39 protein-coding genes and 1 tRNA gene (1 of these 40 only partly in view) are annotated in these 57,671 nt (G+C 40.9%); 25 read left to right on the top strand and 15 right to left on the bottom strand.

Features of this window, described 5'->3' with window-relative positions:
- Nucleotides 1–315 carry the beginning of an arylesterase gene (locus B1202_RS07450; RefSeq protein WP_078189940.1) on the bottom strand. Its footprint begins 315 nt before the window's first position, so 315 of the gene's 630 nt are visible here — the first part of the coding sequence; it begins with the start codon at nucleotides 313–315; the stop codon falls past the left edge of the window.
- Nucleotides 316–326: 11 nt separating this feature from the next.
- Between B1202_RS07450 and B1202_RS07445 the strand changes: the two genes are divergently transcribed.
- Entirely contained in the window at nucleotides 327–1,058 is a 732-nt protein-coding gene (locus tag B1202_RS07445) for an ABC transporter ATP-binding protein (RefSeq protein ID WP_078189939.1), read from the top strand.
- Entirely contained in the window at nucleotides 1,055–3,556 is a 2,502-nt protein-coding gene (locus tag B1202_RS07440) for an ABC transporter permease (protein ID WP_078189938.1), read from the top strand. Before B1202_RS07445 ends, B1202_RS07440 begins: the two co-directional genes overlap by 4 nt.
- Before the next feature lie 119 nt (nucleotides 3,557–3,675).
- Here the strand turns inward: B1202_RS07440 and B1202_RS07435 are convergent, their stop codons facing one another.
- A complete protein-coding gene (locus tag B1202_RS07435) occupies nucleotides 3,676–4,500 on the bottom strand; it encodes a rhomboid family intramembrane serine protease (protein WP_078189937.1) in 825 nt (274 codons plus the stop codon).
- Nucleotides 4,501–4,578: 78 nt separating this feature from the next.
- Here B1202_RS07435 and mtgA point away from each other — a divergent pair, with 78 nt between their 5' ends.
- Both mtgA and ppk1 read left to right on the top strand, forming a co-directional pair.
- Nucleotides 4,579–5,256 (top strand): monofunctional biosynthetic peptidoglycan transglycosylase, encoded by a 678-nt coding sequence (mtgA, locus tag B1202_RS07430; protein ID WP_078189936.1) that lies wholly within the window; start codon nucleotides 4,579–4,581, stop codon nucleotides 5,254–5,256.
- 146 nt (nucleotides 5,257–5,402) lie between these two features.
- Nucleotides 5,403–7,484 carry a polyphosphate kinase 1 gene (gene ppk1, locus B1202_RS07425; RefSeq protein ID WP_078189935.1) on the top strand — a complete coding sequence of 694 codons (2,082 nt, stop codon included), beginning with the start codon at nucleotides 5,403–5,405 and terminating at the stop codon, nucleotides 7,482–7,484.
- Between the two features lie 89 nt (nucleotides 7,485–7,573).
- Here ppk1 and B1202_RS07420 read toward each other — a convergent pair whose 3' ends face one another.
- The 5 genes from B1202_RS07420 to rubA all read right to left on the bottom strand — a co-directional run bounded on the left by B1202_RS07420 (nucleotide 7,574) and on the right by rubA (nucleotide 12,263).
- Nucleotides 7,574–8,185: a response regulator transcription factor gene (locus B1202_RS07420; RefSeq protein WP_078189934.1), complete on the bottom strand. Its 612-nt coding sequence runs from the start codon at nucleotides 8,183–8,185 to the stop codon at nucleotides 7,574–7,576.
- 743 nt (nucleotides 8,186–8,928) lie between these two features.
- Nucleotides 8,929–9,834 (bottom strand): LysR family transcriptional regulator OxyR, encoded by a 906-nt coding sequence (gene oxyR, locus B1202_RS07415; RefSeq protein ID WP_078189933.1) that lies wholly within the window; start codon nucleotides 9,832–9,834, stop codon nucleotides 8,929–8,931.
- A gap of 11 nt (nucleotides 9,835–9,845) precedes the next feature.
- Complete coding sequence (gene estB / locus B1202_RS07410; RefSeq protein WP_078189932.1) at nucleotides 9,846–10,784, bottom strand: esterase EstB; 939 nt, start codon at nucleotides 10,782–10,784, stop codon at nucleotides 9,846–9,848.
- A 58-nt stretch (nucleotides 10,785–10,842) separates the two neighbouring features.
- Nucleotides 10,843–12,021 (bottom strand): NAD(P)/FAD-dependent oxidoreductase, encoded by a 1,179-nt coding sequence (locus B1202_RS07405; protein ID WP_078189931.1) that lies wholly within the window; start codon nucleotides 12,019–12,021, stop codon nucleotides 10,843–10,845.
- A gap of 77 nt (nucleotides 12,022–12,098) precedes the next feature.
- On the bottom strand, nucleotides 12,099–12,263 hold the full coding sequence (gene rubA / locus B1202_RS07400; protein WP_005179369.1) for a rubredoxin RubA: 165 nt from the start codon (nucleotides 12,261–12,263) through the stop codon (nucleotides 12,099–12,101).
- Nucleotides 12,264–12,790: 527 nt separating this feature from the next.
- Between rubA and B1202_RS07395 the strand changes: the two genes are divergently transcribed.
- Nucleotides 12,791–13,336 carry an adenine phosphoribosyltransferase gene (locus B1202_RS07395; protein WP_078189930.1) on the top strand — a complete coding sequence of 182 codons (546 nt, stop codon included), beginning with the start codon at nucleotides 12,791–12,793 and terminating at the stop codon, nucleotides 13,334–13,336.
- 81 nt (nucleotides 13,337–13,417) lie between these two features.
- On the opposite strand, the gene B1202_RS07390 is transcribed toward B1202_RS07395, so the two are convergent.
- A complete protein-coding gene (locus tag B1202_RS07390; RefSeq protein ID WP_078189929.1) occupies nucleotides 13,418–13,924 on the bottom strand; it encodes a YqiA/YcfP family alpha/beta fold hydrolase in 507 nt (168 codons plus the stop codon).
- 460 nt (nucleotides 13,925–14,384) lie between these two features.
- Between B1202_RS07390 and lysS the strand changes: the two genes are divergently transcribed.
- Both lysS and B1202_RS07380 read left to right on the top strand, forming a co-directional pair.
- Complete coding sequence (gene lysS / locus B1202_RS07385) at nucleotides 14,385–15,911, top strand: lysine--tRNA ligase (RefSeq protein WP_078189928.1); 1,527 nt, start codon at nucleotides 14,385–14,387, stop codon at nucleotides 15,909–15,911.
- A gap of 169 nt (nucleotides 15,912–16,080) precedes the next feature.
- Nucleotides 16,081–17,544: a capsule assembly Wzi family protein gene (locus B1202_RS07380; protein ID WP_078189927.1), complete on the top strand. Its 1,464-nt coding sequence runs from the start codon at nucleotides 16,081–16,083 to the stop codon at nucleotides 17,542–17,544.
- 353 nt (nucleotides 17,545–17,897) lie between these two features.
- Here the strand turns inward: B1202_RS07380 and trpS are convergent, their stop codons facing one another.
- Complete coding sequence (gene trpS / locus B1202_RS07375) at nucleotides 17,898–18,911, bottom strand: tryptophan--tRNA ligase (RefSeq protein ID WP_078189926.1); 1,014 nt, start codon at nucleotides 18,909–18,911, stop codon at nucleotides 17,898–17,900.
- A gap of 202 nt (nucleotides 18,912–19,113) precedes the next feature.
- On the opposite strand from trpS, the gene B1202_RS07370 reads away from it, so the two are divergent.
- Nucleotides 19,114–20,040, top strand: coding sequence for a DUF808 domain-containing protein (locus B1202_RS07370; RefSeq protein ID WP_078189925.1), 927 nt, complete (start codon nucleotides 19,114–19,116; stop codon nucleotides 20,038–20,040).
- Nucleotides 20,041–20,086: 46 nt separating this feature from the next.
- Entirely contained in the window at nucleotides 20,087–20,992 is a 906-nt protein-coding gene (locus tag B1202_RS07365) for a neutral zinc metallopeptidase (protein ID WP_078189924.1), read from the top strand.
- 58 nt (nucleotides 20,993–21,050) lie between these two features.
- Here B1202_RS07365 and B1202_RS07360 read toward each other — a convergent pair whose 3' ends face one another.
- Nucleotides 21,051–21,608 (bottom strand): hypothetical protein, encoded by a 558-nt coding sequence (locus tag B1202_RS07360; RefSeq protein ID WP_078189923.1) that lies wholly within the window; start codon nucleotides 21,606–21,608, stop codon nucleotides 21,051–21,053.
- 219 nt (nucleotides 21,609–21,827) lie between these two features.
- Between B1202_RS07360 and B1202_RS07355 the strand changes: the two genes are divergently transcribed.
- The 3 genes from B1202_RS07355 (at nucleotide 21,828) to B1202_RS07345 (ending at nucleotide 34,052) form a co-directional block, all read left to right on the top strand.
- Entirely contained in the window at nucleotides 21,828–23,327 is a 1,500-nt protein-coding gene (locus tag B1202_RS07355; protein ID WP_078189922.1) for a cation:proton antiporter, read from the top strand.
- A 372-nt stretch (nucleotides 23,328–23,699) separates the two neighbouring features.
- On the top strand, nucleotides 23,700–33,662 hold the full coding sequence (locus B1202_RS07350) for a BapA/Bap/LapF family large adhesin (protein ID WP_078189921.1): 9,963 nt from the start codon (nucleotides 23,700–23,702) through the stop codon (nucleotides 33,660–33,662).
- A gap of 72 nt (nucleotides 33,663–33,734) precedes the next feature.
- Nucleotides 33,735–34,052, top strand: a complete 318-nt coding sequence (locus B1202_RS07345) for an MGMT family protein (RefSeq protein WP_078189920.1) — start codon at nucleotides 33,735–33,737, stop codon at nucleotides 34,050–34,052.
- 110 nt (nucleotides 34,053–34,162) lie between these two features.
- Here the strand turns inward: B1202_RS07345 and B1202_RS07340 are convergent, their stop codons facing one another.
- On the bottom strand, nucleotides 34,163–34,603 hold the full coding sequence (locus B1202_RS07340) for a universal stress protein (RefSeq protein WP_078189919.1): 441 nt from the start codon (nucleotides 34,601–34,603) through the stop codon (nucleotides 34,163–34,165).
- A gap of 293 nt (nucleotides 34,604–34,896) precedes the next feature.
- Nucleotides 34,897–35,313, bottom strand: coding sequence for a hypothetical protein (locus B1202_RS07335; RefSeq protein WP_078189918.1), 417 nt, complete (start codon nucleotides 35,311–35,313; stop codon nucleotides 34,897–34,899).
- A gap of 167 nt (nucleotides 35,314–35,480) precedes the next feature.
- Here B1202_RS07335 and B1202_RS07330 point away from each other — a divergent pair.
- Nucleotides 35,481–35,557, top strand: a tRNA-Met gene (locus B1202_RS07330).
- Between the two features lie 266 nt (nucleotides 35,558–35,823).
- Here B1202_RS07330 and B1202_RS07325 read toward each other — a convergent pair.
- Complete coding sequence (locus tag B1202_RS07325; protein ID WP_078189917.1) at nucleotides 35,824–37,449, bottom strand: NAD+ synthase; 1,626 nt, start codon at nucleotides 37,447–37,449, stop codon at nucleotides 35,824–35,826.
- A 375-nt stretch (nucleotides 37,450–37,824) separates the two neighbouring features.
- On the bottom strand, nucleotides 37,825–38,337 hold the full coding sequence (locus B1202_RS07320; RefSeq protein ID WP_078189916.1) for a hypothetical protein: 513 nt from the start codon (nucleotides 38,335–38,337) through the stop codon (nucleotides 37,825–37,827).
- Nucleotides 38,338–38,502: 165 nt separating this feature from the next.
- Here B1202_RS07320 and B1202_RS07315 point away from each other — a divergent pair, with 165 nt between their 5' ends.
- The 5 genes from B1202_RS07315 to B1202_RS07295 all read left to right on the top strand — a co-directional run bounded on the left by B1202_RS07315 (nucleotide 38,503) and on the right by B1202_RS07295 (nucleotide 45,141).
- Complete coding sequence (locus B1202_RS07315) at nucleotides 38,503–40,005, top strand: AAA family ATPase (protein WP_078189915.1); 1,503 nt, start codon at nucleotides 38,503–38,505, stop codon at nucleotides 40,003–40,005.
- On the top strand, nucleotides 39,993–41,432 hold the full coding sequence (locus B1202_RS07310) for a VWA domain-containing protein (protein WP_078189914.1): 1,440 nt from the start codon (nucleotides 39,993–39,995) through the stop codon (nucleotides 41,430–41,432). Before B1202_RS07315 ends, B1202_RS07310 begins: the two co-directional genes overlap by 13 nt.
- Nucleotides 41,433–41,669: 237 nt before the next feature.
- Nucleotides 41,670–42,626: a metal-dependent hydrolase gene (locus B1202_RS07305; RefSeq protein WP_078189913.1), complete on the top strand. Its 957-nt coding sequence runs from the start codon at nucleotides 41,670–41,672 to the stop codon at nucleotides 42,624–42,626.
- Nucleotides 42,627–42,637: 11 nt separating this feature from the next.
- Nucleotides 42,638–43,504: an SDR family NAD(P)-dependent oxidoreductase gene (locus tag B1202_RS07300; RefSeq protein WP_078189912.1), complete on the top strand. Its 867-nt coding sequence runs from the start codon at nucleotides 42,638–42,640 to the stop codon at nucleotides 43,502–43,504.
- A gap of 2 nt (nucleotides 43,505–43,506) precedes the next feature.
- The gene (locus B1202_RS07295; protein WP_078189911.1) at nucleotides 43,507–45,141 is read left to right on the top strand and encodes a flavin-containing monooxygenase; all 1,635 of its coding nucleotides are present in this window, start codon (nucleotides 43,507–43,509) and stop codon (nucleotides 45,139–45,141) included.
- Nucleotides 45,142–45,462: 321 nt separating this feature from the next.
- Here B1202_RS07295 and gltA read toward each other — a convergent pair whose 3' ends face one another.
- Complete coding sequence (gltA, locus tag B1202_RS07285; protein WP_078189909.1) at nucleotides 45,463–46,740, bottom strand: citrate synthase; 1,278 nt, start codon at nucleotides 46,738–46,740, stop codon at nucleotides 45,463–45,465.
- Between the two features lie 1,027 nt (nucleotides 46,741–47,767).
- On the opposite strand from gltA, the gene sdhC reads away from it, so the two are divergent.
- From sdhC to lpdA, 7 genes are all read left to right on the top strand, one after another.
- Nucleotides 47,768–48,166: a succinate dehydrogenase, cytochrome b556 subunit gene (gene sdhC, locus B1202_RS07280; RefSeq protein ID WP_078189908.1), complete on the top strand. Its 399-nt coding sequence runs from the start codon at nucleotides 47,768–47,770 to the stop codon at nucleotides 48,164–48,166.
- A complete protein-coding gene (sdhD, locus tag B1202_RS07275; protein ID WP_078189907.1) occupies nucleotides 48,166–48,531 on the top strand; it encodes a succinate dehydrogenase, hydrophobic membrane anchor protein in 366 nt (121 codons plus the stop codon). The genes sdhC and sdhD overlap by 1 nt, the downstream gene beginning before the upstream one ends.
- Before the next feature lie 12 nt (nucleotides 48,532–48,543).
- Nucleotides 48,544–50,442: an FAD-binding protein gene (locus B1202_RS07270; RefSeq protein WP_078189906.1), complete on the top strand. Its 1,899-nt coding sequence runs from the start codon at nucleotides 48,544–48,546 to the stop codon at nucleotides 50,440–50,442.
- Between the two features lie 14 nt (nucleotides 50,443–50,456).
- Nucleotides 50,457–51,164, top strand: coding sequence for a succinate dehydrogenase iron-sulfur subunit (locus B1202_RS07265; RefSeq protein WP_078189905.1), 708 nt, complete (start codon nucleotides 50,457–50,459; stop codon nucleotides 51,162–51,164).
- Nucleotides 51,165–51,960: 796 nt separating this feature from the next.
- Nucleotides 51,961–54,783, top strand: coding sequence for a 2-oxoglutarate dehydrogenase E1 component (locus B1202_RS07260; protein WP_078190128.1), 2,823 nt, complete (start codon nucleotides 51,961–51,963; stop codon nucleotides 54,781–54,783).
- Nucleotides 54,784–54,799: 16 nt separating this feature from the next.
- Nucleotides 54,800–56,017, top strand: coding sequence for a 2-oxoglutarate dehydrogenase complex dihydrolipoyllysine-residue succinyltransferase (gene odhB, locus B1202_RS07255; protein WP_078189904.1), 1,218 nt, complete (start codon nucleotides 54,800–54,802; stop codon nucleotides 56,015–56,017).
- A 60-nt stretch (nucleotides 56,018–56,077) separates the two neighbouring features.
- A complete protein-coding gene (gene lpdA / locus B1202_RS07250) occupies nucleotides 56,078–57,508 on the top strand; it encodes a dihydrolipoyl dehydrogenase (protein WP_078189903.1) in 1,431 nt (476 codons plus the stop codon).
- The last annotated feature ends 163 nt before the right edge of the window (nucleotides 57,509–57,671 follow it).

Raw genomic sequence — 57,671 nt, 5'->3', positions numbered from 1 at the left:
ATCATTACCACCTAACTCAATCACCACAAGGTCTGGACGATGGGTTTGCAAGAGTTTAGGCAGTCGTGCCAAAGCACCACTGGTGGTTTCACCGCTGACACTTGCATTGACCACTTTATGTTGTTTCGGATACTGTTGGTCTAGACGTTTTTGTAATAAGTGGACCCAACCTTGCTGCACTGAAACACCATAACCCGCACTTAAGCTATCGCCCAAAATCATAATGGTTTTGGCAGAGAGCAGCATCGGGCAGAACATCAGTGCAATAGCCAGCAAGTAACTCAATAGACGATTATTTTGAATGCGATTTTGCATATAGGGAAGATATGACCCAACTCACGACAGATGTTGACATCATGCCACAGGCGATTATTTCTGCACAGCAATTGACACAAAAGATACAACTTCCACAAAAACAGTTATCGATCTTCGAACAACTCGATCTTGAAATCTTTGCAGGGGAACAAGTTGCGATTACTGGTCGTTCTGGTTCAGGTAAATCCACGTTGTTGGGTATTTTGGCGACACTAGATCAGGCCAGTTCGGGACAATTACGGGTCTGTGGTCAAGACATTCATCTATTAAATGAAGAACAGCGTGCTCAAGTGCGCTTGGCCCATATTGGTTTTGTCTTTCAGTCTTTCCAGTTGTTGCCACATTTAACGGCTCTGGAAAATGTCATGCTGCCGCTACGGCTACAAGCAAATTTTCAGGTCAAAGCCGCAGAAGAAAAAGCATTAAAACTGTTAGCAAAGGTCGGACTAGAACGACAAGCGCATCAAGCCCCTAAAGTTTTATCCGGTGGTGAGCAGCAACGGGTTGCGATTGCCCGTGCTTTGGTGAGTGAACCCGATCTGATCTTTGCAGATGAACCGACAGGCAATTTAGACAGTGCAACTGCACAGGAAATTGAACAACTGTTATTTCAGTTAAATCGTGAAATGGGAACCACTTTGGTATTGGTGACGCATGATGCCGATTTGGCCCGTAAATGTCAGCGCCATTTTGAATTGGTCAATGGTCAATTGATTGAGCATCGAACAGGAGATGCTGCATGAATCTTTTGGCACTGTTTCGACCACTCTTACAGCTGAGTTTTAAAACCACGGGTGTGTATTTATTATTGATCGCACTAACCTTGGCGATCAGTGCCACCACGGCTTTAAAGTTTAGTAATGTACAAATTCAAAATGCTGTAGCGCTACAAGCTGCTGAAATGTTGGCAGCAGATTTGGTGCTGACAGCCAATGAACCAATTCCACAAGAGTGGCAACAACAAGCCAAAACACAGCAATTAAAACAATCCAATGTCACGCTATTTAGCAGTATGGCTCACACCGATCAGCAATTTGTCATGGTCAATGTCAAAGCCGTTGATGCTGCATTTCCATTAAGAGGTGAACTCGAAACAGAACCGAAACTAAACCGTTCCATACAAGCAGGTGAGGTCTGGTTAAGTCCGCGTGCTATGGATTTGTTGGGTGTAAAGGTTGGAGATCAGATCAATATTGCTGATGCTCCTTTTCAAGTCAGTGCCAAAATCATCCATGACACCAATCAGGAACTCGGCTTCAGTGGCTTTTCACCGACGGTTATAATTGCGCAGTCTGAGGTGGCGAGAACCAATGCCATCCAAGTCGGGAGTCGGATTGAATATCGTCTGTTAATGGCTGGAAATGCGCAAAATACCCAGCGCTTTGAAAAACTGTATAAGCAGAAATTTGGCGATCAAAGCGAAGATCGTGCTGCTAACTCAGATCATGCGCAGGTTCAAGATGCGGCTCAAAGCAGTTTAAAATTGAGAAATGCCAGTGAAGGCAATACCCGCTTGATGAAGCCGATTGCCAATCTAGAAACGTTTTTACAACTGGCCAATATTTTAACTATTCTACTTTGTGGCATCGCCATCGCATTAACCAGCCAGCGCTATGTACAACAAAATCAAGATGCTATTGCACTGATGCGCTGTATTGGATCGACCAAACAGCAAATATTAAGTGCTTATTTAGCTTTACTGTTGGTTGTACTCGGGCTTTCAATCTTGTTTGGAAGTTTGATTGGTCTGGGATTGGGCTATGGCTTATTGCAACTCATGCTACAGCTGATTCCAAATTTACAATTAGAGTTTTCAGCCCTGTCTATGCTGCTTGGGCCACTTCCAATTGCAATATTCACCAGTGCGATTGTGCTATTAGGTTTTGTTCTTCCGAGTCTTTGGCAATTATTAGGGACGCCGCCAGCACGGGTGATACGACAACAAGAGCGTTCTGTACGTTCCATGCTTTGGATGCTCAGTTTCGGAACACTCAGTTTGGTGGTGTTTTGTGTGGTTTTAACTGAAAATTTACAGCTCACTCTGTGGCTGATTTGCGCCATCATCTTCCTGTGTGTCGGCCTATATATGATGGTCTGGCTCAGTTTGAAAGCCTTCAAAAGTTGGGGGACGAAAATCTCAGCGTATATACGCACACCGTATCAAACGGCAATTCAAATTACCGCATTAGCATTGGGGCTAAGCCTGATCACGGTTTTAGCGGTATTGCGTACAGATTTGCTGGAACGTTGGCAACAACAATTGCCACAAGGGACACCTAACCAATTTGTTTATGGATTACCGCCATTTGAGTTGCAGGATTTTAATCAACAACTTAAGCTGCATGGTTGGCAAGGGACGCCGATGTACCCAAATATTCGTGGGCGTTTAGTTGCCAAAAATGATCTCCCTTTTTCGGATGCCTTAATTAAAAGCAATAATTCATTACGCCGTGAATTGAATCTGACTCAGGCCGCAACTTTTCCGAAAGATAATCAAATCATCGCGGGCAGTCAGCACTTTCAACAGGTTAATGAAGTGTCAGTAGAAGTGAAAACCGCACAAGAGCTGGGTATTCAAATTGGAGATCGACTGAGTTTTAGCCTTCCTGAAGGGATTTTACAAGCCAAGGTAATTAACCTTCGTAGTGTGGAGTGGGAAAGTTTTAGTCCAAACTTCTTCTTTATTTTTTCTCCCAAAACCATGGATGAAAATGCTGGTAGTTACTTGGGGAGCTTCTATGTTCCACCGCAAGATAAAAATCAGTTGATTGGTCTGATTCAACAGTTTTCAAATACTGTGTTTATTGATGTCAGTCTGATTTTGGATGAGATCAAACGCATCGTCAGCGTATTGGTTCAGATTATTACCATCTTGGCGCTGTTGGTGAGTATTTCAGGCATTTTAGTTTTGGTCGCATGTTTGAACTTATTTATGGATGAACGTAAAAAAGAAGTGGCACTACTACGTTCCTTCGGCAGTTCCAAGCAAAAGTTAAAGTCGATGCTGAGTTTGGAAGTCGGATTGATGGGGCTAATTTCAGGTGTTGTGGCGTGTATTTTTGCCGAAGTGATCAGTGCGATTGTCAGTTATAAAATGGAACTGGTCATCCAGCTACATGCAGAAATTTGGTTGATCCTCCCATTGGTAATGACCTTAGTCTGTACATTGATCGGACGTTATCGCTTAAGTTATCTTGGCGACATCCCACCCTTAGAAAGTTTGCGTGAACTGAATAGTTAAGGGTGGAGATGGTTAACAGCTGAGCAAGTTAAGAGTGGAGCAGGAACCCAGTACCTAGTTCAGGTTTAGACATGATTTCAACATGTCTGTGTTGATAGCCACTGGTTTCCTTCCACTGTTTAACGTGCTGCGAGAGATTGCTTCATCAGTAGGATAAAGTGTTCCCAAAGCGGTAAAATCGGTTGGATTAATTGTTGGCAATGCAGATAAAACAGATAGCATCCGACAACTGCGGCGATTAGACCGATCATTTGAATGAGCAAGGATTGATGTAATTTTTGTCCTACATACCAAATGAAAGCCAATGCAGCGCCCATCAACATGCCGCCAATATGCGCGGCGTTATTAATCCCACTAATCATAAAGCCCATCGCGAGGTTAATCCCCATCACCATTAATAAGGTTTTTTTATCCAGATAAAATTGCTGTTTAGGTAACATAGGGAGCAGTGAAATAATCGTCAACGCTGCACCCAGTCCCATCACTGCACCCGATGCACCTGCACCAATACTCGGGAAAAGCTGCTGATTGGCTGCACCTTCGGCCAATAATGCATAGCTGTCTTGAATGGTTAAATACCCACTCAACAAACTTCCCATCAGTCCGGCTAAAACATACAGGCCGAGGAAGTAGAAACGACCTAACATTTGCTCGGCAACACTGCCAAAAATATACAAAGCCCACATATTCAACATCAGGTGAATCAGGCCAAAATGAAAAAACATACTGCTGAATAAGCGGATGGGTTCCTCTAAAAAGGTTAAAGGTGCATAATCAGCACCCCAACGCAAAGCATCCAGTGTGTCGGGTTGGCTAACGTTCATTCCATGCAACACTTGCCAGCCAAAGAGTCCAACATTGATGGTAATTAAGAGTGCCGTGATCCACCACAGTTGGATTTGCAGCTTACGGGTTGATACAGCAGGAGGGCTGAGTTCAGACATGCTATTCTTGTACTGTGTCAAAATATTTAAAAATAAGCTTAACATGAAAAAACAGAATTTCTGGAGTAACACACTGACATGAAAGCCTTTATTGTTCGTACATTGTTAATTCTTGTCAGTCTTGTGCTTTTGGTGCAGCTTTGGATCTTTGGTAGTCTGGTGTGGTGGCGTACGCATCCTGTGGAATCGACGATGATGATGCGTTTAGATTATTGGTCTGATCCATCCAAACCGATTAAACACGAATGGCGTGATTACGACCAAATCAGTGATTATGTCAAACATGCTGTTGTTGCGGCGGAAGATGGCAAGTTTTTACAACACAAAGGTTTTGATTGGGAAGGCATGCAAAATGCCTTAGAGCGCAATAAAGATAAAGGCAAAGTGGTTGCAGGTGGATCTACCATTTCTCAGCAATTGGCAAAAAACTTATTTTTATATAATAAGCGTTCATTTATTCGAAAAGGGCAGGAAGCCGTTGCAACATGGATGATGGAACGCATGTGGACGAAGCAACGTATTTTAGAGGTATATCTCAACTCGGTTGAGTTTGGGGACAACATCTATGGCGTAGAAGCTGCAACACAGCACTACTTTGGTAAAAGTTCACGGAGTTTGAGCCGAGAGCAAGCGGCATTTATTGCGGCTATTTTACCTAATCCAAAATATTATGATGAAAATCGACAAGATCGTAAGCTGAATTATCGTAAACGCATGATCCAAAAATATATGCGTTATAGCCATATCCCGAATTAAGAATGATCTAAACACGTGTCAAATGGCATGGCAGCGATTTGAATTACAACAAAAAGCTCATCTTTATGGGCTTTTTTTATGAAATTGTCACAAATTTGAAGCATACTAAACTGAGTACAGCACACATTTTTTAATATGGGTTTGAAATGAATACCGCAGCTGAAGTCGCGCAAGTACCTACTGAATATACTTATAATGATCGTTATATCAATCGAGAGTTATCGATTCTCGACTTTCATCTGCGTGTGCTCGAACAAGCGGTTGATCCGATACATCCATTACTTGAACGCATGAATTTCTTGCTGATCTTTTCACGTAACTTAGACGAATTTTTTGAAATTCGTGTTGCGGGAATGATGGAACAGCTAGACTTAGGTAATGAAAGCCGCAGTCCAGATGGTTTGACACCGAAGCAAGTATTAGATGAAATTTCTGCGACAGCGCATGCGGCAATAGAGCGCCAGTATCGTATTTTAAATCAAGAAATTTTACCCAAACTGCGTGAAGAAGACATTTGCTTCTTACGTCGTGGTGAATTAACCCCTGCACAGTCGGCATGGGTAAAAAAATATTTCCAAGAACAGGTTGCTCCAGTCTTAACACCCATTAGCTTAGATCCGGCACATCCATTCCCTCGCTTGGTGAATAAGTCGCTGAACTTTATTGTGACTCTAGAAGGGAAGGATGCGTTTGGTCGTCAGATTGACTTAGCCGTTGTACCTGCACCACGTTCGTTGCCACGTGTCGTTCGACTCCCCGATGAATTAACCGGTGGCAAAGAACATCACGTGATGCTATCGGCAATTATTCACGAACATGTCTCTGACCTATTCCCTGGCATGACGGCGACGGGTTGCTACCAATTCCGCGTGACGCGTAATGCCGATTTAGCTTTAAATGAAGATGTTGAGGATTTAGCTAAAGCTCTGAAAGGTGAGTTGAATTCTCGTCGTTTTGGTCGCGCCGTTCGTTTGGAAGTGACAGAAAATTGTCCGCAGCATATTTATGAATATTTGCTTGATGAGTTCGATTTAGAAGAAGAGCAACTCTATAAGGTGGATGGGCCAGTTAACCTTGCACGTTTACTGTCTAATTTTAAACGTCCACATTTACGCTATGATGCGCATATACCAGTTATTCCGAAAGTACTCAAAAAATCTGAAAACATTTTTAGTGCGATGCAAAAGCAAGATATTTTGCTACACCATCCTTTTGAATCTTTCGCACCGGTAATTAACCTACTACGTGAAGCTGCACGTGATCCACAAGTTTTGGCCATTAAACAAACGCTTTATCGAAGTGGTGCAGACTCTGAAATTGTGCAAGTTTTAGCGGAAGCAGCACGTAATGGCAAAGAGGTTACCGCAGTAATTGAGCTTCGTGCACGATTTGATGAAGAATCAAATATTGCCGTGGCCAATGTACTACAAGAAGCGGGCGCAGTGGTGGTGTATGGCATCGTGGGCTATAAGACCCATGCCAAAATGATTTTGGTGGTACGCCGTGAAAATAATAAATTGGTGCGTTATGTGCATTTAGGTACGGGTAACTATCACGCGGGCAATGCGCGTATTTATACCGATTATGGCCTATTAACCACCGATAAAGAACTCTGTGAGGATGTACATCGCATTTTCCAAGAACTGACTGGTATGGGCAAAATGGCGAAGTTGAAAAAACTGCTGCATGCGCCATTTACCTTACATGCTCAGCTGATCAATTATATTGATAATGAAATTGCCAATGCAAAAGCAGGTAAGCCTGCGCAAATCATTGTCAAAGTCAATGCATTAACTGAAGTTCAGTTGATCAATAAACTGTATGAAGCGTCACAAGCGGGTGTGCAGATTGATTTAATTATTCGTTCTATTTGTTGTTTGCGTCCGGGGTTACCGGGGCTGTCTGAAAATATTCGCGTACGTTCTATTGTTGGACGTTTCTTAGAACATACCCGAGTTTATTATTTCAGTAATAATGGCGATGCACGGATTTACTGTTCAAGTGCAGACTGGATGGATCGTAATTTATTTAACCGTGTTGAAGCCTGTTTCCCAATTGAAGATCCAGCCTTGAAAAAGCGCATTTATCAATTAGGTTTAGTGAATTATCTAAAAGATAATCAGCAAGCTTGGTTGCTCCAAAGTGATGGGCGTTGGATTCGTACCCATGTTCAAGAGGGTGAGGAAGCACACAATTCACAGCATGTGCTTTTAGATGCATTTAAATAAATGTGCTGAACAAAGTAAAAGGGAGCAATGCTCCCTTTATTTTTTTTAAATTTTCTAGATTATTTTTGAATCCTTTATCTCAGCTAAATTTAGCTGTAGCTACAAATTTTGCGGTAGATATTTTTGACAAAACCATCAATTTGATAGGTTGAAAGTTTTAATTCATTGACCATCTGCTCTTGAGTCGCACTATGGCTGACCATATCCAAAATTTGGTATTCAGCTGGATTTAGACTGAGCTGTTTCGGCGCTGCATTTTGCGGACTAAAAGTTTCACTCAATAAAAATTTAGCAAAAGTTGGGTGCAGGGCAGCGCCACCTCTTAAAATGGTTTTCAGCTGGTTATAAGTGTCTTCAATCGGTTGTTGAATCAACATATAGGCGGTTGCACCTAACTGAATTGCATGTAATGTTAAATCTGCAGACTGTTCATTGACTAAAATGATGAGATTACTCGAAGGATAGATCTTTTTAATTTTATGGATGAAAGAGATATCAGACTGTTGAGTGACCACTAAAAAGATTAAATTGGGCAATTGATTGAAAATTTGCTGTTCCGCATCTGCTAAATTTTCTGAAAATGTAATGAGGTCTTCAGGATAACCGAGGTCTCCTAAGATGTTAAACAGCACTGTTTTTGAAGTCATTGATTGATGATCAATGATCAAAACGGGTACTGGCAATAAAAATTCACTCATCATACATTTCGCTCATTTATTATTTTTAATCAAATTGCATTTCCATAATGTGCATGAAAGTGAATTAGAAAAATATACCTAGAAGTAGTGATTTATACATCAAAGTATAATTAAGTTATTGTGATATAATGGAATTTAATTAATGTATGGTTTTCTATGTTTTTCATTATGTTGAATGCAAAGATTTATAGTTTTTTCGTTTTTATTTTTAGAATATTGATTAAATAATCATCAGATTTAGATTCGAATTGAAAATAATAAATGAAATGTGAAAGCAGTATTTTGACAACTAATAAATTGAACTGTTTCTGATGTGAGTTAATATTCACCTATTGCTTAGTTATTTTAAACATGAATATTAGTGACTATTTAAAATAATGTGATTTATTTCTCATCAATGTTTATTTTATAGCACAAAACACAATTATAAAAAAAGCCCTTTGAAAATGAATCAGACGTACTTTATCTAAAATACCTGAAACTAGTGATTTTAACGAAAGTTATATTTTACTAAGATGTATTTATCTTCTTACTTATCTGGCTAGTGTGAAGATATTATCGAGGCGATGAATTGAGATATACATCAAGTCATAATTACCTTATCAGGCTACCTATTTGGGTTAGCCTTTTCTTTTTTCTAGATACTATATTTTTATTATTTTCAATTTTTAAACTCATCTCAATATTATTATTTCTGAAAAATAAAAAAGAGAGCGCAGGGCTCTCTTTAATATTCATGGATTGAATTAGTGCAGATTACTGGTGATTTTCTGCAAGATTTGAAGCAATACATCAAATTCACTTTGAAGCGGCGTACTTTTACGCGTTACCAATGCTAATGTGCGTGTAGGACTAGCTTCAATTTCTTTCACAGCCAAATCTTCATTGGCTTTGATCATATTGGTATGAACTGCAATTTCAGGCAATAAGGTAAAGCCTAAATCTGCGGAAACCATTTCAACCAAAGTTGGCAATGAGCTTGCTTTTAAACGATGGTCATTTTTACGTTCACCAATCGGGCAAGCACTCAAAGCATGATCACGTAAGCAATGGCCTTCTTCAAGCAACATTAAACGTGATAAATCTAAGTCGTCTAAAGATTTCGCTTGAGCTGCATTTTGGTCAGCTTTGTTGTACACCAAGAACAATTTTTCTTTGTTTACTTCTGCAACTTTCAAGCTACGTGTATCAAAAGGAAGAGCAAGTAATACGATATCTAGATTACCGTGCTCAAGTTTCTCAACAATTTTTTCACTTTGTGCTTCATGTAAGTGCAATTGAATTTTTGGTAATTGCTTATGCACTTCTTCTAATAATGGCGCAAGTAAGAACGGCGCAATAGTAGGAATGACCCCTAGATGTAAATCACCCGTTAGAGGTTCGCTCATTTCACGACTTAAACGCATTAGGTCTTGCGCATCTGCCAATAGAACTCGGGCTCGTCCGACAACTTGTTCGCCAAGAGGAGTTAAACGCACGTTTTGACGGTCGCGTTCTACCAATACGCCACCTAGTAAACGCTCAAGTTCCATGATCCCGCCAGACAAAGTTGACTGGGTGACAAAAGAACGACGCGCAGCTTCAGTAAAGTGTAGCGTTTCTGACAGTGTTACTAGATATGACAGCTGTCTTAAGGATGGTAATGCAGCCATAGTGTCCTAATTTATGATTTAAAGTGATCAGCAAACAAACCGCTAAGATATGGAATAAAATGCGGTGGGATATCATGCCCCATTCCATCAATTAATTCAAATTTAGCACCTGAAATAGCCTTTGCAACGGCCTTACCATGGCTTGGCGGCAGCAAACGGTCACGAGCTCCATGAACCACAATGGTTTTATGCTGAATTTGTTTATCCAACTGCAGCAGGGAACCTGTACATAATATTGCTAAAAACTGTTGAAGTACACCCGCTGGGTAATAACTCCGCTTATAGAGTTTACGTGCAGTTTGTATCGCTTCAAGCTGATTAATATAGCCTGGAGAGCCTATAATATTAAAAACTTTCAGACTATGGTTAATAATGCCATCTTCATCGTTAGATTCAGGTTTTTCAATTAGACTAAATAATTGCTTTGGAAATGGCGGTGGAAGTAAGGGTTGGATGTTACTGGTAAAAAGTAAACTTAAATTGTGCACTTTGTCAGGATAGCGTGCTGCCACGATTTGAGCGATCATGCCTCCCATCGAAGCGCCTAAAATATGGACTTTATCAAGTCCCATACGATCAATTAATAGTGCAACATCGTCTGCCATATCGTAGAGATCATAGGGCGCACCTTGATTCTCTAGACCTAAGGCAAAACGTCCCATCAATTTAAAGGTGTTGAGACGTGGACCTGGGTTACGAATTTTACTCGACAGACCAATATCACGATTATCAAAGCGAATAACTCGGTAACCTTGATCTATTAGGGACTTACAAAAGAAATCGGGCCAATACAACATTTGTGCGCCGAGTCCCATAATCAGTAAGATTGCAGGATCTTCAGGATGACCACCCACCTCGACATGAAGTTCAATGCCATTGCCTAACTCTACGCGAGTTTCATGCATAAAAGAGGCATAAGGTGAAATATTAAACTGAAGGGCACTATTCATTGTTATTTTCCTTTAAAAAGGACGTCTATTATTATCAGGACGTCCTTGTATTTAAACCTTAAACTGAAGCGGGAATCAAGTCCGGAACCTGCTTAGTCAAAGTTAAGCGTTGCTTCCCAGCAGTTGCACCGAGCAGTACAAATCCACGTAATACGCCATCTTGATCGATTGCACGTGCAATCATGCCATCTTCAAGCTCTTCTGTTTCCCATTGGGTTTCTACATCAATTGGCGCAGGAAGGACAGTTAAAGGTGCAGCAGGTGTTTTAACAGCTACAGGCATGGCTGGATAATGCACAGCGGTATGTTCACCATTGAGGGTTTTTGCCAAAGCACGTGCTTGTTGCATGATTGGCATGACGTATGGCAGAAGGGTACCATTAACTTCAGCACAGTCACCGACAGCATAGATATCTGCCAAGTTGGTTTCTAAGCCTTTATTGGTTAATACACCACGACTGGTGTGAATGCCAGCTTGTTTTGCCAAGTTAATTTCAGGTTGTAAGCCAATCGCAGACAACACAACATCTGCCACTAAGCTTTGACCATTGGCAAGGCTTACTTGATAGTCACCATTTTCAATGCGTGACACTTTTTCGACTGTCGTGCCTAAAACGAATTGAATACCCGTTTCTTCTAAATTACTTTGGAATTTAGCGGCCACATGAGACGGCAGTAGACGACCTAAAGGTTGCGGAGCTAAATCGACCACCGATACTTTCGCCCCAGTATTTTGGAGGTCATTGGCAAATTCACAGCCAATCAAGCCTGCACCTAAAATCACCACACGCTTATCTTCACGTGCTGCAAGTTGTTTACGGAATGCTTTGTAGTGATCTAAATTGTTGACGACATGAATGTCTTCGCTGCCATCACCCGAAATAGCTAAGCGAATTGGATTTGCACCGACGGCTAAAACAAGTTTTGAATACAGTTGTGTTTGAGTTCCATTTTGGCTTTCGATGGTGAGCTCATGTTTTGCTGCATCGATCGCTTTCACCCAACTCTTATTAATAATTTGCATATTGAGTTGAGCTGACATTTTTGCGGCATCACCTAAAGGGATTTGCTCAGGGGCTTTGTTGCCAACGAGTGCATTGGATAATGTTGGTTTAGCATAGTTAATGGCATCATCTGCACAGATCATAATAAGTTCTAGTTCAGGATTTAACTTACGAAATTCACGCGCAACGGCATATCCCGCCATACCAGAACCAATAATGACAATAGGGTGCATACTCAACTCCAAACACATTTCATATTTTTTAAAGACAAAAAAAAGACCATAACGATGATGGTCTTAGATTCTATTTATTAGATTTCAACCATTTCAAAATCTACTTTTGAGACGCCACAGTCTGGGCAAGTCCAATCATCTGGGATATCTTCCCATTTAGTTCCTGCCACGATACCGTCTTGTGGCCAGCCTTCTGCTTCGTCATAAATCCATCCACAAACGATGCACTGATACTTTTTCATTCCATTCTCCAAAAACTGACACAAAATTAAGTCAGTAAATACTTCATAACTGTATAAGTTTATTCCTTAAGGTTAAATCGCCTTATACAGTAGACTCTTATGCTAAATTTTTACGCAGTTCTGACTATAAAGTAAAGTGGCTAAGAGTTTAATGAGTGAAATTAAAAGCAGAATGGCAGTGAGGGACAATAAATATCATCAAAACCCCAGATCTGGGAAAAATTGTCAGACAATATATATGCCTATTGATAGGTGTATTGGAATTCATTTCCGTGAATTGTATTCTAAATACCGCTTTTTATACCCTCATAGACTAAAGTCTTGCAGAAAAAATCTCTAAAATCTTTTATTTTATGATTAGGAAAATATATATTTGATATTTTTTAAATAAATACAATATTAATAATCAATAACTTATGTAAATTCACTGTATTTTAAATATGCGTTTTGGAGGGTTGTTAGCTGTTCTTTTCTCTCAAATCGCGTTAAAATTCACACATTCCTTCCTTAATTTATTTTCTCCTATTATGAGTAATTCTACTGCTGCGGCATTGTGGTCTAACATTCGTACTGTCCAAGATTTTCCAAAACCAGGAATTTGTTTCTTTGACCTTACGCCGTTATTTATGAATAACATCGAATCGTTAACTGATGCCCTAATTGCAAGTATTCCAGCTGAGCAATTGGCAGAAGTAGATAGCTTTATTGCGGTTGAAGCACGTGGTTTTGTTTTGGCAAGTTTACTTGCTCAACGTACGGGTAAAGGTTTGGTCTTGGTACGTAAAGCAGGCAAATTACCACCACCAGTGGTCGGTGTTGGTTACAGCCTTGAATACGGTTTAGATCGTCTTGAAATGTCAGCTGAAATCGAATCACAAAAAGTGATTATTGTGGATGACGTATTGGCGACGGGCGGTACGCTTCGTGCAGTGAAACAATTGGCTGAAAAATGTAAACACCAAGTTTTAGGCGCAAGCATTTTCTTAGATTTGCCTGACTTGCATAAAGATTTAGGTTTAAATATCTGGTCGGTTTTAGATGATAAAACACGTCCTGAAGCAGATGCTGCCTAAACGTCAGCTTTAAAGCGTAAAAAGCCTTGTCTATGACAGGGCTTTTTTATGTCTGATAAAAACGACGCTGCTGCATATGATTTATTTTTTTAAGTAGTTTAATTCGAGATGCTGGATTAAATCATTAATATTTTCAGGGCATTGTAGACGATGGTGTCCGCCATCCATGACTTGAACTTGCATATAATCTTCGAGTTGTTGTTCTGCTTCATACATATCCAAGATTTCATCACCACGTTCGATATAGGCAATTTGTGGAATATCGTGATCCAAATCCATTTCATTGATTGCAGGGTAGTCGTCGCGAAAGTCAGGATGCAGACTGGGGTTGGCAATTACACACGGAATGCGATGAAACAGCGACATTTTCAAAGCCCAATATGCCCCGAGACTATGACCGACGATGATATCGGGCTTAATGGTTTCAATACTCTCGTGGTAAAAATCCGCAACAGTTTGAAAATTTAAGTTGCGATAGTCCACTTCAATGCAGAATTTTTGTTTTGCATCGATGGCATGGAATTTGGTGGATTCACGGGAAGAATCCAATCCATGTAAAAACAGAATTTTCGATAAGCAGGAAGTCATTGTTTTTCTACACACTGTTTTCAGACATTTTGGATGTGTTGAATATTTTATTTTTCAACAATTTTATGACTTCATTGTAGTGAGAATTGTCAAAAAGAGAATTTAGCTTTTGGTCTAATTTGTAGGCATTTAAAAGACTTTAGTCTTAAAGAAAATAGATTAAAAGGTTGAATTAAACTATTGAAATATATCTCAATATATTGATAGTTATAAATATTTTAAAGTACGCAGTTGTCATTATGATATCGCTAAATATTGGCTTGCTGAGTTTAAATATTTAACTTTTATCTCGTGTATATCTGAAAGGTATGGATTAAGCAAACCTGAAGGTATCGCTGTCAAAACATCTTACTTTGATAAATTTCAACTTATTGAAAAAATGCGCACATTGCTTACTGCTCAATTCAAAGGAAATCTGCTATGCTATGCAACTTCCGTTTTTTAACTATTTGAGACAGAGATGACGCAACATAACGCTCAATCGACTTCTGAACAAGCCATTTCCGAAAACGATTTAATTGCACAGCGTCATGCCAAGTTAGAGCACATCAAAGAGCACGCCAAGGAAACAGGTGTTAGCCCGTGGCCTAACACATTTAAGCGTGAGCACTATGCACAAGATCTACAAGACCAATTCGCTGAAAAATCAAAAGAAGAAATTGAAGCAGGCGAACAGGTTTATGTAAAAGTTGCGGGTCGTGTGATGTTGAACCGTGGTTCATTCATCGTAATCCAAGATATGACTGGTCGTATTCAGCTTTATGTACCACGTAAAGAGTTGGATGCTGACGTTCTTTCGACCATTAAAGCACTCGATTTGGGCGATATTATTGCCATTGAAGGTTATATTGGTCGTTCTGGTAAAGGTGACCTTTATGTTCACATTGAACATTTTGAGCTTTTAACCAAATCACTTCGTCCTCTTCCAGACAAATTCCATGGTTTGACTGATACTGAAGTTAAATACCGTAAGCGTTATTTAGACCTCATTATGAACGAAGAAACACGTAAAACTTTTGAAATTCGTGCAAAAGTAGTGTCAGGTATTCGTTCATATTTGAGCAATGAGCGTTTCATGGAAGTTGAAACACCAATGATGCATGTGATTCCAGGTGGTGCGTCTGCGCGTCCATTCGAAACTCACCACAACGCATTGGATATGCCTTTATTCTTACGTATTGCACCTGAGCTTTACTTAAAACGTTTGGTCGTTGGTGGTTTTGAGCGTGTGTTCGAAATTAACCGTAACTTCCGTAACGAAGGTGTATCAACACGTCATAACCCAGAATTCACCATGATCGAATTCTACCAAGCGTATGCAGACTACAAAGACCTGATGGCTTTGACTGAAAATATGCTTGAAAAATTAGCGATCGATATCTTGGGTTCGACTGATGTGCCTTATGGTGAAGAAGTATATAGCTTCAAAGGCCCATTCAAGAAAATTTCGATGTTCGATGCGATTCTTGAACACAACCCAACGTTCACTGCTGAAAATGTTGCTGACCGTGAGTTCCTTGCAAACTTCGTTAAAAATGAACTGAAAGAGCAAGTAAAACCTGGTTTTGGTTTAGGTAAACTTCAAACCATCGTATTTGAAGAAACTGTTGAAACAGAACTTCGTCAACCGACATTCATTACAGAATACCCAGCGGAAACTTCACCATTAGCACGTCGTAATGATGAAAATCCACATATTACAGACCGTTTTGAATTCTTCATTGGTGGTCGTGAATTGGCAAATGGTTTCTCAGAGTTAAACGATCCGATTGACCAAGCTGAACGTTTCCAAGCCCAAGTTGCCGAAAAAGATGCAGGTGATGATGAAGCAATGCATTACGATGCAGACTTCATTGAAGCATTGGAATACGGCTTACCTCCTACAGCGGGTGAGGGTATTGGTATTGACCGTTTGGTCATGTTATTTGCTAATGCTGCAAGTATTCGTGAAGTGATCTTGTTCCCACATATGCGTCATAAAAACTAATTTAGTTTTTGAAATAAAAAACCCGCTTAATGCGGGTTTTATATTTTGTATTTTTATTGAACATCTTTACCGAAATGATGAAAAAAATGAAGGGAGATACAGTTTCACCCTTGAATAAATGAGTTGAAAAATCTAAGGTGGGCTGTGAATTAAACTTGAGAAAAAGAGCATGTATTTAAGAAAGTCACTCTATGCTGCTGTACTGTTTGGATTATCAGTTCCTGTTTTTGCTCAGGGGATTGTTTTAAATAATGAAGAGTTACGCGCAGATTTAAATTGGTTAAATCAGCAAGGCGTTATTCAAATTAGTACCTCAACATGGCCAATGAGTGGTGATGAAATACATCGCGCTTTATCTACTGCAAAAGCGACGACATCTATACAGCAAAAAGTATTACAAAGCTTACAAAATAAATTGACTGCCGAAAATGCATTATTAAAAGCAGAATTGTTTGCAGAGTCCGATAAAAATACTTTACCACAAAATTTTGGAGATCATCAAAAAGCGCAATATCAAGGTGCACTTGAACTGAACGTTGGTGGCGAAAATTGGGATGGTCGTTTACGTGTAAATGCTGAAGATAAACAGCAAATTAATAACGATCAAGATGTAAATGTGGAAGGCTCATACATTGCCGGGAAGCTTTGGAACCAATGGTTAATTGCAGGTCAGATTCCGACTTATTGGGGGCCTGGTCATGATGGTAGTTTAATCCGTGGTGATGCGAGTCGTCCTGTGTATGGTTTTACTGCACAGCGTGCACAACAGAATGCTTTTGAAACACCATGGCTATCATGGATCGGCCCTTGGCAGTATCAAGCTATTGCAGGTCGATTAGATGACTATGCCGCGGTTCCAGATACGAATTTAATTGGTTTTAGACTTACAGCACAGCCATTACCATATCTTGAGTTAGGGGCTTCACGTACTTTCCAAATTGATGGGGAAGGACAACCAGGAAGTGCGAAGGCGTATTGGAATGCATTTATTGGCAAAGATAATGAATGTACAGATACGGGTTGTACAGGTGAAGGAAATCCTTCCAATCAATTGGCTGGTTTTGATGCGCGTTTGAATTTACAACCATTATTACAAGTACCAGCTAGTCTGTATGGCCAATATGTAGGTGAGGATGAAGCAGGTGGTTTGCCTGCAAAAAGCATGTATCTTGCTGGGGTTGATTATTCTTCAAGTGTGAAAAATATGCCTTATCAACTGTATACTGAATGGGTTGATACTCGAACCAATGGTGATGCTAAAGGCATATCTTATAATCACCACATCTATACAGATGGCTACTATCAACATGGCTATCCACTTGGTCATGCCTTAGGTGGTGATGCTCAAATGGTTTCAGTGGGTGGAAATATACGTATTGATCCACTAAACCGTCTAAATGGTCGTGTACTTTTTGCAAAAGTTTCTGAAACAGAACGTGCTGCTTTGAACAACGCAGCATTTCCAGAAAAAGATGAATTGAAAGCTCTAGACTTAACTTGGACACATTATTTACGTCCAGATATGCCATTAAAAATTAACGGTTGGGTAAGTGATTCAGATTTAAATGGTAATGATGGTGGAGCGTCAATTGGAATTGAACTACCATTAGATAAACGTTTATTTCATTACTAATTTATAGTCGTTTTTAAAATGATGTATTAATTGAAAAGTCCGCTTATAGCGGACTTTTTGATATTGGTTATTGCCAATTTTTAGACAAAAAAATACGCAATGATTGGGGTGTTCATTGCGTATAACAACGAATCTGTTTTCACAGGTTCGGTAAAGGAGAAATGTTATGAATTTAGGTATTCCTAAAACATAAATAGATAATAGAGTGAACGGTCAGTCATTTCATTGGTGTTCACGTTAAGTGATGTTACCTAACGTTAAAACTAAGGAGATTTTGTGAATACCTTCACAAAAAGTGCTTATAAAAAAGCCCTTCATATTGGAAAGGCTTAATTTTATAGAATTTTTTAAATTTAGAAGTGGAAAACACCCAGTCCAGATTTAATTTCATCTAACGTTTGTTGGGTAATATCACGGCATTTATCAGTACCGGTTTTTAAAATATCCATGATGTAGTCAGGATCTTTTTGCAATTCTAAACGGCGTTCACGGATCGGACCGATCAGCTCTTTTAGCACGCCTTCAAGACGCTTTTTCACAGTACCATCGCCTAAGCCACCACGACGATAGTGTTCTTTCAGGTCTGCAACAGCTTCTTTATCTGGATCGAATGCATCAAGGTAAGTAAATACGACGTTACCTTCCACTTGACCTGGATCTTCAATACGTAAATGATTTGGATCGGTATACATTGCATTAACAGCTTTCTTGATATCTTTATCAGTCGCGTCAAGCACAATAGTATTGCCCAAAGATTTAGACATTTTTGCTTTGCCATCAAAACCTGGTAAGCGACCTACATTAGAAAGTAAAGCTTTACATTCAGGAAGTACGTCACGACCAATTTGACGGTTTAAACGACGAACAATTTCATTGGTTTGTTCAATCATTGGAATTTGGTCTTCACCCACTGGAACGACAGATGCTTTAAACGCAGTAATATCGGCAGCTTGAGCCACTGGATAGCATAAGAAACCTGCAGGAATGTCGCGCTCAAATCCACGCATTTGAATCTCAGATTTGATAGTTGGATTACGCTCTAAGCGAGAAACCGTCACAAAGTTCAAATACAACATGGTCAATTCATTCAATGCTGGTAAGCATGATTGAACGCAAATCGTGGTTTTGGTTGGGTCAATTCCTACAGCAAGATAATCGGTTGCAACTTCAATAATATTGCGACGAACTTTTTCGAAGTTATCGGCATTATCAGTTAAGGCTTGAGCATCAGCTAAAAGGAGATGTTGATGATGCGAATCTTGTAAACCTACACGTGAACGTAAAGAACCTACAAAATGACCTAAATGTAATTGTCCAGTCGGACGGTCGCCAGTCAAAATCACTGGACGATTATCTTGAGTACTCATTATCTGTTCCAAAGTGGTAGTCAAAGCTACGGCTGATTTTCAAAGAATGTCCCCATTGTACGGCATTCTATTTTTGATTGTTACTGACACAGCACAATTGACTGAAAAATGGGTGAATATTTTGTTAATTATTAAAAAACTAAATACAATTTTAGCGTTAAATAGAATTAGAATATTAAAAAATGCCTAAAGGATAAAAATAATGGCGAGTAGCTTATTAATCTTACTTGATGATATTGCAACTGTGCTGGATGACGTTGCTGTCATGAGTAAGATGGCAGCCAAAAAAACAGCGGGTGTCCTTGGAGATGATTTAGCACTGAATGCGCAACAAGTCAGTGGTGTCCGTTCGGATCGTGAACTTCCAGTTGTTTGGTCTGTGGCCAAGGGTTCTTTTGTTAATAAATTAATTTTAGTTCCGGCTGCTTTATTGATCAGTGTGGTTGCACCTTGGCTGATTACACCGCTTTTGATGATTGGTGGTTTGTTTTTGTGCTATGAGGGTGTGGAAAAAGTCCTGCATAGTTTGCATCATAAAAAAGCCAAAACAGAAGAAGTTGCTCGTGAAGAGATGACCCATATTGAAACGGATTTGGTGACTTTTGAAAAAGAAAAAGTCAAAGGTGCCATCCGGACCGATTTTATTTTATCTGCTGAAATTGTGGTGATTTCATTGGGTACGGTTGCAACTGCGGCATTTGGGACTAAGGTCATGGTGCTTTCGGTGATTGCAATTATAATGACCGTTGGTGTTTATGGTTTTGTCGCGATGATTGTCAAAATTGATGACTTAGGACTTTACCTCACTCAACAAACATCACAATTCAAAAAGACCATTGGACAAGGTTTGTTGGCATTTGCACCTAAGTTGATGAAGACATTAACCATTGTAGGTACGATTGCCATGTTTTTAGTGGGTGGTGGCATCATTACCCATGGTGTGCCTTTACTACACCATTTTATTGAAGGCTCTGTGGATTATGCAGAACATATTCCTACAGTTGGCAGTATTGTGGGTGCATTAACACCGACTTTAATTAATTTAGTGACAGGTTTTATTGCAGGTTTAATCGTGCTGTGCGTCGTATCTTTAATCCAAAAAGTATGGCCGAAGTCGCAAAAGGATTAATCTGTAAACGCACGGATATCAACTATTTTATATAAGGAAGATCACTATGCGCTGGAAAGGTCGAAGAGTTAGTTCAAACGTAGAAGACCGTCGCGGTGGTGGCGGTGCAAAAGCGGGTGGTATCAGTATTCTCGGTTTGGTTGTGGCATTTGTTGCGTGGAAATTTTTTGGTGTAGACCCGCAGCAAGCTTATCAGGCGACCAAACAAGTGACTTCACAGGGTCAAACTGCTGAAGTCAAAGGTCTGGATAATCCAACACCTGAACAACAAGAAGCGATGGATTTTGTTGGAACGGTTTTGGCCGATACGGAAGATACGTGGAATAAAGTCTTCCAAGAACAGTTAAATGCCCAGTATAAACCGCCTAAATTGGTCATGTTTAATGGTGTGGTCAACTCGGGTTGTGGTACAGCACAAGCTGCGATGGGGCCGTTTTATTGCCCAGCAGATCAAAAGGTCTATATTGATACTGCATTCTTTAAAGATATGCGTACGCAAATGGGCATCACGGGTGAACAAAATCAAACTGAATTGAGCCGTCAAGATCAGGCGGGTGATTTTGCGCAAGCCTATGTGGTTGCCCATGAAGTTGGACATCATATCCAAACGATTTTAGGCATTTCTGAGCAAGTTCAGCAGGCGCGTGCGCAAGCGTCTAAAGCTGAAGGTAATCGTTATTCGGTCATGCAAGAACTACAAGCAGACTGCTTTGCGGGTATTTGGGCGCATCATAATCAACAGCGTACCCAATTTTTAGAGCAGGGTGATGTAGAAGAAGCGATGGACGCTGCACATAAGATTGGTGATGACTATTTACAGAAAAGTGCAACTGGGCAAGTGGTCCCAGATAGCTTCACGCACGGAACCAGTGAGCAACGTATGAAATGGTTCCAGACAGGGTTGAAATCAGGCAATATCAATAGCTGTGATACCTTTAACCAAGCCATTTAAAACAAAAAAAAGGAGGATGTAAACATCCTCTTTTTTTCATTGAAAAATAGATTGAAGCTTATTTGTTGAGAAAGGATTTGAAGTTTCGAATAATACGATAGCTGACATACAATGCGGCAAATGCAAATAAAGCCACGCCAAAAACAGTATATTTAAGGCCTGAAATATCGTTTTGATAGAACTGTTTTAATTGGGCATCGCTATAGCGTAATTGTTGTTTTTGTCCAGTGCGGCTATTGGTGAAACTCACATTTTGGATATATTGAAATTGTCCGATTTTCAGTAAATCGAGGTGTTGAATTTGTCGGGTGTGTTGCTGATTAAATTCATCGAGACAAATATCTTGTGCATAGTTTTCACAATTCATTTTGGCAAGATAACCATTATTCGCCAGCATGATAAATATCGCACGATCGGGTGATTCATTATTGGAGACCAAAACCAATTGTTCTTTGGGCGTTGAATCCAGTGAGATGGTTTTTGCCTGACTAAAATAGTGCTCAGCACGTAAAATTTCCTGTGTCTTGCTATAGCAAGTGAGGATCAGGGCCGCCGTAATGATAAAAATCACCGCAGCGAAAAAGAGTCGAAAAACAGTTTTAATAGTCTGATGCATAGGAGAAATCATGTAGATGATGAAAATGCATAAAATCTATGCAGGCTCGCTATGTTAAATGATCTTGATAAAAGATGTGAAAAAAACTGAATTGATACACGGAATTTAGATAAAATTCGTTAAAATATTTTATTTTCAAATACTAAATAATTTAGTATTTATTTTCAAAATACCTATATCTCACTCTGTAGGCGACACAGCACCAAAATTGGGAACGAAATGGGAAATTATTTTTTTCTACAGGTTTTTACCGTTATTTTTGCACTTTCGATTGCAACCACGATTTTTAATAAACGTATCTTGGGCTTTCCACAAGCCATAGGTGTTCCCATTGTTTCTGCAATTTTTGTCTTTATTTTGCAATGGGGCGCAAGTCTGCTCAATGGCAATCAATTTGTGACGATTAATTTGCACAATATTGAAGAGGCCGTTCGCCATATCGACTTTTATGACTTTTTAATTAATGGCGTGATTTGTTTTATTTTGACCTCATCTGCCTTGAAATTTAAAGTTTCAGATTTACGTTTGCATTGGAAACCAATCAGTATTTTGGCCAGTATTGCCTTGGTGCTTTGTGCGGTATTTTTTGGTGTTGCCCTGTATGGTTATCAGTTCTTAATTGGTCATCATGTTGATTTATTGGTGTTATTGTTATTAGGTGCAGCTCTAGGTGCGACCGACCCGATTGGGGTTAAAGGTGTACTAAGTTCGGTGCGTGCACCACATCATTTGATGGTGAAATTAGAAGGCGAATCGCTCTTTAATGATGCCATGTGTATTGCCGTGTTTATGACCTTACTCAATGTCTTGCAAGGTGAACATTTTACTGTCATTGGTACGCTTGAAACACTGTTATATGAAATTGTTGTTGCAGTCATTATTGGTTGGGCATTTGGTTTAGGGATTTTACGTTTACTCCGCGGTAAACATGAAATGGAATCCTTGATTTTAACCACAGCTTTATTGGCAAGTGGTTCTTATCTAGTCGCTTTATTCGCACATGCATCAGCACCAATTGCATGCGTCATTGGTGGTTTGATTGTTGGGAATAAGTGGAAAGAAATCCTTCAGGATCGTGAAATTCGGGAAGTCAATCATTTCTGGCATACCGTGGAAGGGATCATCAACTCCTTCTTATTTACCCTGATCGGTCTTGAATTATTTATCTTAGATTTAAGTATCAGCTTGATTTTAGGCGGTATGGTGGCGTTTATTATTTTGCATGCATCGCGCTTTGCAGCAAACTATTTATCCTTCGCATTTTTCCCGAGTTTCCGCAAAAAAAGCTATAACGGTAGTCTTGCGATTTTATCGTGGGGTGGGGTTCGTGGAGGCATTTCATTGGCCTTAATCCTTGCAGTTGCCAATATTCCTGAACTTAGTGAATACAGTAGTATTTTGATTGGATATACATTTATCGCAGTATTAATGTCGGGCCTCGTGTGTGGACTAGGTTTACCTGCTGTGATGAATGCTTTTTATTACAATCCGAATGAAGAAACCAAAGGCTTCAAAGGTTGGTACCAAAGAATGTGCCATAAAATGAATAAAAAGGGCTTCCAATATATTGTGGGTGAAGATATCCATGGTAATGAAACGATTACGGTTTATAACCCAGAAGCGTTAATAGATACCAAAGCGGATGATGGTGTAGCTGCGGTGCATAACCCAGAAAAAGTACAAGAAGTTCGTCGTTTGGAGAACCCCGAAAACTTCTAAAACTGATTTGTTTGACTTAAAAAAGGAAATGCGAGGGCATTTCCTTTTTTATTTCTAGTTGTGTTCCATCATGAAACATCAAAATGTGGGAATTTATGACTGGTCATTCATCGGTATTATTGTGACTTGCATCACATAAATAAGTGTTTGTTATTACTTGTATAAAGATGGATCTAAAATCTGAGCCTATTGATAAAAATAATACAATATTCAAGCAATTGTGCAAAATAAATACAAAGCGTGATATAACGCACACAATTAAAAATTCGTTTTTAATGAGTTGTAATTAAAGAAATTATTAAGTACCAACAATTCATTACAAAACTAAAAAACATAAAAACGGCCCTAATACAAATAAATGAGGTTTTACCTATGCCGCAAATTTCTGTCATTTCTAAAGAAAGTCATAAAGTTTTGGATCAAGTTGAATCCAATCAAGTGGGGCTTATAGAAAATTCTGTCATCGTCGTCAAAATCCCGAAAGAGGATGTTGCTTCAATTACAAAGAATGGTGCTGACGCAATAATCACCTTAAAAAATGGGGAAGTGATTACTGTACAAAACTATTTTAGTGAGGCGACACCAGATAATAGTTTGGTGTTTGAGGATGAAGACGGCACATTGTATTGGGCAAAATTTACAACAGCAAATGGTGATATTGCGGATGTTATTCAGTATCAGCCTTTAGATGAAATTGAACCGCTGCTTTATAACGATTCTTTGACGGGTGTAATTTTACCTTGGATTGCGGGAGCTGGTGGCGCTGGTTTATTGGGTGCAGCTATTGGTGGTGGATCTGATTCTTCTGGTGGTTCTAAGGATACGACTAAACCGGACGCGCCTAAAGATGTGGTGATCACCGATGATGGTGAACATGTCACAGGTAAAGGTGAGCCGGGTACTACGGTAGAGGTGAAAGATCAAGATGGCAAAGTCATTGGCACAGGCACAGTGGATTCATCAGGGAACTTTGATGTTGAACTTAAAGATCCATTAACCAATGGTGAAACTGTTGATGTGACTGTGACAGATAATGCAGGCAATGAGTCAGAACCGACAGAAGCGACTGCAAAAGATACGACCAAGCCCGATGCACCTAATGCAACATTAAATGCAGATGGAACGGTAGTAACGGGTAAAACTGAGCCGGGTGCAAAAGTTGAAGTTCGTGATGAAAATGGCAAATTAATTGGTTCAGGTACTGCAAATAGTTTAGGTGAGTTTGAAATCCCTGTATCGCCTGCAGTGACCGATGGTGAAACAGCCCAAGTGACAGCAAAAGATGCAGCTGGAAATACTTCTGATCCAACTACAGTGACAGGTGGTAAAGATACGACCAAACCTGAAGCGCCTACAGATGTGGTGATCACCGATGATGGTGAACATGTCACAGGTAATGGTGAGCCGGGTACTAAGGTAGAAGTAAAAGATCAAGATGGCAAAGTCATTGGCACAGGTAAAGTGGATTCATCAGGTAATTTTGATGTTGAACTTAAAGATCCTTTAACCAATGGTGAAACTGTTGAAGTCACTGTGACAGACAAAGCAGGTAATGTGTCAGAACCGACGGAAGCTACTGCAAAAGACACGACCAAGCCCGATGCACCTAATGCAACATTAAATGCAGATGGCACGGTAGTAACGGGTAAAACTGAGCCGGGTGCAAAAGTTGAAGTGCGCGATGAAAATGGCAAATTAATTGGTTCAGGAACTGCAAACAGTCTCGGTGAATTTGAAATCCCTGTATTGCCTGCAGTGACTGATGGTGAAACTGCCAAAGTGACAGCAAAGGATGCAGCAGGAAATACCTCTGATCCAACTACCGTAACAGGTGGTAAAGATACTTTAAAACCAGCATCGCCTGACGCAACATTAAATGCAGACGGCACAGTAGTAACGGGTAAAACTGAGCCGGATGCAAAAGTTGAAGTCCGTGATGAAAATGGCAAATTAATTGGTTCAGGAACAGCAAACAGTCTCGGTGAGTTTGAAATTCCTGTATCACCAGCAGTGACTGATGGTGAAACTGCCAAAGTGACAGCAAAAGATGCAGCAGGAAATACTTCTGATCCAACTACCGTAACCGGTGGTAAAGATACTTTAAAACCAGCATCGCCTGACGCAACTTTAAATGAAGACGGCACGGCAGTAACGGGTAAAACTGAGCCGGGTGCAAAAGTTGAAGTTCGTGATGAAAATGGCAAATTAATTGGTTCAGGAACAGCAAACAGTCTAGGTGAGTTTGAAATCTCTGTATCACCTGCAGTAACCGATGGTGAAACTGCCCAAGTGACAGCAAAGGATGCAGCAGGAAATACCTCTGATCCAACTACCGTAACAGGTGGTAAAGACACGACCAAACCTGACGCACCTAAAGATGTGGTCATAACAGATGATGGTGAACATGTCACAGGTAAAGGTGAGCCGGGTACTACGGTAGAAGTGAAAGATCAAGATGGCAAAGTCATTGGCACGGGTACAGTGGATTCATCAGGTAATTTTGATGTTGAACTTAAAGATCCATTAACCAATGGTGAAACTGTTGATGTCACAGTGACAGATAAATCAGGCAATAAGTCAGAACCTACAGAAGCTACGGCAAAAGACACGACCAAACCTGATGCGCCTAATGCAACTTTAAATGAAGACGGCACGACAGTAACGGGTAAAACTGAGCCGGGTACAAAAGTTGAAGTGCGCGATGAAAATGGCAAATTAATTGGTTCAGGAAATGCAAATAGTCTAGGTGAATTTGAAATCACGGTATCACCAGCAGTGACCGATGGTGAAACTGCAAAAGTGACGGCTAAAGATGCAGCAGGAAATACCTCTGATCCAACTACCGTAACCGGTGGTAAAGATACTTTAAAACCAGCATCACCTGACGCAACATTAAATGCAGACGGCACAGCTGTAACGGGTAAAACTGAGCCGGGTGCAAAAGTTGAAGTTCGTGATGAAAATGGCAAATTAATTGGTTCAGGTACTGCAAATAGTTTAGGTGAGTTTGAAATCCCTGTATCGCCTGCAGTGACCGATGGTGAAACAGCCCAAGTGACAGCAAAAGATGCAGCAGGCAATACTTCTGATCCAACTACCGTGATTGGTGCAAAAGATACGATTAATCCTGAAATATCTATTGAAGATACAACTTTAACTCAGGATTCAATGCCTTCATTTAAAGGTAAAACAGAAGCTGGCACTGACGTTAGCGTTGTAATTAGAGATAGTAAAGGCGAAATTGTTAATCAAGGAAAGGCTGAGGTCATCGGTGATCAGTGGAGTTATCGTGCTGATAAAACCCTGATTGATGGAGAATACTCGGTTGAGGCCATTGCTACAGATGCTGCTGGTAATACAGGTCGTGCCACAGACACATCATTTACAATAGATGCTACAGCACCAATTGTCACGATTGACGATTTTAAAGAACCTAATTTTACCGGTACAGTGAATGAAGATGCGAATATTCAAATCCAAGTACAAGATTCAAATGGCAAGGATATTGCTGGCACGACAACGGTAAAAGATGGTACTTGGACATTTACTCCAGATTCACCTGTTGCCGAAGCTGATTATACAGTGACTGTGACCGCAACAGATGCTGCTGGTAATCAACAGACAGAAACGGGAACGGTTAATACCACTTTACCGACGGTTGATATTGACGATTTATTTGGTACATCGAATTTTGCTGCAGCATTTTCTCGTGTCAGCACATTAAGCGTGCCTACAAACGTTCCGCAGACTAATCAAACGAAGCCAACATTCTCTGGAACTTCAACCAAAAGTGTAGAAGTGACGGTTTACCTGCGTGATGCCAATAATAAAGTTATCGATTCAGGACTAGCGAAACTCGACACCGCTACAGGTAAATGGACCTACACGCCAGCGAATGAATTGCTCGAAGGCTATTATGTACTTGAAGCTGTATCAAAAGATGCAGCCGGTAACATTAGTAGCCCAGCATCTAAAACCTTCGTGATTGATATCACTGATCCAGTAATTGAAATCCAAAATGCAGTACTCACCAATGATGTAACTCCTGATGTAAAAGGCAAAACTGAAATTGGTTCTACCGTGACGGTTACAGTTAAAAAGCCGAACGGAGATGTTGTCGAGACTGGCACCGCGACAGTTGATGCGAAAGGTGATTGGAGCTATAGCGTTAAGGCAAATTTAACGGATGGTGCATACCAAGTTACTGCAAATGCAAAAGACAAAGCTGGCAACATCAGTGATGATGTGAAGACCCAAGTGACTGTTGATAGTTCAGCACCAAAAGCAACGATTACGATTGCCGACAATGGCGATGTGAAAATCAGCTTCAGTGAAAAAGTCGTTGGCTTTGATGCAGACGATGTTCAAATTACTGGCGGCAAACTCAAAGACTTGGCACAACAAGCCGATGGCAGTTGGACTGCTAAAGTCGTGGCGAATGGCAACGATGGTAGTGTTGCGACCGTTAAACTCGATATTGCTGCAGGCAGTTACAGCGATGCAGCAGGCAATGCTGGTCAATCCGCGACAGCATCACACAGCGTAGCAAGTATCGATAGCACAGCACCAAAAGCAACAATTACGATTGCTGATAATGGTGATGTGAAGATCAGCTTCAGTGAAAAAGTCGTTGGCTTTGATGCAGACGACATACAGGTCACTGGTGGCAAACTCAAAGACTTAGCACAACAAGCCGATGGCAGTTGGGCTGCTAAAGTCGTGGCGAATGGCAACGATGGCAGTGAAGCAACCGTGAAACTCGATATTGCTGCAGGCAGTTATAGCGATGCGGCAGGCAATGCAGGTCAAGCCGCGACAGCTTCACATAGCGTGGCAAGTGTCGATAGCACAGCACCAACAGCAACAATTACGATTGCGGATAATGGTGATGTGAAGATCAGCTTCAGTGAAAAAGTCGTTGGCTTTGATGCAGACGATGTACAGGTTACTGGTGGCAAACTCATAGACTTAGCACAACAAGCCGATGGTAGTTGGACTGCTAAAGTCGTGGCGAATGGCACAGATGGTAGTGCTGCGACCGTTAAACTCGATATTGCGGCAGGCAGTTATAGTGATGCGGCAGGCAATGCCGGTCAATCCGCGACAGCATCACACAGCGTAGCAAGTATCGATAGCACAGCACCAAAAGCAACGATTACGATTGCCGACAATGGCGATGTGAAGATCAGCTTTAGTGAAAAAGTCGTTGGCTTTGATGCAGACGATGTGCAGGTCACTGGCGGTAAACTCAACGACTTGGCACAACAAGCCGATGGCAGTTGGACTGCTAAAGTCGTGGCGAATGGCGACGATGGCAGTGCTGCGACCGTGAAACTCGATATTGCGGCAGGCAGTTATAGTGATGCGGCAGGCAATGCTGGTCAAGCAGCAACAGCTTCGCACAGCGTGGCAAGTATCGATAGCACAGCACCAACAGCAACAATTACGATTGCCGACAATGGTGATGTGAAAATCAGCTTTAGTGAAAAAGTCATTGGCTTTGATGCAGACGATGTACAGGTTACTGGTGGCAAACTCAACGACTTAGCACAACAAACCGATGGTAGTTGGACTGCTAAAGTCGTGGCGAATGGCAACGATGGTAGTGCAGCGACCGTTAAACTGGATATTGCTGCAGGTAGCTATAGCGATGCGGCAGGCAATGCCGGCCAAGCAGCAACAGCTTCACATAGCGTGGCAAGTGTCGATAGCACAGCACCGACCATTACTATCGATGATCTAATCATTACAAATGATCAAACACCAACGATCAGTGGAGAAACTGAGCCGGGTGCATCGGTCTATGTATATATTAAAGACTTTGCAGGCGTGGTGAAATTTGAAGGACAAGCAAGTGTATTTGCAGACGGCGCATGGACATTTACACCTCCTCGTAATTTAGATGATGGTGAATATAAGGCTGTTGCGATTGCAATGGACAAAGCAGGTAACACAGCTGAAGCAAATGACGGATTTGAAATCGATACGACTCCGCCAACTGTTGATATTGATGATTTTGATTTCTTTGCAGCTCCAGCAGTGGCTCCACTCGCTACATTTGCTATGCGAGCGACGACGTTATCTACACCGTCAATTCCACAGACCAACAACAATAAACAGACTTTCTCGGGCACATCGAGCAAGAGTACTGAAGTTCAGATCAATATTTATGATGCTGAAAATAAATTATTGGATTCAGGCTTAGCGAAACTTGATACGGCAACAGGTAAGTGGACTTATACACCATCGGTTGCTTTACCAGAGGGATTATTAACCTTAGAAGCTATATCGAAAGATATCGCTGGTAATATCAGTGCGCCGTCAACGAAACAATTTATTGTCGATACCATTCCACCACTTATTGAAATTCATGATGTCGATGTTATTACAGATCCATCTCCAAGTTTTAGTGGAAAAACTGAAAAAGGTGTAACTGTTACCGTCAATGTGAAAGATCAACTTGGAAATGTTGTTGAAACAGGACAGGCACTTGTTGATGCTCAAGGCAACTGGAGTTACCAAGCAACATCAAACCTGACAAATGGTCTCTATCATATTGAGGCGATTGCGAAAGATGCGGCTGGTAATTCAAGTCAAAAAGCAACGACAAGTACGACAATTGATAGCACTGCTGATGTCAGCATTGACGTTCAGGCAAATGCCGATGGTTCTGCAACGGTAACAGGTAAAACTGAACCGGGTGCAAGCGTTGAAATCACTACGCCAGACGGTCAAACCTATCCTGCTAGCGTGGATGCCAATGGTCAGTTTATAGCAACGATTCCATCACCTGCTTCTGAAGGTACATATACCGCAACAGCCACTGATCAAGCCGGAAATCAAGGTTCTGCAACGGCAGATCTAGATGACCAAATTGCACCACAGATCGCTGATCTAGAAGTTGATGCAAATACCGATGGTTCTGCAACGGTGACAGGTAAAACTGAACCGGGTGCAAGCGTTGAAATCACTACGCCAGACGGTCAAACCTATCCTGCTAGCGTGGATGCCAATGGTCAATTCACAGCAACGATTCCATCACCTGCTGCAGAAGGTACATATACTGCAATAGCAACAGATCAAGCCGGAAATCAAGGTTCTGCAACAGCAGATCTAGATGACCAAGTTGCACCGCAGATTGCTGATCTAGAAGTTCAGGCAAATGCCGATGGTTCTGCAACGGTAACAGGTAAAACTGAACCGGTTGCAAGCGTTAAAATCACTACGCCAGACGGTCAAACCTATCCTGCAACTGTTGATGCCAACGGTCAGTTTACAGCAACGATTCCAACGCCTGCTGCAGAAGGTACCTATACCGCAACGGCAACCGATCAAGCAGGAAATCAAGGTTCTGCAACAGCAGAGCTAGATGACCAAGTTGCACCGCAGATCGATGATTTTAAAGTCACATCAAATCCAGATGGCTCTGCAACCATTACAGGTAAAACTGAATCAGGTGCGAAAGTTTCTATAACTGATCCACAAGGCAAAGATATAGATGTCACTGTCGATGCTAATGGTCATTTCATCGCACAAGTTCCGGCAACAGCAGCAGAAGGCACATATACAGCGACTGCTACAGATCAAGCAGGGAATCAAGGTTATGCATCAGATGATTTAATGGATGCAACTATGCCGGTAATTCCAACTGCGGAAGTGAACCAAAAAGATGGCTCTACTGTCTTTGGTAAAGCTCAACCGGGTTCTGAAGTGACGGTATATGCCTCTGATGCGAAGCAAAAGCTTGGGACGGCTGTAGCCGATGCTAATGGGACATATAGCGTTCAACTTCAGCCAGCTTTGGTGGATGGTGAGCAAGTAAAAGTCACGGCGAAAGATGCAGGCGGTGAATCAGCAGCAATCACAGCGCAAGCCCCAGATCTATTTGCCCCTGATGCGCCGACAGCGAAAGTCAATGCAACAGGTTCTGCTGTGGAAGGTGTGACAGAAGCTTTTGCCATTGTTACCGTTTACGGTGGTAGCAAAGGCACAACCCCATTGGGTACAGCGACTGCGGATGCCAATGGTCATTATCAAATTGCACTTGTACCTGCACTTGTGGATGGCGAGCAAGTGAAAGTGACAGCAAAAGATGCAGGTGGCGAATCTTTAGCTACACCAGCATTGGCGCCAGACTTGTACGCACCAGCAACACCATTTGCAGCTTTAGATAGTCAAGGTGCTGTGGTCACAGGTCATGCTGAAGCGGGTTCGGATATCACTGTGTATGCTGCAGATGCTAAAACCATTCTAGGCACCGCAATTGCTGATCTTGAAGGCAATTTCAAAGTTGTCTTACAGCCAGCAGTGACAGATGGTCAGCACATTTTAGTGACTGCGAAAGATGATGGTGGGGAGTCTGCACCTCAAGAATTAATCGCGCCAACGGTTAGCATTCACGCGGCGGATAATTTGGTTAATGCCAACATCAACTTTGAATATCCAGTTGAAGAAGTCCGTACCAATAAACTATTCAACGTTTTTGATCTGATTAATATTGGTTCAAAAGTACACACAGGTTACTTCTCCATCGGGGATCAAGAAGTTGGTGAGGCAACGATCAGTGTACATACAGGTTCATTGATCAACCTGTTTGATAAAGCGGAAATGCGACTATTTGTGAAAAATGCCGATGGTAGCTGGAAGCTGATCGCGTCGAATAAGGACTATGGTTTATTAGATTTTATCGGCATCTTTGGCGAAGAAACGGCTGTACGCGCGAAAAACTTACAATCTGGCGAATATAAGTTTGAGTTTGTCGGTGGTTCAGCAATTGGTCTTGCAACATCGGTCAGTGCAAATCTATCGTTAAAAGTGTTTGATACTTCAGTAGAACCAGAAGTGAGTCATGTAGAAGAAGCCAAAGGCAATGTCATCACAGATCATGATGCACTTTATGGTCAAGATACTGTTCCTGCAGGTTCAATCGTCAATAGTATCAATGGCCAATTGATCAATGGTACGACCATAATCAAAGGGAACTATGGCACATTGACCATTCATCAAGATGGCTCGTATATCTATAAACCGAAAGCTGATGTCACAGCGATTGGTAAGGCAGAAGTGTTTAGCTATTCCGTAGTTGATCCAGTTTCGGGCAAAGCAAGTAGTGCTGACCTGATAATTCACATTGGAACGCAAAGCGATTTGGCATTGAACTGGAATGCAGCAGAGCCAAAAGATCATGCTAGTACAGTTGTTGCTACCAACAATGTTGACATGATTGGTTTTGATGCATCGAATACCGTATCTACAGGTAATTCAAGTTCAATTAGCTACAGTTGGTCGATTGGATTTGGTGGGACGAAAGCAGGTTCGACCAAAATTACCGTTGCAGATGGTACGGTAGAGAACATCAAAGTTGACTTTGGTTCTTCACAACTGGTTTCATTACTGGGTAATACCACGATTAATGTCTACGATGAAAAAGGTAAATTGGTTGCGACTTCGGGTGCTTCAACAGTTGTTGATGTTATTGGTCTACTACCAAATGGTAATTCTGTCACGGTCACTGGATTGAAAGCAGGAACCTATACGATTCAAGCCGTAACCAATAAAGGCATAAGCTTGGGCGGCAGTGTATCGGCGGTCATTTCACGGAGCATTATTGACCTTGATAGCTTTACCGTAAAATCTGCTGCGAATGCTGCAACTAAAGGCAATTTATTAACCGATAATGATGGATTTGGTGTTGATACTGTCGCTTCGAAATATACAGATTTGTATGTGTCTAATGATGGTGGCTTAACCTTTACCCAAGTGAGTTCTACGGGTACAACCATTACGGCGAAATATGGCGAAATGGTGGTGAAATCAGATGGTAGTTACACCTATACCCTTAAAGATACGAATCTTACCTCAGGTGCAGCAGAACAGTTTACGTATAAACTGGTTGCGCCAAATGGTGATATTTCAGCGGCAACCTTGACCATTAAAGCAGGTGTGAACTTCACAGGAAGTGTTGGTAACGATGAAATCACCAGCACTGCGGGCAATGATCAATTCACCACCAAAGCGGGCATTGATACGGTTATTTATAAAGTATTGGATCAAGCCGATGCTACGGGCGGTAATGGGCATGATACTTGGAATGACTTTAATGCGTCTGAAGGCGATAAAGTGAATATCAAAGCCTTGTTACAAGGTCAAAATGTCAATCAGTCGAATATTGATCAGTTTGTTTCGGTGAAATCTGATGGCAAGGGCAACACTGTGATCAGTATTGATCGTGATGGAACAGGGTCTAAATTTGGTGATAAAGTTGAATTACTCACTTTGAAAAATACCGATGTGACTTTGCAAGACTTAATCGATCACAACCAATTACTGTACTAATCTGTCAAAATTAAGTATTAATCAAAGAGAACCTTCGGGTTCTCTTTTTTTATGCGGCTCAAAGGAGATCAGATGAAGCAGAGTGATGAATTGGCAACACAAATTTTGTCGGTCATTCAATTGATACCGCAAGCAAAGATTGCCACTTATGGACAAGTTGCCAAATTAGCGGGTTTACCGAAGCATGCACGACTGGTTGGCTATGTACTTAAGCATCTAGATGCAACATCAACGATTCCATGGCATCGGGTGGTCAATGCTCAGGGAAAAATCAGCACGCAGCGTTGCAATGAAAAAGGCGAAAAAATTCAGCAATTGAAATTGGCAGCTGAAAATGTCTTTGTGGTGAATGGACGCATCTCATTGAAACAATATCAATGGTTAGCTTAAAAAATTCTTGCCTTAAACATAGAATTTTAATTTTATAATTGATGAAGCAGTCAATAAAAAAGCCCTCTAGGATCAGAAGGCTTTTTATTTCACGCTATAAATCTAATGGCTTATTTGCGCACAACCAAAACAGGAATGTCTGAAGCACCCAGTACGCTTTGAGCTACGCTGCCCAAGAAGAATTTTTTGATCCCTGTACGGCCATGTGAACCAATAATAATCAAGTCCGCATGTGTTTCTTCTGCAGCTTTAACCAGTTCTGTATGCACCACTTGACCTTCAAGTAAGCGAGTTTCAACAGTGACACCTTCAGTTGAAAATTTCGCTTTTGCTTCTTCAAGTGTATTTAAAATCGATGCACGAGCACGTTCAATTAAATCATTGGTTTGTGCTGCTGAAATATACTCTGCAGCAATATATGGATCGAGCGTCAGTACTTGAACCACAGTAATTTTACTGCCAAAAGTTTTTGCAAACTCGACAGCTTTAGCCACCGCAGCATAAGAAGTTTCTGAACCGTCCACTGGAACTAAAATATTATTTAAAGCCATCTTATTTCTCCTTATCTGATCAATTGAATTTGGATGGAAAAACCTGAAAAAAAGCGCTATTTACATTGATCATAGTTTCATCATACGCTTTTTTATTTGGGAATAAAACCAAGTAAATTCATAAGGATATTGTGAATTTTGCAATAAAAATATTGCAAAAATATAGACTTGTTTTCACCTCGCTTAGCGATAGCAAAAATGCTCAATAATGTAAGCAGCTATGTCTAGATTGTAAGACAATTTGGTGCTGAAAAAATTGAGCCTAGATAATTCATCCATCAGTGGACATGGTTTCAATCACACCGTTTCTCTTGCTCTGTCAGGGTGATATGCAACGCTTGTTGCTCAAGCAAGCTTAATTTATGCAACGCATCTTCAGGGAAGATCTGTTTTTGCAGGCGTTGAATCTGTCGTGCTGATAAATGCTGATTGGCACAATACATCGCAGCTTCATTAGCGCGCGCAACACTGACTAACTTCTCCTGATCATTGAAGTCGAGACGAATGATTGGTTGCTGTGCTCGGCTAAGTTGAGCCATGCTGCGCTTTTGTTGCATGCTCAATAAAGGCTGTTTATTAATCCAAGTCGCCACATCACGTCGCACACCATAGTAGTCAACAAAAATAGGCGAGACGATTTGGCAGCCCGACAAGGTCATGACGGCAAGGCTGAGGGTCAGACAGGTTTTTTTTATCGAATTGAATTGCATGATAAAACTCTAATTTTTAATCAAAAAATATAGTAATTAGGGCTAAAAATAGCATGATTTGCTTAAATAGTAACATCTTGAACTTTGCTTGTTTAAACTCTGAACAATTGCGAACAAAAATGCTTGACGATAATGTGTGAAATCTAGATAATGCCACCACAGTTTACGGCTATGTAGCTCAGTTGGTTAGAGCACCGCACTCATAATGCGGGGGTCACAAGTTCAAGTCTCGTCATAGCCACCATTTTTATAGACCAAGCTCTCAGCTTGGTCTCTTTTTTTGTGCCTAGAAAAAGTCAAATAGATTGAAACAATTACAGCACTAATAAATTGATCTGTTCACGATAATTATTTAAAAATAAAAGAGAGCTTTAATCTTTGACGGCATTTTTTAATCGTATAAATTTTGAAATACACCTCTCAATTATTTTTTTATTTTTATTGCTGCGTATTTTGCGCCTATAAAAAAGCCCAGTGATAGAACTGGGCTTTTTGATTTGAATCGAGTAATTAGATACCCGGTTTCCAACCATTCACGATCGGGTAGCGACGTTCACGGCTAAATGCACGTGAGCTGATACGTGGACCAATCGCGCCTTGGCGACGTTTGTATTCGTTTAGATCAACCAAACGGATGACTTTTTTCACGACTTCAGCATCAAAACCTTTGGCAATGATGTCATCTTGACTCATGTCTTCTTCGATATACGCATACAAGATGGCATCTAATACTTCGTATTCAGGTAATGAGTCTTGGTCTTTCTGATCTGGACGAAGTTCCGCAGAAGGTGGGCGAGTAATTACACGTTCAGGAATCACTGGTGTTTCTGAAATGCTGTTACGGTATTTTGCTAGTTCAAATACAATCGTTTTATAAACGTCTTTAAGAACCGCAAAGCCACCGACCATGTCACCGTACAATGTGCAGTAGCCAACAGATAATTCAGACTTGTTCCCTGTAGAAAGGACTAAATTGCCGAACTTGTTCGATAAGGCCATTAACAATGTACCGCGAGAACGCGCTTGTAAGTTTTCTTCAGTCGCATCAGTCGGTGCATCGCCAAAGAAAGGGAACAAGGTTTGCATGAAGCCATTCACAATCGGGTTGATTTCGGCAATACCAAAAGTCACACCCATATTTTTGGCTTGTTCAGCCGCATCTTCAACACTGATTTGTGCAGTATAAGTATATGGCATCATGACCGCTTGAACTTTATCGGCGCCAATCGCGTCGGCAGCAATCGCTAAAGTTAATGCTGAGTCAATACCACCTGAAAGGCCTAAAATCACACCTGGGAAGCCTGAACGTTGTACGTAGTCACGTGTTGCGATCACAAGGCTTTGGTAGATTTCAGCCATGGTATTTAATACAGGGGTGATTGCACCTGTTTTAAAGGCTTTTTGTTCAGCATCGTATTCTGCGATATATAGATCTTCAACAAAACTCGGTGCTTGCAACGCAACTTCACCTGAATTGTTCATCACAAAGCTTGTGCCATCAAAGACAAGGTCATCTTGACCGCCGACTTGGTTACAGTAAACCAAATTGATGTTCAATTGTTTGGTCAATGCAGCCATGGTTTCAATGCGATGCTGTGGTTTACCAACTTCATAAGGTGAAGCATTCAACACCAAAGCGGTTTCAACATTTAACTGAGCAAGCTGTTGAACCGTTGGTAATGCCCAAACATCTTCGCAAATCAACACACCAAACTTATGACCTAAATATTCAAAGACTAGGTGTTGATGACCTTCACTGAAATAACGTTTTTCATCAAAAACGCTATAGTTTGGAAGATTTTGTTTATTGTAAATCCCGAGAACTTGACCATTTTTCATGACAGCAGCAGAGTTATAGCGCTGACCATCTTCAGTTTGATTCACAAAACCAAAGACTAAAACGATGTCCTTAATGCTCGCTAATTGTTCAAAAGCTTGCTGTGTACGTTTATTTAAACTTGGACGTAATAATAAATCTTCAGCAGGATAACCAACTGTAGAAAGTTCCGGAAAAACAATAATATCTGCGTTCTGTTCTTTTGCAGCATTGGCTTGTTGAAGCATTTTTGCTGCGTTTGATTCTAGGTTACCAATATGCGGAGAGAACTGAGCAAGTGCAATTTTAAAACTATTCATTCCAACTAAATCCTATTCCTATAGGTGAATACACTTAACACACTGATTTGTATTATTGTGATTATTCAGCGAGTGTATTTAGATACGAAAAATACTGCCGAAAGGCGAAAACAAAACACCATCATCGTATGATAATTCACTTGTTTTGATGCAAAGCAAAAAAATAAGGTGAGCCTATTTTATCTGAATTTAAGCGAGATACTAGAGGTATTCATAGCTTTTAAAAGCCTAGCTGAGCTTATGTGCCATAAAGTAAATATTAATGCTGTTTTTTTGTACTTAAAATAGCGTCAATGGTCGAGCAATAGTGTGAAATAGAATGATCAGGCGATATTCAATTTTATCTAAAAATATTCGCCACAGAGCATGGACGCTTTACAGCTCAATGTGATGAACAAGTTCTGGATATAAAATAATATTTTTAATTCGCTTTAAATAGATGTCACGAGCAATGTCGCCTTGTTGCTCAATGTTGTAGTCAAAAAATGCTTTGTGTGGTTTGAGGGTATAGCGGTATGGATTATATTTTTTAAAACTGAAGAAATACGCCATCTGTAAAATAGCACCCCGACCCAAAACATTGATCTGCTGCTGGTATTGATAAACATGGGCCATCTCATGAATAAACAGGGCACGATATCCTAAAGACGCTTTGGCATAGTCCGCTTTAAACAGTAAATTTCGTGCATGGATATACCCCTGAGGCGCCATGACCACATGCGCCGATTGCCAAGGCAGAAAAGGATGATTCATCACTTTCACTTGCTCATATTGAATCAAATCCCCAAACACACTGCGACACATGGATATTTCACCTGCCGTGAGAGATCGATATTTAAAACCTTCAAGTTTTAATAGTCGGATGAGCGTGTGAAAGAAAGGCAACATGATGAAAGGTGTCTAAAGTTCCAAAGGAATGTACATTTTTACTATAACCTGAAAATACGGCATCACGCTGTAGCACTGTATTTAAAAAACGATATTTTTGCATCTGCTACAGCGAAAAATCGGTCAGGGCGTTACAATTTAGTTTTCGGTCAAACAGATAGTCAGATGCAAGCACGGATCAATACTTTAATTTCTGAAATTAGCAAAAATATGTATGAACGTGAGCAGATTATTGCTTTGAGTTTATTGGCTGGTGTTGCGGGCATGAATACCTTTTTATATGGTTTGCCCGGTACAGCAAAAAGTTTGATTTCGCGTCGAATCGCCTCGGCTTTTGAAGTCCATGACTATTTTGAATATTTGATGAATCGTTTCAGTACGCCGGAAGAAATTTTTGGCCCAGTATCGATTAAAGCCTTAAAAGAAGATCAATATATTCGTAAAACAGAACATTATTTACCACGGGCAGATTTTGCTTTTTTAGATGAAATTTGGAAAGCCAGCCCTGCGATTTTAAATACTTTACTGACCTTGGTGAATGAGCGGAGTTTTAAAAATGGTGACATTGTCCAAAAAGTTCCATTGAATGTTTTAGTCAGTGCATCGAATGAAATTCCCGAACCGAATCAAGGTTTAGATGCCTTATATGATCGTTTTATTTTGCGCTTAGAAGTGCCGCCGATTGCTGTTGCAGAAAACTTTCATGCACTATTACAGACCAAGCCGAGTCAAGTCAGTGTTGAGGTTGATACGACCTTAAAAATAAAAAAAGCGGAGTTGCAAGATTGGCGGGAGCAGATTTATCAGGTGGATTTACCCGCTTCGATTTTAAATTTGTTTGATCAACTTAAAACTCGACTCAACCATAACTTTGAAGATCACGTGGTCTATGTCTCTGACCGTCGTTGGCAACGTGTGGCTTATTTAGTCAAAACCTGTGCATTTTTAAATGATCGTCCATCAGTGATTTTGAGTGATTTATTAATTTTAAAACATTGCTTATGGAATCAGCCTGAAGACATTGCATTTGTTTCACAGCAGATAGATGAAGTATTGGCTGAAAATGGCTTAAATTATGGGTTGCAGTTCGAACAGCATGTGGCAGAGAAGGATGCACTTGAACAGCGGGTGCTCAATCATTTTTATTATACCGATGATGTCTATGAGAGTTATTTAATTCATGGCACTGACTACTTACGTGCAGTGACCAATCTAGATCGACACTATAAAGATAAAGTGTTGTATCTCGAACTAGATAAAATGGATACGAAAAAGGACTTCTTTGCCTTAGATGATACCGGTGAAGAAGTGCGTGGCATCGTATGTAATTTTAATGGTTCAAGAGTGTGTACGTTAAAAGGTGGCTATTACGGCTTAGAAGAAGTGGTGACGCCGTACATAAAACATACCAAAGGGAGTCCACGCAGCGCACTTTCAGCACAAAGCCAATATGAGCTGTTACACGAAATTCAACAGCTCAAAGCACTGTTTCAAACAGAATTGGATTTGTTAACGGAACGCTTTAATGGCCAAAAGCATCAGTTTAAATCGGTCTTTGTCACTGAACAGGATATTCAACATTTAATTCAATCTATTGAGCAGCAATTGGCACGATATCAGTTGCAATTGCAAGATTGTGAGCGTCTGGAACAGTTATGTCGCAATTAAAACCGACACGACATCAAACTCAATCGGCACTCGATGAATTAAGTTCGCAGCTTTATGATGAATTAAAACAATCCAGCTTAAAACATTGGTTGGATGATCATAAAGTTGCAAAAAAGCTCGATCAAAAAATTCAGGAATGGGCCTTTCAGGCAAAATCGAGTTTAGATCAGCAGCATCCCTATGCAATGGCGCAGCAGCAATTGGAACATTGGCTTGCGTTAAAGCATTGGGAACAGGGTGATTTTGTTCAATTCCACACTGAATATGCCGCCTTTATGCAAACCTTGGGGATTCCTGAATTCACTGAAATGTGGCAACAGAGCCAACAGTCGTTGCTGACCGAGCAGCAGCGTCAATTACACATTGAACTATTCAAAGGCAAATGGCAGCGCAAATTGACCGAAGCCATTGCACATTGGGAGTTTGAACAGCTCCGTTTACAACGCGATGCCTTTTTAGATGAAATCAAAGATTATCTTGCGACATTGTCGAAAATGGTCAAGCACCATGACGGCGTCGGGTTTGAAACTGGGATTTTTCTGGACTATTCCAAAGGGCAATTGACTGAACACGATGTACAGAACTTTGAGCAATGGGCGAATTATCTCGAGCAAGATCGGGCGCTTAAACGTCTATGTCAAATGATCGGAAGCGCACAGCCGAATATGCCACGTAAGTGTATTTCTGCTCAGTTAGAACAAGAGCCACAGCAGCTCATCCATACCCCGATGGCGCAAGAGGAAATTACTGGAATTAAATTGGCGCAAGAACTCAGTATGGCTTTACCTAGCGAGTTGGCGCTATTAGCTGATCCAGACTTGCAGGTTTTATTTGATTTGAAATATTTAGAATCTAACCTGATGAGTTTTAATCGACACGGTCAGCAACAGGGACGGGTGATCGAAGACCCACGCCATACACAGCGTCGAGTCGGACAAAAAGGCCCGATGATTGTTTGCTTAGATACCAGTGGCTCAATGAATGGACAACCTGAACTGATTTCCAAAGCGATTTGTCTATATTTATCCATTCGAGCGCTAAAAGAAAAGCGAGCGATGTATTTGGTGAATTTCTCGACCAATTTAACTGCGCTGAATTTACAGCATAATAGTGCTTTGGATGATGTCATTCACTTTTTAGGGCAGTCATTTCATGGGGGGACCGATATTATCCCTGCGATGAATCATGCCGTGGACATGCTGAAACAACCGAATTTTGTACATGCCGATGTGGTGGTAATTTCCGACTTTATTATGGGTCAACTGACTGAAGAACTCATGCAAGAGATCACACATTTTAAGCAGCAGGGCAATGGATTCTACGCTGTGGCCATTGGTAATTATAAACTGGATCATTTAGACGACAGCCTGTTTGATCATCAATGGGTCTATCAATCTGCGACCGGTGAAGTGCAAAAAATGCAATAATAATCACTCACTCAAAATACGCCATGACCTTTAATGATAAGCTTTTGAGCCATACAACACCGATGTTTTAAAGATTGTCTGACAAAGAAAATATTTGAGCATTTTTGCAAATCGAGAGGTCGGTTTTGCTAATGGTCTAGTGATCTATCTCACTTAATTTGATCCTCAATCTATGTGTTTTTACTTCAATCGACATGAAGTCAATGAAGGGGAAACACCCAAATTGAGAGCAAAATCATGAGCGCTTTTCAACCGATAAAAAAAACGTTAGCACGCGTATTTGCAGGCCCTGTCTTTGACACAACCAAACAGTCTGCCGTTGTTCCTATTCGTCATATGAAATTTGATTTTGAGCCAGAAAAAATTGATCCAAAATTTTATATGAATGCAGAATTGGCCAGTGCTTATTTTGCGTCATTGTCTATTTTCTTAACTCGTGGCGAAGATTTGGTGATCGATACTGCTCGATTTCATCGTGACTTTATTCAAGATCCGGTATTAAGACAACGTGTCACGTCTTTGATTGGGCAAGAGGCCATTCATTCACGTATGCATGAAGAAATGAACGAAGCATATCGCGCAAGAAATCTACCTGTGCAATTTTTCAGAAAATTAGAACATTATGTTTTTGCTTACGGCTTTGAGCGTATGCCGCAGCCAATGAAATTATCTTTAATGGCGGCAATTGAGCATTTCACCGCAGTGCTTGCGGAATACATGATGAATCATGAAGAAATTTTCTTTAGTTCAATTGATGAAAAGCAACGCGCCATTTGGATGTGGCATATGTTGGAAGAATCAGAACACAAAGACATTGCCTATGATGTCTATCAAGAATTATCAGGTAATTATGCTTTACGTATTGCTGGCTTTTTCCCTGCATTAATTACCATTTTGGGTTTGATTTCAATTGGTGCTTCGATTGTCCCGTTCTACAGAAAACCGTCGAACTTGATTAGCCTAAGCTACTGGAAAGATGTTCCGCGTAGTTTCCAACTGATTTTTGGTCTAAAAGATGGTGTTTATGGCAGCAGCCTCGGGCACATTTTTGACTATTTAAGACCAAGTTTTCACCCGAATGACCATGACACTTCTGCATTTCTTGAATATTACAAAAAGCGTTTGTTGAACCCTGTTGATGGCGTGTTGACACCTTATTTTGTCAAAGAATTTACCCCAGCATTAAAACGATAAAAGGAAAAACCATGGGTCTATTTGGAAAAAAGAACAAGCCAAGTGAAAATGCCTATGCGGTCGTCACTGGTGCAGGCAGTGGTATTGGACGAAGCTTTGCTTTGGAGTTGGCACGTCGTGGCGGGACTGTGGTCTGTGCAGATATTCATTTAGATGCAGCGCAAGAAACGGTGGATCAAATTCAATCCATGACCTCATCAAACGCATATGCGGTGCAGTGTGATGTAGGTAAAGCTGAAGAAGTTAAAGCACTGTCAGAGCAAGCTGAGCAGTTGATGGGACATGCTGTGACCTTAGTGATCAACAATGCAGGCGTCGGGCTGGGTGGTAAATTTGATGAGCTGAGTTTAGACGACTGGCAGTGGTGTATGCATGTCAATTTGTGGGGTGTGGTGCATGGCTGCCATTATTTTGTACCCAAGCTGAAACAAAATAAGCAAGGCGGCGCGATTATTAATGTTGCTTCTGCTGCGGCATATACTGCTGCACCAGAAATGACAGCATATAACGTGACGAAGTCGAGTGTGTTGGCATTGTCTGAAACTTTATCGGCAGAGCTCCGATCGGCAAATATCCGTGTGAATGTATTATGCCCAACCTTGGTGCCAACCAATATTATGAAAAATGGTCGCTTGCCCAATCGATATTCAGGCTTAGCTGATCAATTGCTGATGAATCATGCATTTACGACGAGTCATGATGTGGTCAATTTGACATTGAATAATTTAGATGCAGGGAAGTTGTATACCATTCCGCAACCTGATGCCAAATTATTTTGGTGGTTAAAGCGTTTATCCCCGCAAACCTATACCCGCTTATTGGGTGTGGGTTATCCCATATTTAACAACTATATTAAAAAGTCGGGAGCAAAAGCATGAACATGCCGACACAATTACATGACGAAGATGTAAAAGCATTAGATCAAGAGAAAACTCAAACTAAAAAGCCCACAGCACATACTAATGCACGTCGTCCTGCATCGTCTTCTGCCAAAGCTAAAAAAGCAGCACAAGACCAAGCAGAGTCAGAACCTAGCCTAGAAAAACCAAGCATAGAAAATCAAGTGCGTGTCTACGATACCATTGTGATTGGTGCGGGGATATCCGGTTTAGCTGCAGCTCATCAAATGAATGAACGGGGTTATACCGATTATGTGGTTTTAGAAAAAGCCAATCGCGTGGGAGGTACATGGCGCGACAACACCTATCCAGGCTGTGGATGTGATGTTCCTTCGGCTTTGTATTCTTTTTCATTTGCACCGAGTCATAAATGGAGTCATTTATTTGCCAAGCAACCTGAGATTCTGAACTATTTAGAAGATGTTGCGGAGCAGCATGCGCTGTATCGCAACATTCAGTTCAATTGTGAATTAATTGCAGCGGAATGGAATGAGCAATTAAAGCAATGGCAATTGGAGACCAGTAAAGGTAAGTATGTAGCGAGAACAGTGATCTTTTCCACTGGGCCGATTACTGAACCGCAAATTCCAAAAATTAAAGGTATTGAAAGCTTTGAAGGTGAAATGTTCCATTCTGCGCGATGGAACCATGCCTATGACTTAAAAGATAAACGTATTGCAGTAATTGGTACGGGGGCATCTGCGATTCAGTTTATTCCTCAGATTCAACCTATTGCCAAAAATGTGGTGGTGTTTCAACGGACCGCACCATGGGTGTTACCTAAAGCAGATTTACCACTAAATGACCGTGCAAAAGGCGTGATTACCCGCTTTCCGAGCGTTCAGGAAACTTGGCGAAAAAGTGTGGCCGGTATATTAAATGGTATTAATTTAGGCCTGCGTAATCCTTCACTATTAGAGCCAGTGAATTATTTGGGTCGTCAGTTGTTAAAAACACAAATTCAAGATACTGAATTACGTGAAAAAGTAACACCAAACTTTTCTATTGGTTGTAAGCGTCTTTTATTTGCCAATAACTATTATCCTGCTTTGCAGCAAGCCAATGTCGAACTTGTACCACATGGTTTAGTTGAAATAGAGGGTAATACCGTCATTGCTGCAAATGGTGAACGTCATGAAGTCGATGTCATTATTTGGGGCACAGGTTTTGAAGTTTCTCATCCACCGATTGGGCAACGCGTAAAAAATGCCAAAGGGGAGTTATTGTCAGAACTATGGAAAAACAGTTCTCCTGAAGCGTTTTTGGGTACCAGTATCGCGCAAGTACCTAATGCCTTCTTGGTGCTCGGGCCAAATATTTTGGTTTATGACTCATTTATTGGGATTGCAGAAGCACAGGTTGGGTATATCGTCGATGCCTTGGTAAAAATGAAACAGGAGAAGATACAGCGGCTTGAAATTAAGCCAAACGTATTGGCCTATCACAATGCAAAAGTACAGACACATCTACAGACTACAGTCTTTAATAGTGGCGGCTGTAAGAGCTATTACTTAGATGCCAATGGACGTAATTTTGCAGCTTGGCCGTGGTCACTGAAAAAGTTAAAGCAGCGTCTTAAACAGGTGGACTTGACAGACTATGAGACGGTTGCTTAATAAAAGTCGCTTAACTCGATAAGCCAAAATAAAGCATCATCAATATTTAAACCTTTTGTTTACAGCCTAATTTCTACGTGGAATTAGGCTTTTTTTTATGACGATATCTGATGAAAAAGTGTGTGATTGTCTAGAAAATGGCGATTTAAAATACATTCAGCAATATACACCATACTTTATAGCTTGTGAGGCATCGTTTTATCTAATGATTGAGTTGGAAAATTCAGTCAAATGGGTCTGTTCAATAGTGCAAAATAAATCTAGTAGCATAAAAAAACCGCCCCAAAGGGACGGTTTTTAGATTCGCACAATTCTTTCGAATTAACGACCTTGGATATCGCGTTGAGTTTCGCCAGTGTAAAGCTGACGAGGACGACCGATTTTGTAAGGTGCGCTGTGCATTTCTAACCAGTGGCTGATCCAACCAACAGTACGTGCAAGAGCGAAGATAACAGTAAACATTTCTGTTGGGATACCAATCGCTTTAAGGATGATACCTGAGTAGAAGTCTACATTAGGGTATAGGTTACGTTTGATGAAGTATTCGTCAGAAAGCGCAATACGTTCAAGTTCCATAGCCAAGGCAAGTTGTGGATCGTTGATACCAAGTGCAGTTAACACTTCGTCACAAGTCTCTTTCATTACTTTCGCACGTGGATCGAAGTTTTTGTAAACTCGGTGACCGAAGCCCATAAGTTTAACTTCTTTAGTTTTCACTTTTTCCATGAACGGAGCAACGTTTTCTACAGTGCCGATTTCATCAAGCATCTTAAGAACAGCTTCGTTCGCGCCGCCGTGAGCAGGTCCCCATAGAGCCGCGATACCCGCAGCGATACATGCGTATGGGTTAGCGCCAGTAGAACCAGCAAGACGTACTGTAGAAGTAGACGCGTTTTGTTCGTGGTCAGCATGAAGCGTGAAGATACGGTCCATTGCTTTAGCAAGAATAGGGTCAACTTTGTAATCACGGTCTGCAGGAGTAGCAAACATCATGTACAAGAAGTTTTCTGCGTAGCTTAAGTCGTTACGTGGGTAAACGAATGGTTGGCCTACTGTGTATTTGTAAGTCCAAGCAGCTAAAGTAGGAACTTTAGCGATTAAGCGAATAGCAGTGATTTCGCGGTGGTCAATGTTTTCAACATCGAAACCGTTGTGATAGAACGCAGAAAGCGCACCAACAACACCACACATGATCGCCATAGGGTGAGCGTCACGACGGAAACCATTGAAGAAACGGCCAACTTGATCGTGAACCATAGTGTGGTTACGAACTTTAGCATCGAATTCTTGTTTTTGTTCAGCAGTAGGAAGCTCGCCGTTCAAAAGAAGGTAGCAAGTTTCTAAGTAGTCTGCTTTAGTAGCAAGCTGGTCGATTGGGTAGCCACGGTGTAGAAGAACACCTTTACCGCCGTCAATGAAAGTGATTTTAGATTCACAAGCAGCCGTTGAGACAAAACCAGGATCAAAAGTAAAGTGACCTGCGGCCAACACATCTTTAACGTCAATTACATCTGGGCCTAGAGTGCCACTGTAAATTGGTAAGTCAATTTCTTTGCCATCAAGCTGTAAAACGGCTTTTTTGCCAGTTGCTTCAGACATTCAATAGATCTCCTGTCCTGGTGAATGTTTTATCTGACTCAGTACTAATCTTTTAATGCGAGAATCAGACGGATCAAAAATTTGCTCTAAGATTAGAGGGAACTGAAATTTTGTCAATTATACTTATGGATATAAATTGAGGATCATTCATTGAAATGAAGCACAATTCATCCGCTTAAAAAATGAGTAAAATCACAGTGCCGACGCAGTATAATAAGTCAAATTGCAGGGGAGGTGCAGATTAAAAAAAGCCTATTGCCTTAATTGTAAGCAATTTTTAATTCTTAAAAACTCTGAAACAAATATGAATTACAAGACCGCTATTTCATTAAATTATTATAATTTTCGTAACTTACACACATCTATGGCTCTAAATTGCTGTTTTCTTATTCATAATTAAAACGACTTAATCGCCATTAAAAAAAAGTTCGTTTGGTTAAAAAATAGTTAATTAAACGCCTTAAAAAGCTTAATAAATGATCATTTTTGTCATTGGAATGGGAAATAATGGTGTTTTATTGAACGGATTTGCTGTTGCTGAGATTTTTATGCACAGACTAAGTACTTATTTCGTTTCATGATCTTTGAGTTTTATCATTTGAGAAAATGATGCACATTTATTTTTATGATTAAGGCTTGGCGAATGTGCTGGAAGATTTTAAAATGTAGTGGGAAAAGAAAGATTTAGATTTGTTCATCTTTAGTCTAAAAGTTTAAATCACCATATACACACAAAAACAATAAATGAAATTTACATTTAACTGATTAAAACCAACAAGATAGTCTGATTTTCTTAGATAAATAAGGTATTTGTTTGTAGAAAAGTTATTGTTAATGATTCTTATTTAAGGATATTTTGCAAAATTCCTAATTGTCTTCGTTTGTGTTTTGAAAGTTCACGTTTTATAATTCCCTGTCGTTTATAAGATCAGACAGCTGCAGAGTTTATTATATTGTAATGTCTGACTATGCTAGCTTTCCTACGAATTAATTCCAACAAACTCCGGATGGAGTTTTTACTTACAGGATGCCCGCTGTGAAAAGCAACAGACCTGTCAATTTGTCCATGGGTCAAGTTTTAGAAGTAAACTTAAAATCCCCTGTGGCTATTGCATCAATTTTACACCGTCTATCAGGTGTTATCGTATTTTTACTCGTACCGGTCCTTCTTTGGATTTTAGACAAATCTCTATCTTCACCTGAAGGTTTTGCGCAAGTTCAGGCTGTGTTTGACAGCTTTATTGTGCGTTTTGTCGTATGGGTATTTGTAGCCGGCTTAATTTATCACCTTATTGGTGGTATCAAGCATCTATTTGCAGATCTTGGCGTTGCTGAAGAACTTCAAAGTGGTCGTATCGCAGCTACTATTTCATTGATCTTGTCTGCAATCGGTATTGTTGCAGCATTTGTATGGATTGTTCTCTAATGAAAAGTGCTACAGGTTTAACAGGATCAGGTTCACGCGATTGGTTTATCCAACGTGTAAGTGCCGTTGTATTGGCTGTTTATACTATTGTTGTACTGGGCTGGATCCTTTGCAATAGCGGATTCACTTTTGAGCAATGGTATGGCTTTATGATGACAACACCAATGAAGATTTTATCTTTATTGTCTGTCTTATCTCTTGTTGCGCATGCTTGGATTGGTATGTGGCAGGTATTCACTGACTATGTGACTACTCGTCAAATGGGTCCTTCAGCAAACGGTCTGCGTTTAGTGCTGACTTCTGCAGTGATTGTTGCAGTATTTGCATACGCGATCTGGGCGATCCAGATTTTTTGGGCAAATTGATAGGAAGATATCATGGGCGCTATAACCCCTAAAGAAGATTACACAAATATTCCACACCAAACTTTCGATGCAGTCATCGTAGGTGGTGGTGGTTCAGGTATGCGTGCTTCTTACCAACTTGCTCAAGCTGGTTTGAAAGTTGCTGTACTGACTAAAGTATTCCCAACTCGTTCACACACTGTTGCAGCGCAGGGTGGTATTGGTGCATCTCTTGGTAACATGCAAGAAGATAACTGGCACTACCACTTCTACGACACAGTTAAAGGTTCTGACTGGTTAGGTGACCAAGACGCAATTGAGTTCATGACTCGTGAAGCGCCTCAAGTTGTATATGAACTTGAACACCTAGGTATGCCATTTGACCGTAACGCTGACGGTACAATTTACCAACGTCCGTTTGGTGGTCATGCTGCGAACTATGGTGAAAAACCAGTTCCACGTGCATGTGCTGCTGCCGACCGTACAGGTCACGCACTTCTTCATACGCTTTATCAAAGCAACGTGAAAATGGGTACTCAATTCTTCGTAGAATGGATCGCACTTGATTTGATCCGTAACGAAGCAGGCGATGTACTTGGTGTGACAGCAATTGACCAAGAAACTGGTAAAATTGCAGTATTCCAAGGTAAAGCTACATTGTTCGCTACTGGTGGTGCTGGTCGTGTTTACCGTGCATCTACTAACGCTTATATCAACACTGGTGATGGTCTTGGTATGGCAGCTCGTGCAGGTATTCCATTACAAGATATGGAATTCTGGCAATTCCACCCAACAGGTGTTGCGGGCGCAGGCGTATTGTTGACAGAAGGTTGTCGTGGTGAAGGTGCGATCCTTCGTAACGATGCTGGTGAGCCGTTCATGGAACGTTATGCTCCGACACTTAAAGACTTGGCACCTCGTGACTTCGTATCACGTTCTATGGACCAAGAAATTAAAGAAGGTCGTGGCTGTGGTCCTAAGAAAGACTACATCTTGCTTGATATGACGCATCTTGGTGCTGAAACAATCATGAAACGTCTTCCATCTGTATTCGAGATTGGTAAGAAATTCGCGAACGTTGACATCACTAAAGAGCCAATTCCTGTAGTACCTACAATCCATTACCAAATGGGTGGTATTCCTACAAACATTCATGGTCAAGTGGTTGTTCCTGTATCTCGTGAAACTGAAGCTTTGGTTGCGAACTACAACAAAGAAACTGATGTGTACTCACACAACGCGGGCGACCGTGATTTCACTAAACCAGTGAAAGGTTTCTATGCAATCGGTGAATGTTCATGTGTATCTGTACACGGTGCAAACCGTCTAGGTACAAACTCATTGCTTGACTTGGTTGTATTTGGTAAAGCTGCTGGTGAACATATTGTTGACTACGTAACTAAACACCATGGTGATGAATACGCTCCATTACCTACAACTGTTCTTGAAAACACTTTGAATCGTGTTCGTCATCTTGATGAATCTACTTCTGGTGAAAATGCTCAAGAAGTTGCAGATGCAATCCGTGACATCGTTCAAGACCACGCTGGTGTATTCCGTACATCTGCACTTCTTGAAGAAGGTGTGAAACAGATTCTTGCGATCGAACCACGTGTACGTAACATTCATTTGAAAGACAAATCTAAAGTATTTAACACAGCACGTGTTGAAGCTCTAGAAGTTGAAAACTTGTATGAAGTTGCAAAAGCGACACTGATTTCTGCTGCTGCACGTAAAGAATGTCGTGGTGCGCATACAGTGGTAGATTTCGAATTACCACCTGATCATGCTGACTACCCATACGGCCGTCGTGATGATGAGTGGATGAAACACACTTTATGGTTCTCTGTAGATAACCGTCTTGAGTACAAACCAGTACGTTACAAGCCTTTATCTGTAGATGCTATTCCACCTAAACCACGTACATTCTAATTGGGAGAAGTAAGATGAGTAGAGGTACTCGTACATTTAATATCTACCGCTACGATCCTGATAAGGATGCAGCTCCGTACATGCAAACTTTTAAACTAGAGTTGACAGACAAGCACCGTATGTTGCTTGATGCGCTTCTAGCATTAAAAGTACAAGACGAATCATTAACATTCCGTCGTTCATGTCGTGAAGGTATTTGTGGTTCAGATGGTGTAAACATCAATGGTAAAAATGGTTTAGCGTGTCTTTGGAACCTAAACGACTTGCCAGAAGTGATTACAATTCGTCCACTTCCAGGTCTTCCAGTAATTAAAGACTTGGTTGTAGATATGAATCAGTTCTACGATCAGTACAACAAAATCCATCCGTTCCTAATCAACAATCAGCCTGCGCCTCCTAAAGAGCGTTTGCAGTCTCCTGAAGAACGTGAACACTTAGATGGTTTGTACGAATGTATTCTGTGTGCATGTTGTTCAACTTCATGCCCATCATTCTGGTGGAACCCAGACAAGTTCTTGGGTCCATCAGCATTGTTGAATGCATATCGCTTCATCATTGACTCTCGTGATACAGCAACTCAAGAGCGTTTGGCTCGTCTTGACGACCCATTCTCATTGTTCCGTTGTAAAGGTATCATGAACTGTGTATCTGTATGTCCTAAGGGTCTTAACCCAACTAAAGCAATTGGTCACATCCGTAATATGCTTTTAGATTTAGGTTAATAGATTTAGCAGTAAAAGGAAGCGCGCCATTGGGTGCGCTTTTTTTTGTCATATATAAAAGTGATGATAGTGAAAGTTATTCGCTGTCATTGATGATTGCTTTAAATGGATTTCATAAAAACGTAGTGAATTAAAGGTATAAAGCGATAGATAAATGGTTATTTATTGATGAAACGCTCGTACAAGTCTGTCAAAAGGATTAGAAGATGTTATTATGTAACGTAGTAAAAAGAGAGAGGATAGGAATGTCAGCTCTCTTTTGTTTTTGTATATAACTTGAGGGAAAAATCGAACGTAGACTTTTGTCTTAATTGAAAGATCATTTTATATGTAGCACCATATCATAGATGAAAATACAAACAGTGTATTTCGCTAATTTATGAGAGGTATGTGTCAAAAAAATCAATTGAAAATGCTCGAACGTGTTAGCATTTAAAGCATCACTATATGTAAAAAATGACTTTGAATTAGGTACATTTTTTCTACAATTTAAGCGCTGTAGACGGTATATAAATGTTAATAAAGTCGCTTTAGAAAAGATAATGGTGCAAATTTTATTTTTTCTAAGACGATTTGCAAAAATTGCCCGATTTATGTCGGGTATTTCTCAATGAGTAATGATGCCGCTGAGGGCGTTATTGTTCATTAATCACATTGGGTAATCCTAATGTAGTGATAACGCCTCAAGGCTTAAGCCTAATGGGGACTAATGTCATATTACCAATTTGACATTACTAATCATGGGTTCGCTTAAAAAGCATCCTGAAATGTTTTGCAATAGGAAATGGGTCCACAAATGCAAGAAGTTGCTGACGCACTGCGTCTTGACACTGAACTTAGCGCTGACAGTGCAGCGTATATTGAAGAACTTTATGAGCAGTATCTAACGGCTCCAGACTCAGTAGAGGCTGATTGGCGTGAATACTTCGATAAATTCCCGAAAGGTGATCAACCACACAGCAATGTACGTGAGCAATTCCTATTATTAGGCCGTAATTCAAGCCGTGTTCAGCCAGTAGTGCAAAGTGCAGTAAGTTCTGAGCATGAACGCCGTCAAATCGGTGTATTACAGTTGATCGCTGCATACCGTAACCGTGGTCATCAAAACGCAAAATTAGATCCACTAGGTCTTGCAAAACGTGAAATCGTGCCTGATCTAGATCTTGCTGCGCATGGTTTAACTCAGTCTGACTTAGACACTGTATTTAATACAGGTAACCTTGCAATCGGTAAATCTGAAGCAACACTTGGTGAAATGGTTCAAGCAATGGAAGCAACTTACACTGCTTCGATTGGTGTTGAATACATGCACATTGTTGATACCAAAGAAAAACGTTGGATTCAACAGCGCCTTGAAGGTACTCGTGGTCAATTTGGCTACACTGCAGACCAAAAGAAACACGTCCTTGAACGTCTAACTGCAGCTGAAGGCCTAGAAAAATACCTTGGTAACAAATTCGTTGGTGCGAAACGTTTCGGTGTTGAAGGTGGTGAATCTTTCATTCCTATGGTGAATGAACTTATTCAACGCGCGGGTTCAGTAGGTTGTAAAGAAGTGGTTATCGGTATGCCTCACCGTGGCCGTTTAAACCTTCTTGTAAACATCATGGGTAAAAACCCAGCTGACCTATTTGGTGAGTTCGAAGGTAAAGCACTTCATAAAAAAGGCTCTGGTGACGTTAAATACCACCAAGGTTTCTCTTCAAACGTAATGACTCCGGGTGGCGAAGTTCACTTGGCATTGGCGTTTAACCCATCACACTTAGAAATCGTTGGACCTGTAGTTGAAGGTTCTGTACGCGCACGTCAAGTACGTCGTAAAGATATCGGTGGTGATGATGTATTGCCAATCATCGTTCACGGTGATGCTGCATTTGCAGGTCAAGGTGTAAACCAAGAAACCTTCCAAATGTCACAAACTCGTGGTTACACAGTGGGTGGTACAGTTCATATCGTCGTGAACAACCAAGTTGGTTTCACAACGTCTGATCCACGTGATGCACGTTCTACAGAATACTGTACTGACATCGCTAAAATGATCCAAGCACCGATCTTCCATGTGAACGGTGATGATCCTGAATCTGTATTGTTTGTTTCTCAATTGGCACACGATTTCCGTCATACATTCCGTAAAGATGTTGTGATTGACATGTTCTGCTACCGTCGTCGTGGTCATAACGAAGCCGACGAGCCAGCTGCAACTCAGCCAATGATGTATCAAATCATCAATAAAAAAGCGACAACTCGTACGCTTTATGCTGACAAACTTGTACAAGAAGGCGTTCTTGATCGTGCTTCTGCTGATGCAATGGTTGAACAGTATCGTTCTGACCTTGAAGCAGGTAAACACGTTGCAAATGCGTTGGTACTTGAGCCAAATACAAAAATGTTTGTGGACTGGAAACCTTACCTAGGCCACGAATACACAGACAAATGGGATACGACTTTCCCAATCGAACGTCTAAAAGAGCTTGGTGCGAAAATGCGCGAGCTTCCTGAAGGCTTCGTGATGCAACGTCAGGTTGCTAAAGTGATTGATGACCGTCTGAAAATGCAGACTGGTGAAATGCCATTGAACTGGGGTGCTGCTGAAACTTTAGCTTATGCATCTATTCTAGATGAAGGCTTCCTTGTTCGTTTAACAGGTGAAGACGTTGGCCGTGGTACATTCTCACACCGTCATGCAAAACTTCATAACCAAGTCGATGGTTCAACTTACATTCCATTATGTAACTTGAAAGAAAACCAACCACGTACAGCTATTTATGACTCATTATTGTCAGAAATGGCGGTTCTTGCATTCGAATACGGTTATGCAACGACTCTTCCAAAGAGCCTTGTCATTTGGGAAGCGCAATTTGGTGACTTCGCAAACTGTGCACAGGTTGTAATCGATCAGTTCATCGCATCTGGCGAAACTAAGTGGGAACGTGTATGCGGTCTGACTATGCTTCTTCCACACGGCTTTGAAGGTCAAGGTCCTGAGCATTCATCAGCTCGTTTAGAGCGTTTCTTACAGCTATGTGCTGAAGAAAACATGCAAGTGATCACACCGACTACACCAGCGCAGATTTACCATGCGATGCGTCGTCAAGCACTTCGTCCAATCCGTAAACCAATGATCGTGACTTCACCGAAGTCTCTTCTTCGTCACAAACTTGCAACTTCTACATTAGAAGAACTTGCAAATGGTTCATTCCAAACTGTGATCGACGAAATCGACAACATCAACAAGTCAGACGTAACTCGTCTAGTGCTTTGTGGTGGTAAGGTTTACTACGACTTACTTGAAAAACGTCGTGAAAAAGAATTGAACAACACAGCAATCGTTCGTATTGAACAATTGTATCCGTACCCAGAAGCACGTCTTGCTGAAGTTCTTGCACAATATCCAAACGTTAAAGAATTGGTTTGGGCTCAAGAAGAACCGAAGAACCAAGGTGCATGGTTATTCATCGCTCCTCGTCTGTATGACGACGTGATGAAAGCGGGCAAACAAGTTCGTATTAGTTATGCAGGTCGTGAAGCTTCTGCTGCACCGGCTTGTGGTTCACCATATTTGCACGCAAAACAACAAGCTCAACTCGTAAATGATGCTTTAGCTATCGTAGCTGAATAACAGGAGATTCTTAATAATGGCAACCGAAATTAAAGCACCGGTATTCCCAGAGTCAGTTGCTGACGGTACAGTTGCAACTTGGCACAAACAACCAGGTGAAGCAGTATCACGTGACGAAGTGATTTGTGATATTGAAACAGATAAAGTTGTTTTAGAAGTTGTAGCTCCTGCTGACGGTACTATTACTGCAATCGTTAAAAACGAAGGCGATACAGTTCTTTCTGCTGAAGTGATTGCGACTTTTGAAGAAGGTGCTGCTTCTGGCGCTGCTCAAACTCAAGCTGTTCAATCAGAAGAGAAAGTAGAACAAGCTGCTGCGCAAACTCAAGCGGGTGCTGCTCCTGTTGTTGAACGTGCTCAACCTGTTGCTGATCAAGCTCCTGCAGTGCGTAAAGCATTGACTGAGTCTGGTATTGCTGCTGCTGACGTTGCTGGCACTGGCCGTGGCGGTCGCATCACTAAAGAAGATGTTGCAAACCACCAAGCTAAACCAGCTGCTCCTGCTGCTGCGCCATTAAGCGTTGCTGTTGGTGAACGTATCGAAAAACGTGTTCCTATGACTCGTCTTCGTAAGCGTGTTGCTGAACGTCTACTTGCTGCAACTCAAGAAACAGCAATGTTGACTACGTTCAACGAAGTAAACATGAAACCAATCATGGAAATGCGTGCGCAATACAAAGATGCTTTTGAAAAGCGTCATGGTGCACGTCTTGGCTTCATGTCATTCTTCGTTAAAGCTGCAACTGAAGCACTTAAACGCTACCCAGCTGTAAACGCTTCGATTGATGGCAATGACATCGTTTATCACGGTTTCTACGACATTGGTGTTGCTGTATCAAGCGACCGTGGTCTAGTGGTTCCAGTTCTACGTGATACTGACCGCATGAACTATGCTGAAGTTGAAAACGGTATCCGTGCATACGCTGGTAAAGCGCGTGATGGTAAATTGGGTATCGAAGATATGACTGGCGGTACATTCACTATTACTAATGGTGGTACTTTCGGTTCATTGCTTTCTACACCGATCTTAAATACGCCACAAACTGCGATTTTGGGTATGCATAAAATCCAAGAACGTCCTATGGCTGTAAATGGTCAAGTCGAAATCTTGCCAATGATGTACTTAGCGCTTTCTTATGACCACCGTCTAATCGATGGTAAAGAAGCAGTAGGCTTCCTTGTAACAATCAAAGAATTGTTAGAAGAACCAGCTAAGCTAATCCTTGATCTTTAATACTTCAGAATAATGCAATGGGCTTAGAGCGATCCTCTAAGCCCATTTTTGGAGATACACATGTCTCAATTTGATTTAGTTGTTATTGGTGGCGGTCCTGGTGGTTATGAGGCTGCTATCCGCGCTGCTCAATTAGGCTTTAAAGTAGCTTGTATTGAAAAACGTATTCATAAAGGTAAACCATCTTTAGGTGGTACTTGCTTAAACGTGGGTTGTATCCCATCTAAAGCATTACTTGATTCATCTCACCGTTATGAAGATACCGTTCATCACTTAGATGACCACGGTATTACAACAGGTGAAGTGAAATTTGATCTTGCGAAATTACTTGATCGTAAAGACAAAATTGTTAACCAACTCACAATGGGTATTGATGGCCTACTTAAAGGCAACGGTATCGAATGGTTAAAAGGTACAGGTAAATTACTTGCAGGTAAGAAAGTTGAGTTTGTATCTCACGAAGGTGAAACTCAAATTTTAGAACCTAAATATGTAATCCTTGCATCGGGTTCTGTGCCAGTCAATATTCCAGTTGCTCCTGTAGATCAAGACATTATTGTTGACTCTACTGGCGCGCTTGAGTTCCCAGAAGTGCCTAAACGTCTTGGCGTAATTGGCGCGGGTGTCATTGGTCTAGAGCTTGGTTCTGTTTGGCGTCGTCTAGGTGCTGAAGTTGTTGTATTTGAAGCAATGGACGCATTCTTACCAATGGCTGATAAAGCATTGGCGAAAGACTACCAAAAAGTATTGACTAAACAAGGTCTTGATATCCGTGTTGGCGCTAAAGTTGCTGGTACAGAAGTGAATGGCCGTGAAGTTACGGTTAAGTACACTCAAGGTGGCGAAGACAAAACTCAAACTTTCGATAAATTGATCGTTTGTGTTGGCCGTAAAGCATATGCAGAAGGTTTATTGGCTGAAGATTCAGGCATTAAACTTACTGAACGCGGTCTAGTTGAAGTAAACGATTGGTGTGCAACTTCGGTTGAAGGCGTATACGCAATTGGTGACTTGGTACGTGGTCCAATGCTTGCACATAAAGCAATGGAAGAAGGCGTAATGGCTGTTGAACGTATGCACGGTCACGCAGCTCAAGTGAACTACGACACAATCATCTCTGTCATCTACACACATCCTGAAGCGGCGTGGGTTGGTTTAACAGAAGAACAAGCGAAAGAAAAAGGCCATGAAGTGAAAACTGGTCAATTTGGTTTCGCTGCAAATGGTCGTGCAATGGCTGCTGGTGAAAATGCAGGCTTTGTTAAGTTTGTTGCTGATGCGAAAACAGATCGTCTACTTGGTATGCATGTCATTGGACCAGCTGCGTCTGATATCGTACACCAAGGTATGATTGCACTAGAGTTTGTATCAAGTGTTGAAGACCTGCAGTTAATGACTTTTGGTCACCCGACATTCTCTGAAGTCGTTCATGAAGCTGCTCTTGCAGTCGATGGACGTGCGATTCACGCGATTCAGCGTAAACGTAAATAAGATGTAAAAAGAGCGGCTTAGGCCGCTCTTTTTTGTTTCAGATGGTTGTTTTAATTTGAATAATCATCTAAAAATAAAGATAAGAAATATTTTAAGATTTAAAAAAGGTTAAAGCTGCTTTGACGGATGTCTGGGCTTTAATGGGTCATAACAAAGCGAAAAA

Source organism: Acinetobacter amyesii (assembly GCF_002018365.1).
Classification (GTDB): domain Bacteria; phylum Pseudomonadota; class Gammaproteobacteria; order Pseudomonadales; family Moraxellaceae; genus Acinetobacter; species Acinetobacter amyesii.
This window is presented reverse-complemented; position numbering and strand designations above follow the sequence as displayed.

Bases quoted from the DNA above. Each gene is read 5' to 3' on its own strand.
- B1202_RS07445 (WP_078189939.1), top strand. From the start codon at position 327: ATGACCCAACTCACGACAGATGTTGACATCATGCCACAGGCGATTATT.
- B1202_RS07440 (WP_078189938.1), top strand. From the start codon at position 1,055: ATGAATCTTTTGGCACTGTTTCGACCACTCTTACAGCTGAGTTTTAAA.
- B1202_RS07435 (WP_078189937.1), bottom strand. From the start codon at position 4,500: ATGTCTGAACTCAGCCCTCCTGCTGTATCAACCCGTAAGCTGCAAATC.
- mtgA (WP_078189936.1), top strand. From the start codon at position 4,579: ATGAAAGCCTTTATTGTTCGTACATTGTTAATTCTTGTCAGTCTTGTG.
- ppk1 (WP_078189935.1), top strand. From the start codon at position 5,403: ATGAATACCGCAGCTGAAGTCGCGCAAGTACCTACTGAATATACTTAT.
- B1202_RS07420 (WP_078189934.1), bottom strand. From the start codon at position 8,185: ATGATGAGTGAATTTTTATTGCCAGTACCCGTTTTGATCATTGATCAT.
- oxyR (WP_078189933.1), bottom strand. From the start codon at position 9,834: ATGGCTGCATTACCATCCTTAAGACAGCTGTCATATCTAGTAACACTG.
- estB (WP_078189932.1), bottom strand. From the start codon at position 10,784: ATGAATAGTGCCCTTCAGTTTAATATTTCACCTTATGCCTCTTTTATG.
- B1202_RS07405 (WP_078189931.1), bottom strand. From the start codon at position 12,021: ATGCACCCTATTGTCATTATTGGTTCTGGTATGGCGGGATATGCCGTT.
- rubA (WP_005179369.1), bottom strand. From the start codon at position 12,263: ATGAAAAAGTATCAGTGCATCGTTTGTGGATGGATTTATGACGAAGCA.
- B1202_RS07395 (WP_078189930.1), top strand. From the start codon at position 12,791: ATGAGTAATTCTACTGCTGCGGCATTGTGGTCTAACATTCGTACTGTC.
- B1202_RS07390 (WP_078189929.1), bottom strand. From the start codon at position 13,924: ATGACTTCCTGCTTATCGAAAATTCTGTTTTTACATGGATTGGATTCT.
- lysS (WP_078189928.1), top strand. From the start codon at position 14,385: ATGACGCAACATAACGCTCAATCGACTTCTGAACAAGCCATTTCCGAA.
- B1202_RS07380 (WP_078189927.1), top strand. From the start codon at position 16,081: ATGTATTTAAGAAAGTCACTCTATGCTGCTGTACTGTTTGGATTATCA.
- trpS (WP_078189926.1), bottom strand. From the start codon at position 18,911: ATGAGTACTCAAGATAATCGTCCAGTGATTTTGACTGGCGACCGTCCG.
- B1202_RS07370 (WP_078189925.1), top strand. From the start codon at position 19,114: ATGGCGAGTAGCTTATTAATCTTACTTGATGATATTGCAACTGTGCTG.
- B1202_RS07365 (WP_078189924.1), top strand. From the start codon at position 20,087: ATGCGCTGGAAAGGTCGAAGAGTTAGTTCAAACGTAGAAGACCGTCGC.
- B1202_RS07360 (WP_078189923.1), bottom strand. From the start codon at position 21,608: ATGCATCAGACTATTAAAACTGTTTTTCGACTCTTTTTCGCTGCGGTG.
- B1202_RS07355 (WP_078189922.1), top strand. From the start codon at position 21,828: ATGGGAAATTATTTTTTTCTACAGGTTTTTACCGTTATTTTTGCACTT.
- B1202_RS07350 (WP_078189921.1), top strand. From the start codon at position 23,700: ATGCCGCAAATTTCTGTCATTTCTAAAGAAAGTCATAAAGTTTTGGAT.
- B1202_RS07345 (WP_078189920.1), top strand. From the start codon at position 33,735: ATGAAGCAGAGTGATGAATTGGCAACACAAATTTTGTCGGTCATTCAA.
- B1202_RS07340 (WP_078189919.1), bottom strand. From the start codon at position 34,603: ATGGCTTTAAATAATATTTTAGTTCCAGTGGACGGTTCAGAAACTTCT.
- B1202_RS07335 (WP_078189918.1), bottom strand. From the start codon at position 35,313: ATGCAATTCAATTCGATAAAAAAAACCTGTCTGACCCTCAGCCTTGCC.
- B1202_RS07325 (WP_078189917.1), bottom strand. From the start codon at position 37,449: ATGAATAGTTTTAAAATTGCACTTGCTCAGTTCTCTCCGCATATTGGT.
- B1202_RS07320 (WP_078189916.1), bottom strand. From the start codon at position 38,337: ATGTTGCCTTTCTTTCACACGCTCATCCGACTATTAAAACTTGAAGGT.
- B1202_RS07315 (WP_078189915.1), top strand. From the start codon at position 38,503: ATGCAAGCACGGATCAATACTTTAATTTCTGAAATTAGCAAAAATATG.
- B1202_RS07310 (WP_078189914.1), top strand. From the start codon at position 39,993: ATGTCGCAATTAAAACCGACACGACATCAAACTCAATCGGCACTCGAT.
- B1202_RS07305 (WP_078189913.1), top strand. From the start codon at position 41,670: ATGAGCGCTTTTCAACCGATAAAAAAAACGTTAGCACGCGTATTTGCA.
- B1202_RS07300 (WP_078189912.1), top strand. From the start codon at position 42,638: ATGGGTCTATTTGGAAAAAAGAACAAGCCAAGTGAAAATGCCTATGCG.
- B1202_RS07295 (WP_078189911.1), top strand. From the start codon at position 43,507: ATGCCGACACAATTACATGACGAAGATGTAAAAGCATTAGATCAAGAG.
- gltA (WP_078189909.1), bottom strand. From the start codon at position 46,740: ATGTCTGAAGCAACTGGCAAAAAAGCCGTTTTACAGCTTGATGGCAAA.
- sdhC (WP_078189908.1), top strand. From the start codon at position 47,768: ATGCCCGCTGTGAAAAGCAACAGACCTGTCAATTTGTCCATGGGTCAA.
- sdhD (WP_078189907.1), top strand. From the start codon at position 48,166: ATGAAAAGTGCTACAGGTTTAACAGGATCAGGTTCACGCGATTGGTTT.
- B1202_RS07270 (WP_078189906.1), top strand. From the start codon at position 48,544: ATGGGCGCTATAACCCCTAAAGAAGATTACACAAATATTCCACACCAA.
- B1202_RS07265 (WP_078189905.1), top strand. From the start codon at position 50,457: ATGAGTAGAGGTACTCGTACATTTAATATCTACCGCTACGATCCTGAT.
- B1202_RS07260 (WP_078190128.1), top strand. From the start codon at position 51,961: ATGCAAGAAGTTGCTGACGCACTGCGTCTTGACACTGAACTTAGCGCT.
- odhB (WP_078189904.1), top strand. From the start codon at position 54,800: ATGGCAACCGAAATTAAAGCACCGGTATTCCCAGAGTCAGTTGCTGAC.
- lpdA (WP_078189903.1), top strand. From the start codon at position 56,078: ATGTCTCAATTTGATTTAGTTGTTATTGGTGGCGGTCCTGGTGGTTAT.